The organism is Stenotrophomonas sp. TWI1149 (assembly GCF_039673155.1).
Taxonomy (GTDB): domain Bacteria; phylum Pseudomonadota; class Gammaproteobacteria; order Xanthomonadales; family Xanthomonadaceae; genus Stenotrophomonas; species Stenotrophomonas maltophilia_AA.
The window spans coordinates 1-56,026 of sequence record NZ_JBDJLB010000001.1 but is presented as its reverse complement, the minus strand read 5'-3'; the positions used below and the strand labels follow the sequence as shown (position 1 = coordinate 56,026).

Genomic DNA, 56,026 nt, shown 5'->3' with positions numbered 1-56,026 from the left:
GGCCCCCCCCGCCGCACCTGTGCCTCGCGAGACCACGGCAGGCTGGCAGATCCCGGTGCCCGCCGATCACGTGCTGTGGCGCGACGGCCAGACGCTGTCGCCCACAGGGGGTATCGCCACGATTGCCCGGGACGGGGCCAGCCATTGCCTGAGCCTGACCCGCCGTGAGGGAACGCTGGAATCGCTGCACAGCCCGATGACCTGCGTCGGTCCGCAGCAGGTGCTGGCCGGTGCCACGCACTGGCAGTGGACCGCACCGAGCGCCGGACGCTGGCGTGCGCGCCTGCGCTATGACAATCCGAACGGCCCGATCAACACTGGCGTCACCGCGGCGGTAAAGACCTTGGTGCTGCAGTGCGAGGGACAACCCGACCAGCGCCGTCCGGTCGTGATGCCGCACAGCGTGGGCGAGCAGGATTCCACCGCGGTCGAGTTCGAGGCACCGGCGGGTAGCTGCCGCATCGCCTTGGAGGAGGGCTTCAACATGAGCGCGCTGACCCACTTCGCGCAGTACAACGGTGGCAAGGGGGGCAAGGACGGTGTGCTCAACCAGGCGCGCGTGTCCGCGCTGAGCCTGATGCCGGTGGCCGTGTCGCTGGAGCCGCGCCGATGAGCCGTACACCCAAACCGACCCTGTCGTTCTGGCAGATATGGAACATGTGCTTCGGCTTCCTCGGCATCCAGTTCGGCTTCGCGCTGCAGAACGCCAATGCCAGCCGCATCTTCGAGACGCTGGGCGCGCCGATGGACGCGGTGCCCGGGCTGTGGATCGCCGCCCCGCTGACCGGCCTGCTGGTGCAGCCGGTGATCGGCTACCTGTCCGACCGCACCTGGACGCGCTGGGGCCGCCGCCGTCCGTTCTTCATGATCGGTGCGGTGCTGACCACGCTCGCCCTGCTGGTGATGCCGAATTCGCCCACGCTGTGGATCGCCGCTGGCACGCTGTGGGTGCTGGATGCCTCGATCAATGTATCGATGGAGCCGTTCCGCGCGTTTGTCGGCGATCAGCTCGCTCCGCGCCAGCGGCCGACCGGCTTCGCCATGCAGAGCTTCTTCATCGGCATCGGTGCGATCGTCGCCAGCTTCCTGCCGTTCATCCTGGCCCACTTCGGCGTCGCCAACACGGCGGCCGCGGGGCAGGTGCCCGATACCGTGCGCTACGCGTTCTACTTCGGCGCGGCGGTGCTGCTCGCGGCGATCACCTGGACCGTGGTCAGCACCCGGGAATACTCACCGGACGAGCTGGCCCGCTTCGATGACGCCGAGCCGGCCGCCGTGCACCAGAGTGCGCGCGTCGCCGGGCCACCCCCGTGGGCGCAGATTGGCGGCTGGGTGGCGGTGGGTGTCGTGCTGGCCGCAGCCATCGCGGCGCGGCAGGGCGACCGCATGCTGTACGTGCTGGCCGGCCTGTGCATCGCCTATGGCGTGCTGCTGGGCATCGCGCGCTGTGTGCCGGGGCCGCACATGCTGGCGACCATCGTCGACGACCTGCGTGCGATGCCACGCACCATGCGCCGCCTGGCCTGGGTGCAGTTCTTCTCCTGGTTCGCGCTGTTCGCGATGTGGATCTACACCACGGCCGCCGTCGCCGGCACCCACTTCGGCTCGACCGATACCGCCTCGGCCGCCTACAACGAAGGCGCCAACTGGGTTGGCGTGCTGTTCGGTGCCTACAACGGGTTCGCTGCGCTGGCGGCGTTGCTGATCCCGCTGATGGTGCGCGCACTGGGCCTGCGCTGGAGCCACCTGGTCAACCTGTGGCTGGGTGGACTGGGCCTGATCTCGATGCTGTTCATCCGCGACCCGCATTGGCTGCTGCTGTCGATGGTCGGCGTCGGCTTCGCCTGGGCCTCCATCCTGTCGCTGCCGTATGCGCTGCTGTCCGACAGCGTGCCGGCGGCGAAGATGGGCATCTACATGGGCCTGTTCAATTTCTTCATCGTGATTCCGCAGCTGGTCGCGGCCAGTGCGCTCGGCTTCCTGCTGCGCGCGTGGCTGGGGGGCGATCCGATGCACGTGCTCGCACTCGGGGGCGGCAGCCTGCTGCTGGCCGGCTTGTGCGTGCTGCTCGTGCCATCCCAACAGGAGAGTGTCTGATGTCCCGGTATTCGTCGTTGTCGCTGGCCCTGTCGTTCGCGCTGTCGGCCAGCCCCGCCCTGGCCGTCGAGCGCCCGGACTATGTCGGCACGCGCGAGCCCTTCGCCAGCCAGGCGGTCTACTTCGTGGTGACCGACCGCTTCGTCAATGGCGATCCGTCCAACGACCACCGCGACCAGGGCGGCGCGCATCCCACGTTCGATATCCCGGTGCCGTGCCCGGACAAGGTGGACGGCAACATCGGCTACCTGGGCGGTGACTTCAAGGGCGTGCTCGACAACGCCGCGTACATCCGCAACCTCGGCTTCGGTGCGGTGTGGATCACCCCGATCATCGACAACCCGGACCAGGCCTTCACCGGCAGCAAGCCGATCAGCTGCACCAGCACGCTGACCGACCGCGGCAAGACCGGCTACCACGGTTACTGGGGCGTCAACTTCTACACGCTCGACGAGCATCTGCCGAGCAAGGGCCTGGACTTCGCCGCCTTCACCCGTGGCCTGCACGCCGCCGACCTGAAGGTGGTGCTGGATATCGTCGGCAACCATGGTTCGCCCGCGTGGACGATGCCGGTGGCGCAGCCGCAGTTCGGCCAGATCTTCGACAAGGACGGCCGGTTGATCGCCGATCACCAGAACCTGCCGCCGCAGCAGCTGGACCCGGTCCACAACCCATTGCACGCGTTCTACAACAACATCGGCCCGGTCGACGGCAAGAACGGCTCGATCTTCGATGGCAACCTTGCCGAACTCTCCGACTTCAACGAGCACAACCCGGCGGTGATGGATTACCTGGTGGGCGCCTACCTGCAGTGGACCGCGCAGGGGGTGGATGCGTTGCGCATCGACACCATTGGCTGGCTGCCGCATCCGTGGTGGCATGCCTTCGTCAATCGCATCCGCGCCGAGCATCCGGGCATGTTCATGTTCGGCGAGGCATTCGACTACAACCCGGGCAAGATCGCCGAGCACACCTGGCCGGCCAACGCGAACGTCAGCGTGCTGGATTTCCCGCTGCGCGGCGCATTGTCGTCGGTGTTCGGCAAAGAGCAGAAGGGCTTCGAGACCCTGGCCGAGCCGCTGCACCTGCTCGACGGTCCGTATGCCAATCCGTACGAGCTGATGAGTTTCTACGACAACCACGACATGGCGCGGCTGGATGCCAGCGATGCCGGGTTCATCGATGCCCACAACTGGTTGTTCACGGCGCGCGGCATCCCGGTGATCTACTACGGCTCGGAAACCGGCTTCATGCGCAGCCGCGCCGAGCACGCCGGCAACCGCGCCTACTTCGGGCAGGAGCGCGTCAACGACGCGCCGAAGAGCCCGATCTTCGCGCCGCTGCAGCGCATCGCCAGACTGCGTGAGGCCACGCCGGCCCTGCAGCGCGGCCTGCAGGTCAACGAGCGCCTGCAGGGCGATGTAGCGGTGTTCTTCCGCGTGCTGCAGCAGGGCGATACCGCGCAGACCGCACTGGTGCTGCTCAACAAGGGTGATACGGCGCGCTCCATCGAGGTCCGCCGCTACCTGCAGGCCGGTACCTGGCGCGACGCGCTGGGCGGTGCCAGCCAGACGGTGACGGGATCGCTGACCGCCGAGGTGCCCGCACACGGCGTGCGCGTGTTCGTGCTGGATGCGCAGGTCGAGCAGACGGCGCTGCAGCAGCAGTTGAAGGCGGCGGTCGACGATCAGCGTGCACGCACCAGGCGCCTGGCGAAGTAGCCGGAGCGTGCTCGGCCCGCCGCACTGCGGTGGCCCGGGCACTACAATCGGGTCCGCGACCGCGCAGTGCGGTCCTTCCGGGTCCGCTGTCCATGTCACGCCTGTCCCTGCACCACGCAACGCCCGATGATGCCGAGCGCCTGTTCCACCTGATGCAGTTCTACTACTTCGAGGCCTCGGCCTGGAGTGGAGAAGCGGTGCGTCCGGACGGCCTCTTCGATTGTGACCGCAGCGATGTCGAGTCGTCCCTGCGCGATGACCCGCAGTGGGCACGGTTGCTGTTCGTCGACGACGCGCTCGCCGGGTTCGTGCTGGTGGACCAGGTGGAGCGGGAAGGGCGCCACTATCCCGAGCTGGCCGACCTCTTCGTGCTGCCCACGTACCGGCGGCAAGGCCTGGCCGCGCATGTGGTCAAGGAACTGGTCCGCCCCGGCGACGGGCAATGGCTGCTCGCGGTGTTCCGCGGCGACGTGACCGCGCATGCCTACTGGCTGCGGACGCTGCCGCGTCTCGGCCTGCCGCATGTCGCGCTGGCCGAGGAGGACGCGACCTTCCACTTGTTCCTGATCGGCGCCCCCGCGCGAGGGTAGTGCCGGCCGCTGGCCGGCTCCCGACACCCCCGACGGTACAATGGCGGCCCCACCCGCCGCCCACCTTCCATGAACGACGCCGCCCCCCAGACCCCGATCGAAACGCTGCTCAAGACCGCGATGGACGGTCAGTTGCCGATCGGCCTGTTCATGAAGGCCTTCGTCGCCTCCGAGGTGGTGCTGCTCACCGGCAGCCTGGTGACCCCGGACGGCAGCGGTTTCGATCCGCTGCTGTTCGACAAGCAGGGCGTGCTGCACGTGGCGGTGTTCACCGATATGAGCCGGGTCGGCTTCCACAGCCAGCAGGCCCCGCACACGATCCGCATGCGGATGCTGGAAGTGCTCAAGCGCGTGCCCGGCGGCTACGGCGTGGTGATCAATCCGGGTACCTCGCTGGGCTTTGAGATCTCGCCGTCGGGCGTCGGCGAAATCCTCAAGGACTTCGCCGACGGCCCGCACTGACGGGGCCGCCTTTGGCAGCAGGCCTAGCGTTGTTTCCGGCGCCAGCATCCGGCGAGCCATGACAGGCTCACACAGCCAGCACCCACCATCATCCAGCCGACGGCTGCGGTCCCCGTCGCCTGCTCGATCGCACTCCACCATGCCGGCCCGAACAGGGTGCCCACTGCCAGGGCAGCGATGGCCAGCACGGCCAGCAGCACCCGCGACACCCAGCGCTCGATGCCGGCGTCATGGCGGGCGATGCGCAGGGCGACATCGCGGGCGAAGCGCATTGGCGGCCCGCTCTGTGGTGCGGAGGCGATCGCCTCGGCGATGCGCAGGTAGTCGACGTCGTCTGGGCCGGCGCGCTGGCCGCTTCGTGCGGCGCGCAGGCCGCGTTCCTGGGCCTGCCATTCCTCGGGGTCGATCCGGGGATTGTCTGCGGTGCTCATGCTGGCACTCCAATACGGGATTCCAGCAGCTCGCGTAGTCGCTTGCGGCTGCGGAACAGGTGGCTCTTGATGGTGCCTTCAGCCAGGTCGGTCAGGGTGGCGATCTCGGCGATGGAGATCTCTTCCAGATGATAGAGCGTGAGCAGGGTGCGCTGCAGCGGCGGCAACGCGTCGATCGCGGCGTGCAGATGGGCGTTGATGTCCTGCTCGCTGGTCCGCGCCTCGAGGTCGTGGCCGTCGCCGATCTGGTCGATCAACGCGGCACCGTCTTCGGTCACGCTGTTGTCCACCAGCGGAATACGGCGTCGCTCCAGGTGGCGCCTGGCGATCGAATAGGCGACCTGCGCCACCCAGGATTTCAGTGCGCTCTCGCCGCGGTACTGATGCAGCGTCTGATGGATGCGAAGGAACGCTTCCTGGCACAGCTCTCGGGTGTCGTCCGGATGGCGGACCATGCGGTCGACCACGCGCCAGCACAGTCCTTGATACTCGCGCACCAGCTGCTCGAACGCCCCGGGCTGTCGCGACAGGATGGCGGCGACCAGGGCACGGTCGGCGTCGAGGCAGTCGGCAGGAGTGGGCGGCGTGCACATGTCCCATAGGGATACGTCGAGTGCGCCATCGGTTGCAACCGGGGCCCGTGCAACCGATCCCGCGCCGGCCGTATCTCAGTGGACAAGCCCCTCCTCAACGGAACGTACGCACCATGGATTACAACCTGATTCTGCCCGTCGTCCTGATCCTCGGCATCGTGTATGCCATCAAGAGCGTGGTCGACGGCCACACCCGGCGGCGGATCGTCGAAGCCCGCGGCTCGGAAGAGCTGGTTCGCTCGCTGCTGGCCGGCGACACCACCAAGCGGCGGCTGGCCGCGCTGCACTGGGGCTGCGTGATGCTGGCCCTTGCGCTCGGTTTCGGGCTGGTGGATGTCCTCGGCATCGACCGGGTCACGCCCGGGGCGATTGCGCTGCTGCTCGGTGCGACCGGGCTGGGCAATGTCGTGTACTTCGTGCTGGATCGTCGTTTGAAATAAGCCGACAGCGGTGGATGCTCAGCCGCGCAGCGAGGATTCCCGCAGCACCTGCTTCACCGCGATGCTCTGGCCTTCCACCGGCTGGCCTTCGATCAGTGCCAGCAGCTTTTCCACCAGCAGGTGCCCGGCCTGCTTGGTGTCCTGCTGCACGGTGGACAGCGGCGGGGACACCGAGGCGGCCAGCGGGATGTCATCGAAACCAGTGACGGCCACATCCTCCGGGACGCGCAGCCCATGTTCGCGCAGGGCACGCATCGCGCCGATCGCGATCAGGTCGCTGGCCGCGCACAGCCCATCGATACGCTCGCCGCCTGCCAACAGCGCCTGGCAGGCATCGAAGCCGGACTGCTCGGTGGTGATCGCATCGTGCTGCAGCGACGGCTCGGCGGTGAGGCCGCGCACCCGCATCGCCTCGACGTGGCCGCGGTAGCGCTGCTCGAATTCGGGATAGTGGCTGGAGGCGTGGCCGACGAAGGCGATCCGGCGGCAGCCCTGGTCGAGCAGGTGGGCGGTGATGTCGAACCCGCCCTGGAAATTGTCGCTGCCGATCGAGACACCCGGCTGGTCGGGCAGGGACGCCCCCCAGCGCACGAAATGGGTGCCTTGCTCGACCAGCCGCTGCAGGCGCTCGCGCGACTCGTGGTAGTCGCCGTAGCCGAGCAGGATGATGCCGTCGGCCTTGTTGCTGTCCTCGTAATCGGCCTGCCAGTCGGTGGACAGCTGCTGGAAGGAGACCAGCAGGTCGTAGCCGCGCAGCGCGCAGGCGCGCGTGATCGAGCCCAGCATGGCGTGGAAGAACGGGTTGATCAGCGAGTCGTCGTTGGTCGGGTCCTCGAAGAACAGCAGGGCCAGCGTGCCGGCATTGCGCAGGCGCAGGCTGGAGGCGTTCTTGTCGACCTTGTAGTTCAGCTCCCGGGCGATGGCCAGGATCCGCTGCCGGGTCTCGGCATTGACCATCGGGCTGCCGCGCAGCGCCCGCGACACCGTTGGCTGGGAGACGCCGGCCAGGTGGGCGATATCGAGGGAGGTGGCTTTACCGCGGATGGTCATTGCTGCAGGCGTGGGAACAGTGAACGGACATCATGCCATGCGCCGCCAGGGCCGGGCCGGGCGGAGGGAGGGCCCCGCGCCAGCGGCCGGCATCCTGCGGGCCCAACCGCCGTCACCCTTGCGGCATATGGCTCGAGCAGGTTTCCGGTCGCTTCCGGCCGGAATTCCGACAGGGCCGGGGACGATGGCAATGATAAGATGGGCCGTTCTGGATTCCCCCAATTTCACCTGGGGCGGCCCCGCGTATCTGCAGCCTGTCCGGGGCTGTGATATGACTGCGGCCTGCCCTCGGACAACGGAAGAGCAACCCTATGGCGCGCGGCATCAATAAAGTCATCCTGGTCGGCAACCTCGGCAACGACCCGGACGTGAAGTACACCCAGGGCGGTATGGCGATCACCCGCATCAGCCTGGCCACCACCAGCGTCCGCAAGGACAAGGATGGCAACCAGCAGGAGCGCACCGAATGGCACCGCGTGGTGTTCTTCGGCAAGCTCGGCGAAATCGCCGGTGAATACCTGCGCAAGGGCAGCTCGGTCTACGTCGAAGGCAGCCTGCGTTACGACAAATACACCGGCCAGGACGGCGTGGAGAAGTACTCCACCGACATCATCGCCGATGAGATGCAGATGCTCGGCGGCCGTGAAGGCGGCGGTGGCGGTGGCGGTGCTGGCGGTGAACGTCCGCAGCGCGCGCAGGCCCCGCGCCAGGAGTACGGCGGTGGTGGTGGTGGCGGCGGTGGTCAGCGCGGCGGCGGTGGTGGTGGCTACGGCCAGCAGCGCCCGCAGCAGCAGGCACCGCAGCAGTCGGCGCCGCCGATGGACGACTTCGCTGATGACGACATTCCGTTCTAATTTTTAGCACTTCCTTCATACAAAAAAGCCCCAGTAAGTCATTGTACTTACTGGGGTTTTCTTGTTTACGCATGGATTTCTGCATCCTGCTAGTCTGAGGCCAATCTTCTACTAGTAGAGGATGTAAACGATGAGGCCGGCATTTCGCGTTCGGATCGTCTTGTTCGCCTCTGGCGACGCTTTCCGGTACTGCTGGATGAGCATGGGTGCCCGCTCTTTCGCCCCACCGTGTTTGCGCTTACTCAGGTTCGGGGTAGGAATCTTTCAACTAACACGATCAGCAACGTGCTGCGTGCGATTGAAGTGGGGGGCTCGCTGGCCAGCAGAATCGCCACGGCGTCGTCCGGCTCGGCGGCCATCCAGTCGTCGACCTGGCCAGGCTGCAGCCACGCCGGCATCCGGTCGTGGATATCGGCTGACACGCCGCTGCTGTCGCCGGTGATGATGGTGAAGGTGCCGAGGCCGCCTTTGCGCATTCACTTGACCGAACAAGCCGCGCCACCTAGATTTCCTGATGAAACCAACTATCTCGCCGTAACCCCAAAGACGGCCTACATGCCGAGTCGGCCCCTATGATCATGCAGCCATGACTAAGACGACGCACCTCGTTGGCGTTGATCACGCCGGGTTTACGGTTTCCTCCTTGGACGAATCCATCCACTTTTGGACCCAGGCACTGGGTTTCGAGCTGCAACGCCAATCGGAGATGGGTGGCGATTTCCTGTATCAGGTTACAGGCGTTGATGATCCGAACGTGCGCACGGCAATCGTCTTGGCGCCGAATGGGTTCATGGTTGAGCTGCTGCAGTACTCTGGAGGTCGCCAGCATGGAGCCGCGCCGGAGAGTGCCGGCGCGATCGGAGCTGCACACCTGGCTTTGACCGTGGAGGATATTCACTCCGCCATCGCCCGTGTAGAGGCTGCGGGATGGAAGGCGAAGGGCAGTCCACAACCAATTCCAGGCGGTCCACGCAAGGGGACACTAGCGGCCTACGTCTCCGGCCCCGATCACATCACAATCGAGTTCATGCAGCCGCCAAGCAGGTGATGGGCGTGCAGAGGAAAGTGAACTGGCATCACTGCTAGGGATGGTCTGAACAAATCTGCGCGAAATCCGATGGTAGTGCCGGCCGCTGGCCGGCAAGCTTGAGGTCCATCAGACCACGTTGAAGGACCCTCCATGCAGCTGACATTCGGTGGTGCCGAAGGCCTGATCCGGAAATGCACCAGACCAGGAAGGGCAATCAGTGGTACTTCGGCATGAAGGCGCACATCGGTGTGGATCAGTTTTCGGGCCTTGTGCACCATGTGACATGCATCGCTGCCAATGTAGGCGATGTCACAGTCACGCACGAACTTCTGCACGGTAACGAGGATTGCGTGCTGGGCGACAGTGGCTACACCGGGGCGGACTCGCGGCCAGAGCTACAGGACGCCAAGGCGGCGTTCTTAACCGCCAGGAAGCGGGGCAAAGTGAAGGCGATCAAGAACGCGCGCGACCGTCGGCAGCACGAGCGCTGGGAGCGCGACGTCCCCCCGGTTTGAGTAGTGGGTGGATTTAGAGTCCGGTGCTGATGTTATCGTTCTTCGCCGCCAACTCCGCGGCGTACTGGGCGGGGGTTAGCCCGCCAAGCGCTCGCTTGGGTCTTTCTTCGTTGTAGTCGCGCCGCCAGCTTTCGATGCTGGTGCGGGCATGAAGCAATGTCGGGAACCAGTGCTCGTTGAGGCATTCGTCGCGCAGCCGTCCGTTGAAGGACTCGACGTATGCATTTTGGTTCGGTTTGCCCGGTTCGATCAGACGCAGGGCAACTCCCTTTTCGTGAGCCCAGGCCACCAGCGCCTTACCGCAAAACTCCTTGCCGTTGTCTGTCCTGATCACTCGTGGCAGGCCGCGCTGCATGGCCAGTCTGTCCAGTACCCTGGACACGCCTTGCCCGGATATTGCCCGCTCCACTTCGATGGCCACAGCCTCGTGGGTGGCGTCGTCGACGATGGTCAGGCACTTGATCACCCGGCCTTCGGCGGTACGGTCGAACACGAAGTCCATCGACCACACCTCATTGGCGGCGGACGGCCGCAGAAGGGACTGGCGCTCGCCTGCCGGCACCTTCTTACGCTTTCTGCGACGCACCTGCAGGCCCGCTTCCTGATACAAGCGCTCCACTCGCTTGTAGTTCACTACAAGTCCTTTCTGCCGCAGCTTCAGATGGATCATGCCCACCCCGTAGCGTCTGTGCCGGTGCGCCAGCGCAGCGATCTGCTCGCGCAGCTCAACGTTGAGGTCGGGCCGAGGCTCATAGCGCAGTGCGCTCGCGCTCATCCGTACCACCGTCAGCGCTCGCCGCTCGCTCAATCCCTTCTCGACCATGCTCCGCACCAGCAGCCTGCGCGCCGGTGCGGTCACCACTTTTTTCGCAACGCATCCTTGATGACGTCGTTCTCGAAGACCTGTTCTGCCAGTAGCTTCTTCAGGCGTGTGTTCTCCGCCTCCAGGTCCTTGAGCCGCTTGGCGTCGGGCACGCTCATGCCGCCGAACTTGCTGCGCTACAGGTAGTACGAGGCCTCGCTAAAGCCATGCTGGCGGCAGAGGTCCTTGATGGGCATGCCGGCCTCAGCTTCGCGTAGGAAGCCGATGATCTGCTCTTCGGAAAAGCGCTTCTTCACGTCCAATCTCCTTGTCATTGAGAATTGGACTCCAAACCGCTTCGCTACTCAATCTCGGGGGGACGTCGATCCCGCCTGCCGAAGCTGAGGCAAACTACTATCGGCAACTAGCCAGTCAAGCCGCCGCGGTGGCGGCCTGACGTAACCCTACTTGCCTCCACCGAACCCGGGGGGATTCAGTTTGCGAGACCGGAACGCCGCCACTTTCATCCGGTTCCCGCAGAGCGCCATGCTGCACCAACGGCGCTTTCGCGACTTGGTCGTGTCATGGAACAGCAGTGTGCAGTCATGCGCTTCACACTCGCGTACGTGCTGCAGGTCGCCACCGGCGAGGAGCCGGCTCAGCGCCACTGCGATGGGCTCCAGCAGGCTTTCTGCGCTGTCATCGCGGCGGCGTTCGACCACGCAAGGGCCTGCACCGTCAGTGGACGACTGCAGTTGAACGATCGGTCGGCCAGCCTCCAGCACCTTGTTCACTATCGGTGCCTGGAACGGGCGCCCTGCCCGTGCAGCCGTCAGCAGTTCGCGTGCTTCGTCGCGCAAGGCGGCGGCCAGCTCCGCCACGCCGTTCGGGATGGGGACCGCGCCTGCGTCCAGGACGCCCGCCGCGGCCAGCCAGTCGATTGCCGCCTGGTCGCCCTGAAGCACGTCCACCGGGGCCGTACTGGGGCCGTAGGCCGAGTTGATGAAGTCGAGCGCCAGATCATTGGCCACGAACAATGCGGGGGATGGAGCTGAGTCGATCATGCGTAACCCCTGTAAATATTGTTGACAGGTTACCACTGCCGCACGTAACCTTCAAATCAACTCCAATGTGGTTACATAAAACGCTCATGACTACTTCGAATACGCTCGCCCGATTCGGCGCGACGGCTGCCCTGCTCGCCGCCACCGCCACCGCGCACGCCCAGGTCCAGTACCGCTACGAACAGGTGGGCGAGGTCAAGGTGTTCTATCGGGAGGCCGGCCCCCGTTCGGGCCCCACCGTGCTCCTGCTGCATGGGTTCGCGGCGTCGTCGTACATGTACCGGGACGTCATCGAGGCGCTGTCGGACAAATACCACGTCATCGCCCCGGACCTGCCCTCCTTCGGTTACACCGAGGCACCTGCGCGTGGCGCGTATGACTACACCTTCGACACCCTGGCCGCGACCCTGCAGCGCTTCACCGAGCAGTTGAAGCTGGAGCGCTACGCGCTGGTGGTGCACGACTACGGCGCCCCGGTGGGATGGCGTCTCGCCAGCGCGCATCCAGAGCGGATCACCGCCCTGATCTCGCAGAACGGCAACGCTTACGAGGACGGCCTGGCGAAGGGGTGGGATCCGATCCGCGCCTACTGGAACGATCCCAGTGCGCAGAACCGCGCTGCCCTGGCCGAGTTCCCCACGGCCGCTGCGATCAAATGGCAGTATCTGGAAGGCGTGCGCGACCCCAGCCTGGTGGCGCCGGATGGCTACACCCTTGAGGGGCTGCATGTATCCAGGCCCGGCAACGCGGATATCCAGCTGGACCTGCTGCTGGACTACGCCTCCAATGTGCGGCTATACCCCGCCTTCCAGGCCTACTTCCGGACGCATCAACCGCCGCTGCTTGCCGTGTGGGGGCGAAACGATCCGTACTTCCTGCCCGCCGGTGCGGAGGCGTGGAAGCGCGACATTCCCGATGCCGAAATCCACTTTTTCGATACCGGGCACTTCGCGCTGGAGACGCATGCGGACGAGATCATTCCGGTGATCCGGGAGTTTCTGGATCGGAAGGTTGGCGCGCACCGAAGCGGAGCGCAGTCGAGTCGTTGAACAACAGGAAACGCGTCGGCAGGCAGAATCCCCAGCGATCCCAAAACGTTCCGGCCGCTGCACGACGATCCAGATGATTGAGTCAATCCGACCGTCCCGTTCAGAGTTCACAAGGTGGCGTCGAACGCGTCCCGTTGGGTCGTATGCCAGCAGAAGGGAAGGGTGCGATCTGGCTTCCAGTGGATAGGGGGCAAGGATGCCAACACGTTTATCTGGTACGCGAAGTTGTTGACACTCGCGAGGCAGTAGTACGCTGGATGCATTGCATGCCAGCGCATGTGGCAGTTGTTTACCTTTTTGGTAGGCACAACCGTTCTGATTTCTGATTTTTACGGATGCAGATGAAACCCCGGTAAGCCCCCGTGCTTGCTGGGTTTTTCTTTTCTGCACGGGACGTTCGGGTTCGCCGGCGATGAGCGGATGCCTGCCGCGCGGCGGCGCTGACCTCCCGCAGCCCGGTGAACGCGATTGCGTGGCAGGCCGCCCTCCCATCGCACGCACGCGGCGACAGGCAGTACGCGCGTTGTGCCCCGCAACATGCGTTTTCGTGCACCGCGTCTTGCAAAAAAACGATCTCCTCCTCTATGGTGCAATCGATTGCATTGCAGCGGATCGTCAGCGTTTGATACCGGTTGGGAGGCCGGAAGACGGATGTCCATCCATTCGATCAGACCGGCGCCGGCATCGGGGCCGGGGCTCACGCGGCGTGATGCACTGCGCCTGGCGGCCGCCGCGAGCCTTGGGCTGGGTGCTGCGGGCGTGCTGCCGGCGTTTGCCGCCGCCGCGCCGCTCAAGGGCAACCTGAAGCACGCCGTCGCCCGCTGGACCTTTCCGCAGCAGTCGGTCGCCCAGCTGTGCAGGACGGTGCAGGACATCGGGTTCGCCGCCATTGATCTGGTCGGCCCGGAGGACTGGCCCACGCTGAAGGCCCATGGCGTGGACAGTTCGATGTGCAACGGCGCGGAGCTGGGCCTGACCAAGGGCTTTGCCGGCCGCGAGTTCCACGACCAACTGGTGGAGCGCTACACGCGGCACATCGATCTGGTCGCCGATGCCGGCTACCGCAACCTCATCTGCTTCTCCGGCAATCGCAACGGCATGGACCCCGATGAAGGCATGGCCCATGCCGAAACGGGGCTCAAGCGCATCCTCCGGCACGCCGAGAAACGCAACGTCGTGCTGGTGATGGAGTTGCTGAACTCCAGGGTCGATCATCCCGACTACCTCTGCGACACCTCCGCCTGGGGCGTCGAGCTGTGCCAACGGATCGGCTCGGATCATTTCGGCCTGCTCTACGACATCTACCACATGCAGATCATGGAGGGCGACATCATCGCCACCATCGGCAGGCATCACGCCTGCTTCAAGCATTACCACACCGCGGGCGTGCCTGGCCGGCACGAGATCGGAGACCAGCAGGAACTCCACTATCCCGCCATCTGTCGCGCGATCCGCGACACCGGTTTCGATGGGTATCTGGCGCAGGAATTCATGCCTGCGGCGCCAGATCCCGTCGGCTCGCTGCGCGAGGCGATCCGCCTCTGCGACGTCTGAAACGATATCCACCTAGGTGAAACAGACCCATGGCAGACAATCATTACGACGCCATCGTCGTCGGCTCGGGAATCAGTGGCGGTTGGGCGGCAAAGGAGCTGACCGAGAAGGGCCTCAAAGTCCTGATGCTGGAACGGGGACGCAACATCGAGCACGTGAAGGACTACGTCAACGCGATGAAGGAGCCGTGGGACTTCCCGCATCGTAACCGGCCCACCCAGGCGATGAAGGCCGCGTTCCCGGTACTGATGCGCGACTACGCGCTGGCCGAGAACCTGCAGGGGATGTGGGCCGACGAACAGGAATCGCCCTACATCGAGACCAAACGGTTCGACTGGTTCCGCGGCTACCACGTCGGGGGGCGCTCGCTGATGTGGGGCCGGCAGAGCTATCGCTTCTCCGATCTGGATTTCGAAGCGAATCTCAAGGAGGGCATCGCGACCGACTGGCCGATCCGCTACGCCGACATCGCGCCCTGGTACGACTACGTGGAGAAGTTCGCCGGCATCGCTGGCACGCGCGAAGGGTTGGATGTGTTGCCGGACGGCGAGTTCCTGCCGCCGATCCCGTTGAACATCGTCGAAAAGGACGTGGCCGCGCGGATCAAAAAGGCCTTCGGCGGCACCCGGCACATGATCCACTCGCGCACCGCCAACATCACCCAGCCCATGCCCGAGCAGGGGCGTGTCAACTGCCAGTACCGCAACAAGTGCATCCTGGGCTGCCCCTTCGGCGCCTACTTCTCGACCCAGTCGGCGACGCTGCCGGCCGCCATGAAGACCGGCAACCTGACCCTGCGCCCTTTCTCGATCGTCAAGGAAGTGCTCTACGACAAGGATCGCAAGCGTGCGCGCGGCGTGGAGGTCATCGATGCCGAGACCGGGCAGACCTACCAGTACACGGCCAAGGTCATCTTCCTCAACGCCTCCTCCTTCAACTCGACCTGGCTGCTGATGAACTCGGCCACCGATGTATGGGAGGGCGGGCTGGGCTCTTCGTCCGGCGAACTGGGGCACAACGTGATGGACCATCATTTCGGCGCGGGAGCCTCCGGCCGGGTCGAGGGCTTTGAGGACAAGTACTACTTCGGCCGGCGTCCCTGCGGCTTCTATATCCCGCGTTTCCGCAACGTCGCCGAGGAAAAACGCGGCTACATGCGGGGATTCGGTTACCAGGGCGGCGCGAGCCGCAACGGGTGGTCGCGCGAGATCGCCGAGCTGAACATTGGTGCCGACCTGAAGGAGGCGCTGACCGTACCCGGCGACTGGCGCATCGGCATGACCGGGTTCGGCGAGATGCTGCCGCACCACGACAATACGATCCGCCTCGACCCGGACCGCAGGGACAAGTGGGGCTTGCCGGTATTGGCGATGGACGTTTCCATGCGCGCCAACGAGCTGGCCATGCGCAAGGACATGGCCGCCGATGCCGCCGAGATGCTGGAAGCCGCCGGCGTCAAGGACGTGGAGATGCACGACAACGACTATGCCCCGGGCAAGGGCATCCATGAAATGGGCACCGCGCGCATGGGGCGTGACCGCAGGAACTCCGTGCTGAACCAGCACAACCAGGTCTGGGATGCGCCCAATGTCTATGTGACCGACGGTGCCTGCATGACCTCCAGCGCGTGCGTGAATCCGTCGCTGACCTATATGGCGCTGACCGCGCGGGCAGCCGACCATGCCGTGCGCGAACTGAAAGCGGGGAATCTCTGATGGACCGCCGCGAACTGCTGAAGATGATCGTCGCCGCCACAGGTGCGGCCATGATCGGCCTGCCCGCGCTCGGTCAGGCACAGGCTCCTGCCGCAGGGCCGAAGACGCCCTTCTCCGACGCGGATGTCGGCACGCTGGACGAGATTGCCGAGACCATCCTGCCGCGGACGAAAACGCCGGGGGCGAAAGACGCAGGCGCCGGTGCGTTCATGGCGACATTCGTCACTGACTGTTACACGCAGAAGCAGCAGGCGGCGTTCCGCGCCGGCCTGGTCGATATCGACAAACGCGCCGGGGGCCGCTTCGTTTCACTCGCGCCGCAGGAGCGTACCGGACTCCTGCGCGCGCTGGATGTGGAAGCCAGGAAGCACGCGGTCGACGTGACCGAGACCGGCACCACCGAAGAAGGCGAAGCGATGCCGCACTACTTCACGATGATCAAGCAGCTCGCCATCTTCGGCTTCTTCACGTCGAAGGTCGGCGCGACCGAGGTGCTGAAGTATGTCGCCGTGCCGGGCCGCTACGACGGCGACCTCGCCTATGTTCCCGGTACGCCCGCCTGGGGGACCAGCTGATGGACCGCAGCATCATGACCCGCCCGTTGCTGATGGCGGTGGGCCTGCTGGCCACCGCAGCTGTGTCTGCACAGGCCAACAGTGATCCCGCGCGCGATCCAGCGAAGACCGAGGTGTGGACCCCCGTGCCCGCGAGCGTGGCCACGCCGCCGGGCGGTGCGCCCTCCGACGCGATCGTGCTGTTCGATGGCAGGGCTGTTTCCGCCTGGGAGTCCGAGCAGGGGGGGCGCGTGCCCTGGAGCGTCGCCGACGGTGCGCTGACCGTGGTTCCCGGCAGCAAGGGCATCCGGACCCGGCAGCGCTTCTGCGACATCCAGCTGCACGTCGAATGGCGCTCGCCCATCGCGACAAAGGGCTTCAACGGCCAGGATCGGGGCAACAGCGGCATCTTCCTGCAGGAACTGTATGAGCTGCAGGTGCTCGACAGTTACAACAATCCGACCTATGCCAACGGCCAGGCGGCCTCGCTCTACAAACAGGCCATGCCGCTGGTGAACGCCTCGCGTGCGCCAGGTGAGTGGCAGGCCTACGACATCATCTGGAAGGCGCCGCGCTTCTCGCCGGGCGGCGGGCTCACCTCGCCCGCCCGCATCACCGTGCTGCACAACGGCGTGCTGGTGCAGAACGACACCGTCCTGGCCGGCAAGACCGAGTACATCGGCGCGCCTTCGTACTCGCCCCATGCGTGCGCGCCGATCTACCTGCAGGAGCACGATTCCAGGGTCAGCTACCGCAACATCTGGGTGCGAGAGCTGTAGCGCCGACACGAAACGGCTGCCGGCGCCGGCGCCGGCAGCCTAGTGCGCCAGGTAACTGGCGATATCGTCGATCTCCTGGGGCGACAGCTGTGGAAACGGCGGCATCAACCCGCCGCCCTTGCTGATCTTCTCCTTGATCTGCGCCGGCTGCAGCCGCTTGGCGACGTCGGTGAGCGCGGGGAACGTTGGCGGAACACCGGCGCGCTCGGCACCGTGGCAGGCCGTGCAGTGGGTTGCGTAGAGGGTCGCGCCGGCCGCGGGGTCGTCCTTGGACCACGCCTCAGGCACAAGCAGCGCAATCGACGCCAGTACGGCGAGGATCGGGATCAATCTGAAGCACGTATTCAAGCATTACTCCTTTGCTGGCTGGCGCGGTGCGCTGGCGGGCAGGCGGGCGGTGAGGTGTTTGCGCAGGTAGTTCGCCCCGGCCTGGATGACCTTGGCCGGATCACGCGGCTGGTCGTGTTCGATGATGTACCACCGCACCCTGGCATCGGCCGCGGCCGGCAGGATCGTGTTCCAGTCGAGGACACCCTGGCCCACGGCGGCAAAGCCGCCTTCGTCTTCGGCGTGGCCCTTCGGCGCATTGTCCTTGGCGTGTACCGCGAACAGGCGGCCGCGGAATGTCTCCAGCATGGCCGCCGGATCATGACCCGCACGCGCGACCCAGGCCAGGTCCAGCTCGGTCAGCAGATCGGGTCCGGCGGCCGCGAACAGCAGGTCCAGCCCTGTCCTGCCGTTGAAGTCGACCAGCTCGAAGTCGTGGTTGTGGTAGGCCAGCTGCATGCCCTTCGCCCGTGCCTGCGTCGCGATTCCGCCGAGTTCCCGGCCCAGTGCGGTCCAGCCTGCGGCATCGGTGGGTCGATCCTTTTCGTCCAGATAGGGCACCACCAGCGTCGTGTTGCCGATCGACCGGTTGAAGGCCACCACGCCGTCCAGGTCCCTGCGCAGCTCGGCCAGTTGCACGTGGGACGAGATCGCCCTGATCGAATACCTGTCCAGCAGCTGCTTGAGTTCGGCGGCGCTGACGCCCTGCGTGCCCACCGTTTCCACCGCACTTACGCCCGCGTCATGGACGATCTTCAACTGCTGGTCGAGCGAGCCGGCGTTGCGCAGTGTGTACATCTGCACGGCGATGGGCTTCTGCGGGGCGCCCATGTCGTGCGCGAAGGCGGGCAGGGCAGCGAGCAGCAGAGCGAGGATTGCAGTTCCGCGAACAGAGGTGTTCATCAAGAGAGTCTCCCGGGATTCAGCCGATGGTGGTCCAGGCACGTGTCCTGGCCGATGCGATGACGCGGTCTACGATCCGCGCCGAGCGCAGTCCGTCTTCGAAGGTGGGCAGGCCCTGCGGCCGCTCGCCTTCGATGGAGCGATACGTGTCGGCGACGAACGCCTCGAAGCAATGGCCGTAGCCCTGCGCGTGCCCGGTTGGCAGGACCGACAGCCGGCGCTGTTCGGCACTGCCGGCCCCCGGCCCACGCACGAAGGTCTCCTCGCGCTGGTCGGGCAAACCGATCCACAGCCGCTCGGCGTCCTCCTGGTTGAATGCCACGCTGGACCTGGCGCCATCGATCTCGAACCAGAGGCGATTGTGGCGTCCGGCCGAGACCTGGCTGACCGTCAATGACGCCAGCGTACCCGCACCGGTCCTGAACATCGCTGCCGCCACGTCTTCGCTCGCGACCGCCTGCATCGCGCCACCGGACGCCGGCGCGGTGAAGCTCTGCCCGGTGAGCGTGCCGCGCTCGGCGATCACGGTCGCGAAGGCCGCGCTGACGTCGACGAAACGCTCGCCGCTGACCCATTCCACCAGGTCGCACCAGTGCGAGCCGATGTCGGCGAACACGCGCGACGCGCCGCCCAGTACCGGGTCCACGCGCCAGTTGTTGCTGGCGGGGTCCAGCAGCCAGTCCTGCAGGTAGCTGCCGTGGATCAGGTGCAGCGGTCCCAGCTCGCCCTGCGCGATGCGTGCGCGTGCCTCGCGGACCACCGGGTGGTAGCGGTAAACGAAGGGCACCGTGGCGACCAGCCCGGTCGAGGCGGCCAATGCCGCCAGGGCCTCGGCGTCTTCCAGCGTGGTCGCCAGCGGCTTCTCGCAGATCACGTGTTTGCCGGCGTCCAGTGCGGCCTGCGCCATCGGGCGGTGCAGGTGATTGGGCGTACAGATGTGCACGACCTGCACCTTGGGATCGGCGACCACGTCCTCGATATCCCGATAGGCGCGCGGGACATTCCACGCCTGCGCCACCTCTTCTGCGCGTTGCGGCGAAGAGGCGACCACGCCGCGGACCTCCGCGCCGGCCAGCAGCGCCGCGCGACGATGCACGGCGCCGATCATGCCCGTGCCCACAATGGCGATTCCAAGCTTGCGCATCGGATGGGTTCCTCAGTGCGTGGTGGGCGCGGCGGCAAGCACCGGCCGGTCGCGGAACAGCAGCAGGAAGGCGATCAGCACGACCAGTGCGACGCCCGCCGGGAACAGCCAGATCCGTTGCCAGTCCGGGCCTGCGGCAGTGGTGTAGTGCTCGACCACCGCGCCGGACAGGAACGTGCCGATCAACATGCCCACGCCGTAAGTGGCCAGGGTGATGAAGCCCTGCGCGCTGCTGCGCGCGGCGGGGCCGGCATGCGCATCGGTGTAGATCTGGCCGGTGACGAAGAAGAAGTCGTAGCAGATGCCGTGCAGCACGATGCCGATCACCAGCAGGGAGAAGCCGCCGCCCGCATCGCCAAACGCGAACATGGCGTAACGCACCACCCATGCGGCCATGCCGACCGCCAGCATCGTCTTGACCCCCAGCCGCACGAACAGGAGCGGCATCGCCAGCATCAGCAGGACTTCGGAGACCTGCCCCAGGGATTGCAGGCCGGCCGCGCCGCGCACGCCCAGGTCGTTGAGGTACGGGTTGGTGAAGTTGTAATAGAACGACAGCGGGATGCAGATGGCGATGGATGCCAGGAAGAACACCAGGTACGAGCGCGACTTCAGCAGCCGCAGCGAATCCAGGCCCAGGATCTGCCCCAGCCCGGCGTCGCGCTGTTGCGCCAGCGGCGGCGTGTGCGGCAGCGTGAACGCATACAGGCCCAGCGCCAGCGATGCCATCGCCGCCATCCGGAACGTCAGCTCGAGCCGATGCGCCTGTTCCCAGCCCAGCCAGCCGATCAGCACGCCTGCCACGATCCAGCCGACGCTGCCGGCCACCCGCACCAGCGGGAAGTGTTTCTCAGGCGAGTGCATGTGCCGCATCGCCACGCTGTTGGCCAGCGCCAGCGTCGGCATGAACAGCAGCATGTACCCCATGACATAGGCGGAGAAAGTGCTGAAGTCCGTCGCCGTGGACGCCAGCCACATCAGCGCTGCACCGGCGAGGTGCAGCACCGCGAGGATGCGCTGCGCCGCGAAGTAGCGATCCGCGATCAGGCCGACCAGGAAAGGCGCGACGATGGCGCCGATCGATTGGCTGAGGAACGCCGTCGCTACCTGGCTCGCGCTGGCCTGCAACGGCCCCTGCACCAGGTACGTCCCCAGGGTGACGAACCATGCCCCCCAGATGAAGAACTGCAGAAACATCATCGCGCCCAAGCGCGACATGGTGTGCGTCATGGCTTGCCCTCCCAGGCAGTGATGGCTCAGATCCCCAGCATGCGTCGCAGGGATCCAGGATCGGTGCCGCTGTCGGCAAAGTCGTCGAAGGCGCGCCCGGTCACGTGGATGATGTGGTCGCGGATGAAGGCGGCGCCCTCCCGTGCGCCGTCTTCCGGGTGCTTCAGGCAGCACTCCCACTCCAGCACCGCCCAGCCCGGGAAGTCGTACTGCGCGAATTTCGAGAAGATCGCCTTGAAGTCGATCTGCCCATCACCGAGCGAGCGGAACCGTCCCGGACGATCGATCCAGTCCTGGTAGCCGCCATAGACGCCACTGCGCGCGCTGGTGCGGTACTCCGCGTCCTTGACGTGGAAGATGCCGATGCGGTCGTGATAGCGGTCGATGAAGCCCAGGTAGTCCATCTGCTGCAGCAGCAGGTGGCTGGGGTCGTACAGGATCTTCGCGCGGGGGTGGTGGTCCACCACGTCGAGGAAGCGCTCGAAGGTCGCGCCGTCATGCAGGTCCTCGCCCGGGTGGATCTCGAAGCACAGATCCACGCCGCAGGCGTCGAAGGCATCCAGGATGGGGCGCCAGCGACGGCCGAGTTCGGCGAAGGCTTCTTCCACCAGCCCGGGCGGGCGTTGCGGCCACGGATAGAAATAAGGCCAGGCCAGCGCGCCGGAGAACGTGGCATGCGCCGTCAATCCCAGGCGCTGGCTGGCCTTGGCGGCCAGCAGCAGCTGCTCCACCGCCCAGCCCTGGCGGGCGGCCGGATCGCCGCGTTTGTCGGGCGGCGCGAAGCCGTCGAACAGGCTGTCGTAGGCGGGATGGACGGCGACCAGCTGCCCTTGCAGGTGGGTGGACAGCTCGGTGATCTGCACACCATGTTCGGCCAGCATGCCGGTGACGTCGTCGCAGTAGGCCTGGCTGCGGGCCGCCTCGGCCAGATCGAACAGGTGGGGCGCGCTGGTGGGGACTTGTACGCCAGAATAGCCCAGGCCCGCGGCCCACTTGGCCAGCGTGTCCAACCGATCAAATGGAGGTGTGTCGCCGATGAACTGCGCCAGGAACAGCGCTGGACCCTTGAGCGTCTTCAACGTGATTCATCCTCGATGCAATCGATTGCATTATCCTAGCAGGGGCTTTCGCAGGACGCGTTGTGCAGTGCACAGCGGACAGAAATACTGACGCCATGGCAACCATCTACGACATCGCAAAACACGTTGGCGTCTCCGCCGGCACGGTGTCGCGGGCGCTGTCCCGGCCGGAAAAAGTCCTGCCGGCCACGCGTACCCGCATCGAGCAGGCGGCCGCCGCACTCGGCTATGTGCCCAACACGGTTGCCCGCACGCTCAAGACCCAGCGCAGCGGCAAGATCCTGGTCACCGTCCCGGACATCGCCAATCCGTTCTTCGCCCAGATCCTGCAGGGTGCGGAGGACGCCGCGCAGGCCGTTGGCTACGCCGTCCTGCTCGGTGATACCCAGCATCAACCCGACCGCGAGGAGCGCTACGCGCAGATGCTCCGGCGCAACGAGGCCGACGGTCTGATCGTGCTGGGGCATCGCCTTCCGCCGACGGCGCGCGCGATCGTCCAGCAGCTGGGCGCCGCTGCGCCGGTGGTCAATGGATGCGAGTTCGATCCTGCGGTCGGGATTCCCAGTGTCCACATCGACAACGCGGCCGCCGCGCGCGCCGTGATGGACCACCTGTATGGACTGGGGCACGAGCGCATCGCGGTGGTGGGCGGGCCGCCCGACAATCCCCTCCACCAGCAACGGCTCGAAGGGGTGCGGGCCGCCGGCAGGGCGCGCGGCCGCCTGCGCCACCTGAGCGTGGTGCCGGGCGACTTTTCCGTGGAATCCGGCCATGCGGCGGGCATGGCGCTGCTGGCCCGCGCGCCGATGCCGACCGCGGTGTTCTGCTTCAGCGACCAGATGGCGCTGGGCGTCCTGGCGGCCTGCCGGGATCTGGGCATCCGGGTGCCGGATGATCTGTCCGTCGTCGGCTTCGACGACCTGGCGTCGTCGCGGTATCTCACGCCGCCGTTGACGACCATCCGGCAACCGATGCGGGAGATCGGTGCCCGCGCGGTCAACCTGCTGCTCGCCATCATCGAACGTGTCGATGTGCCGCTTCAGCAGACGCTGGATTTCAGTTTGATGGTGCGGGGGTCGACGGCTGCGCCCGCACCACATCCACTACCATGGGCCACCCGTCAGGATGCGCCCGCATGTCCCTAGTGATCCCCGCGTTGCCCAAGCCGCCCACCGCCCGCATCGCGGCCTGGGTGCTGATCCTGCTCGGCATGTGGCTGACCCTGAAGCTGGGCCTGGTGGTGACCCTGCTGTCGGGCCTGCTGGTATTCCACCTGACCCACCTGCTGGCCTCCACCGTCGAGGGCAAGCTGCCTCCCGGGCGCGCACGCGCCTACTCGGTGATCGTGCTGTCGGCGCTGATCATCGGCGTGCTGACCCTCGCTGCGATTGGCATCGCCTCGTTTTTCCGCAATGAAACCGGTGGGCCGGATGCGCTGCTGATGCGGCTGATGGACATCCTCAATACCTCCCGCCACCAGGTGCCGGACCTGCTGCAGCCGTACATCCCCGAAGACCTGCAGGCGCTGCGCACGGCGATGAACGACTGGGCCGCCACCCACCGCCAGCAGCTGGGCATCGCCGGCACCTCGGCGGTGCAGATCAGCGTGCGGATCCTGATCGGCATGGTGCTGGGCGCGATGATCGCGCTCTACGACGAGCTGCCGCTGCCGAAAATGGGGCCGCTGGCGCGCGAGCTGATCGGCCGCACCAGCCGCCTGGCCACGGCCTTCCGCCAGGTGGTGTTCGCGCAGGTGAAGATCTCCCTGCTCAATACACTGTTCACCGCCATCTTCCTGCTCGGGGTGCTGCCGCTGTTCGGCGTGCACCTGCCGCTGTCCAAGACACTGGTGCTGATCACCTTCCTGGCCGGTCTGCTGCCGGTGGTGGGCAACATCATCTCCAACACCGTCATCACCATCGTGGCGCTGTCGGTGTCCTTCTATGTCGCCGTGGTCGCACTGCTGTACCTGGTGGTCATCCACAAGCTGGAGTATTTCCTCAACGCGCGCATCGTCGGTGGCGAAATACAGGCGCGGGCGTGGGAGCTGCTGCTGGCAATGCTGGTGATGGAAGCCGCCTTCGGTCTGCCGGGCCTGGTCGCGGCGCCGGTGTTCTACGCCTACATCAAGCGCGAACTGCTGGACCAGCGCTGGATCTGAGTCGGGGCGGCCGGGTGTGGCGCGTTGCCGCCAGGCCCGGCGCGGTCTATAACGCCCCCAGGTCTCCAGAGGAACGGCACCATGGCGTCGAACGGTCCACGAGCGTCAGCGGACAAAGGGACGCCCTCGGTCGCTGACGGCGAAACGCGGTTGCTGTCAGGCGGCAACCCGCAGATTCCCAAGGGCGAGGGCGATGGCCCGGTGCAGGCCTATATCGCGGCCATGCCCGGCTGGAAGCGTGCGGTGGGTGAACGGCTGGATGCGCTGATCGTGGCCACCGTCCCGGGGGTGCACAAGGCAGTCAAATGGAACTCGCCGCTGTACGGGATCGAAGGCGATGGCTGGTTCCTGAGCCTGCATTGCTTCACCCGCTACATCAAGGTCGCGTTCTTCCGGGGGAAGGCACTGCAGCCGGTCCCGCCGGTCGCCTCCAAAAGCCAGGACACGCGCTACCTGCATATCGAGGAAGGCGTGCCGCTGGACGAAGCGCAGTTCCGTGCCTGGGTGCAGCAGGCCAGCCGGCTGCCCGGCGAACGGATGTGAGGGCAGGGCTGCCCTAGAGCTTCAGGTTCAATGACACGTACGCCGAGCGCCCCGGTGCCGGCGAGAACATCGGCTGGTCATCGCCGCCCCAGAAGAAGGTGTCGTACCACGCGTAGGCGTAGTCGCGGCCGGTCAGGTTCTTGACCTGCACATCGACACTCAGCCGTTCGGACAGCTGGTACGACGCGCTGGCATCGAGCACCGCGAAGGCGCCGAATTTTCCCTGCGTGTTGCGCTCTTCAATGTAGTAATCGCCCTGCATCCGGCCCTGCAGCCCGAAGCTCCAGCGTTGGTTGCTGCGGTAGTCGAGCCCGAGGTTGCTGATGTAGCGCGGCGTGGCGATGACCTCGTTGCCGGCGAGGGCGGTGCCGTCGGTGGTGAACGCGCGGACCACCTTGGCCTGCTGGATCGCGTGCGAGGCCCACAGCGTCCAGTGGTCGCCCAGCCGCGAGCTGAACTGCAGATCGACGCCTTCGCGACGGGTCTGGCCCAGGCCGACCGAGGTACCGGTGGCGGGCATGTTGGCGACTTCGTCGGTCGCGTCCTGGCGCCACACCGCGATGCGCGCGTCGGTGCCGACGGCCGGAGTGAACTTGATGCCCACCTCCTTGCCGGTATTGATCGAGGGCCGGAACGTGTCCTGGCCGGCGGTGAGGTAGGCCGGTGCGGTGGAACCGGTCAGCACCTGGAACGTCCTGCCCCAGTTGGCATAGACGTTGAGCGCGGGGGTGATCGCATAGACCACGCTCAGCTTGGGCTGTTCGATGGTGCCGTAGCGCTGCAGCGGGGCGGTGATGCTACCCGGCAGGCGGGTGCTGCCGGAGAAGCGGTCGACGCGGTAGGCCGGCACGATCTTCAACGCAGGCGTGGGCTGGTACACGGCCTGTACGTACGCACCGAAGTTGTCCAGCGTGTAGCGGTCATCGTTCTGGATCCGCGCCGGGGTCGAGAAATCGGTGGGAACGGAATGGGCGTAGCGCAGGCGACGGTAGGTGTTGTCCTGGTGCTCGGCATTCAGACCGCCCTCGACCGTCAGCGCAGGCGTGGCTGCCCACGTCAGGGTGCTCAGCAGGCCGGTCTGTGTCTCATCCCACTGGCGGCGCTGGCGCGGTGCGTTGCCGGGCACGTAACTGGTGAAGGTCACCTGCCGGTCGTCCTCGTAACGGTTGTAGTACAGCTTGTTGCTGACGTGCACCGTATCGCTGAGTTGCAGATCCAGATGGGTGCTGAGATGGCGCATGTCGCGGTCGTCGACGTCGTTGGCATTCTTGAGCGCGGATCCGCGGCGGTCCGTGGCTAACTCTTCAGCCGTCATGAAGCCGGGCTCGTCCGCTTCGTGGTGGTAGACGCGCGCGATCAGGCCGAGGTTGAACAGGTCACCGTCGCCGCTGTAGAACCACTTGCCGCCCAGCGAGTACTTCTTCGAACGGTCGTGGTCGCGGTAGCCGTCGGAGGCCTGCGAGGCCAGGAAGTAGTTCTGCGCGACACCGTTGGCTTCGCGTCCGATCGCCACCTGCGCTTCGCGGGTGTTGTAGCTGCCATACGTGAGCCGCGCATCGGTGTAGGTACCGCCCTGGCGGGTGCCGAGATTGATGTTGCCGCCGATGTTGTGCAGGCCGTAGCGCGGGTCGTTGGTGCCGCGGACGACCTCGATGTAGTCGATGTCCAGCGGAAACACCATGTCGATGAAGCGCTGGTTGCCGCTGTTGACGTTGCTGGGAATGCCGTCGATCAGGATCTTGATGCCGTTGAGGTAGCCCTCGCCATTGAACGCGCGGAAGGTGGCCTTGCCGGACTCCGCGCCCTGGCGGGTTTCGGTCAGCTGCATGCCCGGCATCTGGCCGAGCAGTTCCCAGCTGTTGGAGACGTTCTTCTCATGCACCTGGTCGCCGCCCATCACATCCACCGAGGTCAGCACGCGGTTCGCGGCGAGGGGACGGCGGGAGCCTTCCCGCGCGTGCACGCTGCCCAGGGTGATTGCCGCATCGCTGGACTGCGCGCGCGCTTCGCCGGCGCACAGGGTCGCCAGCACGGCGGACACCATTGCCTTGGTTCTCATCTAGTTGTGCCTTTCAGTAGCCGTGAGGACAGGGGTGGGGCAAGCGCACAGAGGTCGCTCGTTGAGGGGGGTGACAAGAAAGAAATAATATAACATTGCATTGGTGTTCGCCTCCCCCTGAGTGCTGCCACCGCCGCATGCTTGATGGGCCCTTCGATCGGGTCTATAAGGCGCACGAAGGGTGCTGCCGACCGGGCCGCCCATGGCGATCGGTGGTGACTCATGACCCAGCCAAAAGCCCGTACCATCCCGCGCGCTGCCGCAGCCAGCGAGCCGTCGGCATCGCAGCAGATCGATGCGCGCATCCAGTCGCTGGATGATTGGCGGGGCGAGACCCTGGCGCGCATCCGCAGCCTGATCCACGAGGTCGATCCGGCGGTGGTGGAAACCTGGAAGTGGCGAGGCGTGCCCGTGTGGGAGCACGACGGCATCCTGTGCACCGGAGAGACTTACAAGGCGGCCGTGAAGCTGACCTTCGCCAAGGGCGCGGCGTTGCCCGATCCGAAGGGGCTGTTCAATGCGAGCCTGGAGGGCAACACCCGCCGCGCCATCGATCTGCACGAGGGCGAAACGATCAACGCGGCCGCGTTCAAGGCATTGATCCGCGCCGCGATCGCGCGCAACCGGGCAGTGAAGCCCCCCGCCGCTGCAGCGCGTGCGAAGGCGAGCCAGCGCTCTCCCTGAATCATCACGACCTCCTGCACTGGAACACGCCGCGCGATTCGGCAACGATGAAGGGCTGGGCGAGGCGGCAGCGATGCGGCCGGCCCATTCCCCCAACGTTTCCAGGATGTGCCTGTGCTGAGTGTGATCGGCTGTTTGCTTGCGTTGTATCTGGTATGGCGGCTGATCTGGCCGTTGCGGTTGCCGCGTCCGGTTCGGCTCGTGCTGGGGCTGCTGGTGGTGGCGCTGGCGCTGCACCACCGGATCGTGGCGCAGTTCGCCGGGACCATGGCCTCGCCCGAGATTCCCAAAGCGGTGATCGCGGTGCTTGCGACCGGATTCACCACGCTGCTGATCAGTGCGGTGTTCGTGCTTGTGCTGGATGCGCTGCTGCTGATCGCGCGACTGGTGCGGGCGCGGCGCGTGCTGCCGATGCTGCGTGCGCCGTGGCTGCGCCCTGCGGCGGGCACACTGGCGTTGCTGCTATCGGCCTACGGTATCTGGCAGGGCATGGCGGTCCCCAAGCCGCGCCAGATCGAGGTGGCCATCGACGGGCTGCCGGCCGCGTTCGATGGCTATCGCGTGCTCCAGCTCACCGACATCCACGCCAGCCGCCTGCTCACCGGTGTCTGGGTCGAGAAGGTGGTGGCCGAGAGCAACGCCCTGCATCCGGACCTGGTGGTGATCACCGGTGATCTGATCGACGGCACGGTGAGCGCCCGCGCCAACGACTTCGCGCCCCTGGCCAGACTGCAGGCACCCGATGGCGTCATCGCGATCACCGGCAATCACGAGTACTACGCGCAGTACGCCGAGTGGATGCAGGCGTTCCGTGGGCAGGGCATGCAGGTGCTGGAAAACAGCCACACCCGGGTCCAGCGCCAGGGCGCCACGCTGACCATCGCCGGCGTCACCGATCCGGTGGCCGCGCGTTACGGCCTGCCCATGCCGGACCTCGCCACCGCGCTCGCCGGGGCAGACCCGCAGGCGCCGGTGATCCTGCTCGACCATCGCCCGGTGGAGGCACGCGCCAATGCCGCGAAGGGCGTGGCGCTGCAGCTCTCCGGCCACACCCATGGCGGCCACATCGTCGGCATGGACCAGCTGGTCAAGCGCGCCAACGGCGGCTATGTGTCCGGCCGCTACGAGGTGGATGACATGACGTTGTATGTCAGCAACGGTGCCGGACTGTGGCCGGGCTTCGCGGCACGTATCGGCGTGCCGTCGGAGATCACGCTGATTACGCTGCGCCAGAGCACGGCCAGCCGCACCGCAGCTGAACGCCCCGGCTTGGCAAGCCCGCAGGGAATTGCGACGCTTGCGCGCTGATAGGGCGGAAGAACGCGGATGAAAGCAATGCGCAACGTGCTGGGAACGATGATGGTGCTGGCCACCACCGGTGGCTGTGCGCTGCACGGCGATGCGCTGCGCAGTACACCTGCGACGGCAGTGCCGGCGGCAGGCGTGGTGCTGCCCGATACCGAGAGCTGGAGCGTGCATGATCCGGCCGGGCGCGACTATCCGATCTGGGTGGCGCTGCCGGCCAGCTACGCGCAGCACCCGGAGCGGCGCTACCCGGTGCTGTTCGTCACCGACGCGCTGTACAGTTTTCCGCTGGTGCGCAGCGTGCGCAACCTGGTGGGGCAGGGCGGTGCCAACCTGGAAGATTTCATCCTGGTCGGGCTGCCGCCGCAGCAGGGGCTGACCTCCAAGCAGAGCCGCTCGCGCGACTACACGCCCACCCAGCCGCAACGCAGTGCCGACGATGACTACAGCGACGACGTGGTCTACGGCGGTGCCGCGCACTATCGCGATTTCCTGGCCACGCACGTGTTGCCCGCGGTGGACGCGCGCTACCGTACCGATCCGGCGCGGCGCAGTTTCGCCGGGCATTCCTACGGGGGGCTGTTCGGCACCTATGTGCTGCTCACGCGCCCGCAGATGTTCCAGACCTACATCCTGTCCAGCCCTTCGCTGTGGTTCGACGGGCACTATATCGACCGCCTTGAACAGGACTACGCGGAGCAGCACCGCGCACTGCCGGCACGGGTACTGCTGGCGATCGGCAGTGAAGAGACGCCCACGCCCGATGCCGTAGACGGCCCGCGCAACGACATGGTGCGCGATACGCAGGCATTCGCCGATCGCCTGCGCCAGCGCGGCTACCAGGGGCTGCAGGTGGACAATCGCGTGGTGCCGGGCGAAGACCACCTCACCGTGTACCCCGGCACGCTCACCCGCGCGCTGCTGCAGGTTTACCCGGGCACCGGACCGTACAACGGGGGCTGAGCATGCGGACCGTGCGCACCGTTTCCTGCAGCGCTATCGCGGTGGCCAGTTCCGGTGCCAGCGCGTGTGCCACGGCCATGCGCAGCATCGCCGGGCTGACGTGGCGGCGGTGCACCCGGTTGATCGCCGCCATGTAGAGGCGGCCAAACGCGTTGAGCGTGCGCACCCGGGTGCCCAGCGCGATCACCGCCGCACCATCGTCCAGCACCTGCACGCGCACGCACGAGCGGAACTGCAGGTGGCGGTCGTCGGCGCCGAGCAGGACTTCGGCGCTGCGGTCGGCGGCGTCGGTGGCCTGGGCATGCACCGGGAAGCGACCGGCGAAACGCTCGCCGGGCCCGTCGGACAGCAGCGAGGACACCGGGCAGCCCAGCGACGAGGTGCGCAGCCGCAAGGGGGTTACCAGTACGTTGCGCAGGGCCATCAGCCGGCCCACGCCCGGCGGTGGGTTGCGGACGAATCCCTCCAGCACCGCTTCCAGCAGCGCACGCGCCGAGTGCCCGCCGATGCTGTGGGCGGGCAGGGTGACAGAGGTGTAATCCTGGTGGTCGAAGCCCTGCGGCAACGCCTGCTGCAGCAGTGAATCGGCCGGCGCTGTGGGTTGCGTGCCCAGCGTGCCGCATGGCGCGCACTGCCCGATGTAGCCATGGGTAGGGCGCAACCGCGCCAGGCCGCTGCGCACCCGGCCGACCAGGTTGCGGCTGCCGGCGCACCAGCGAGCCAGTACCGAAGCGGCTGGCGCGCGCAGCGACAGCGTCACCCGCGGAAGCTGGTCCAGGTCGCTCTGGTCAAGCAGCTGCTGCAACGCCGGCGGCAGGGTCTCGGTCAATGAGGGGATGTCGGCGGCGCCTGCATCGATGCGTGCACGTTGCGCATCGCTCAATGCGCCACTGCGCTCATCGGCATGGCAGGACAGCGCGAACAGCGCCGCGTGCCGGGGATGACGCGACACGAACTGGTGCCAGGTACCGCTGCCGAAGCGCACGGTGAACAGGCAGTCCGGCGGCACGTCGATGCAGCGCAGGGCGCGCACGAAGGCGGCCGGGTCCTGCTGCAGTTGTGCGTCGGACACGGTGGAAAAACGCAGCTGTGCGCCGCCGCTGCCAGCAATGGCGGTGAACATGCGCGGGCCGGCATGGCGATGGAACGGATGCCCGGTGCGGCCTACCGAGAACGAATACAGCGACGACGCGTCGCCGTGCGCCAAGTGCATGCCCCCCAGCCGCGCGGAGGGTTCGTCCAGTGCATCAACGAAGCGCGGATGCTGCGCCTGGCGCAGGCCCGCGTCGCGCAGCAGCGCATCGCCGGCACCGATCCCGAGCTGGGCGATCAACGCCACCTCGACCGGGCTGCCATCGCCGCAGGAGGGCAGGCTGATGCTGGGAAACGAACGACTCACGTGCGCGATGTCCTGCATGCCGATCTCCTTGTCGTTGGGTCGCTCAGCTCACGCGGTGGGTTTGCGGCGGGCACGGGCACGACTTTCACGCTGCAGCGGGCCGCCCACCGGACAGACCTCGGCGGCCCACGCGAACAGGGTATTGGCCAGCGTGTCGGGCACCTGCCGGAAGTACACGAACTGGCCGCGCTTCTCGCGCTCGATGAGCCCGGCGTCTTCCAAGATGCGCAGGTGGCTCGACAGCGCCGGCTTGCTGAAATCGAAGCGCTCGCCCAGCTCGCCCGCGCTCAACTCGCCGCCATTGAGGTAGGCCAGGATCTGCCGGCGTGCGGTGGAGGCGAGGGCTTCGAAGATGCGGTCCATGGGTGGTAATTAACTAATTCGTTAACTGATGGTGTTCCGTTGGCGGGCGGCTGTCAAGCGCCTGCGCGGTCGGGACGACGCCCCGGCACGGCGTGAAGGCCAGGACAGCGGCCCTCCACGGCACGGTCACTGCCATCGGCCGACGCTGGCAGCCTGTCCCCAACCCGGATCCGCCATGACCACGCTGACCCTGCCCGAACTGGCCAAGAAGATGGCCAACATCGACTTCACCATGCTGCAGACCCATGCCGACAGCGGCGAGATCGCGGCGCGGCCGATGAGCAACAACGGTGATGTGGACTACGACGGCGACAGCTGGTTCTTCACCACCGAAGACACCGACATGGTCCGCGAGATCACGCACGACCCGAAGGTGGCGCTGAGCTTCACCGGCAGCAAGTCGCTGCTGGGCAAGCCGCCGCTGTTCGTGGCGGTGCAGGGCAGGGCGACCCTGATCCGCGACAAGGCGGTGATGCAGCAGCATTGGGTGAAAGATCTGGAGCGCTGGTTCGAGCAGGGTGTGGATAGCCCTGGGCTGGTTCTGATCCAGGTGGCTGCGGCGCGCATCCATTACTGGGATGGGGAAGACCAGGGCGAAATCCTGCGCTGAAGGAGGCACGCATGGCCGCCTCGCGTATGCCGAAGATCGGGTGTGCCGGCTGGTCCATCCCCAGCCGCTACGCCACGCACTTCGGGCCCGGCGACAGCCTGTTGGCGCGCTATGCCACGCGCTTTGACGTGGTGGAGATCAACTCCTCGTTCTACCGGCCGCACCAACGCGCGACTTACGCGCGCTGGGCGGCCACCGTACCGGCCAACTTTCGCTTCTCGGTAAAGCTGCCGCGGACCATCTCGCACGATTCCGGACTGGTCGGCGTGGGCCCACTGTTGGACCGCTTCCTGGACGACGTGGGTGGATTGGGGCGTACGTTGGGCGCCCTGCTGCTGCAGTTGCCGCCATCGCTGGCACTGGACACGCGCCGCGCCGGAAGCTTTTTTCGTGCGCTGCGTCGACGCACCCCGGTGCCTGTGGTCTGCGAGCCCCGCCATGCCAGTTGGTTCAGCACGCAGGCCGATGCGCTGCTGCAGCGCCACGCGATCTCCCGGGCCGCAGTGGATCCGGCGCGCGTTGCCGCCGCCGCGCTGCCGGGCGGCGCGCAGGGCTGGCACTACTGGCGCTGGCACGGTTCGCCGCGCATGTACTACAGCGACTACCCCGATGCCGCATTGGCCTCTCTGGCGGCAGAGGTCGTGCAGCAGCCCGGGCAGGCGCAGGCACCGTGGGTGATCTTCGACAACACCGCCCACGGCTTTGCGATCGCCAATGCCCTGCGCCTGAAGGAGATCACCACGCATGCCTGAAGGTCCTTCCATCGTCATCCTGCGCGAAGCGGCCGCCAAGTTCCGCGGCAAGACCGTGCGGCTGGCCACCGGCAACAGCTCGCTCGACCTCACCCGCATGGAAGGCCGTCGCGTGGTCGCGCTGCGCAGCTGGGGCAAGCACTTCCTGATCGAGTTTCGCGGCTTCAGCCTGCGCGTGCACATGCTGATGTTCGGCAGCTACCGCATCGATGAGCGCAAGCCGTCGCCACCCCGGGTGTCGCTGCAGTTCGACAACGGCGAGCTCAACATCTATGCCTCGTCGGTGAAGTACATCGAAGGCGCGCTGGCGGATACCTACGATTGGCGCGGCGATGTAATGGATCCGGCGTGGGATCCGACACTGGCGCGACGTAAACTCAAGCAGCAGCCGGAGACGTTGATCTGCGACGCGCTGCTGGACCAGGACATCTTTGCCGGCGTGGGCAACATCATCAAGAACGAGGTGCTGTTCCGTACGCGTGTGCATCCCGAATCCACGGTCGGCGCGCTGCCACCGCGCAAGCTCGGCGAGGTCATCAAACAGGCGCGGCAGTACAGTGTCGACTTCCTGGACTGGAAACGGCAGTTCGTGCTGCGCCAGCACTGGCTGGTCCACACCAAGCGCAGCTGTCCCCACTGCGGTGGCCCGCTCAGCAAGACCTACCCGGGCACGACCCGGCGGCGGACGTTCTTCTGCCCGGTCTGCCAGGTGCGCTACGGCGCCGTAGCCGCCGTGCGCAAGGCCACTTCGACGCCACGCAAGGCGGCGCCGAGGCGTTCAGCCAGGTCTGTGCGCATGGCGTAGGATGGGGTCACACGTGCTTGCGCGCGTCCTGTGCGATCGACACCTGATCGCCCCGCTCCTTTCTCCGAGCCCTTCATGCCGCTCCCGGAATGAAGGCTCCCGTGTCCCACGGAGCGCACATGCCGGGCTATACCACCCGCATCCTCACCATCCCGGTCGGCGGCCACGACTTCCGCATCCGCGCGCTCAGCGACCTGCAGCAGTTCTCCGATCCCACCGGGCGTGCCGAGCGCGCCGGCATCCATTCTTCGCTGTGGAGCCTGTTCGGCCAGATCTGGCCGGCCGGCCGCGCACTGGCCGAGACCATGAGCCACTTCGACGTGGCCGGTAAACGCATCCTCGAGCTGGGCTGTGGGCTGGGCCTGTCCAGCCTCGTGCTCGCGCATCGCGGGGCGGACGTCGTGGCGACCGATCACCATCCCCTGGCCGAATCGTTCCTCGCCTACAACGCGGGGCTCAACGACCTGCCGGCCGTCAGCTATCGCGACCTTCCCTGGGAAGTCCCCGATGGCTCGCTCGGCCGCTTCGACCTGATCATCGGCAGTGACATCCTCTACGAGCGGGGGCATGCCCATCAGGTCGCGGCAATGATGCTGCGGCATGCCAAACCCGAGGCCGAACTGCTGATCACCGACCCCGGCCGCGGCAACGTCGGGGCGTTCTCGCGCGGCATGGCCCTGCAGGGCTTCGACGTGACCGAGGAACTTGGGCTGTTCGAGGACGAGGGCAATGCGCCGGGCAATGGCCGGTTGCTGAGCTATCGGCGAGGTGCGGTCCGACCCGTGGCCGCGGCCTGAGCGCGGGCGGGGCGCGTTGCGACAACGCCGCGCTCCCGTGACGCGGCGTGCAGATCGGCTGTCGTAGGCTGTCGCCGTCCAGATGCGGCCGAGACGGCCGGGAGTAGCCCGATGCGATTTCTTCCGCTGTCGCTCCGCGACGGCCTGCGCGTCCACAGGAAGCACGCTTGAGCCCGGCGCCCACCGCGCCCGGTACGCGCCCACGTACGCGCTCGATGATCATTGCCGGCCTGTCGACGGTGGTGGAGTGGTACGACTTCACGCTCTACCTGTACCTGGCCACGGTACTGTCCCGCGTGTTTTTCGGCGGTGGCGAGAATGCACTGCTGGCCACGCTCGCCGGCTTCGCGGTGTCCTACCTGATGCGTCCGTTGGGCGCCCTGGTGTTCGGCCACCTCGGCGACCGCTTCGGTCGACGCTACATGCTGCTGGCCTCGATGCTGCTGATGACCGTGGCGATGCTCGCCACCGCCCTGCTGCCCACCTTCGAGAGCATCGGTGCCGCTGCCGGTGTGCTGTTGCTGCTGCTGCGCTGCCTGATGGCGTTCTCGGTGGGCGGCGAGTACACGGGCGTGGTCGCGTATCTGCTGGAAACCGCGCCGGTGCGCCGTCGCGGGCTGGTGACCTCGCTGGCCTCGGCCGCGAGCGAAGTAGGGGCATTGCTCGCGGTCGCGCTGTCGGCGCTGACCGTCGCGCTGCTCAGCACGGCGCAGCTGGATGGATGGGGCTGGCGCATTCCGTTCTTCGTCGGTGCGGTACTGGCCGGTGCGATCCTGCTGGCACGCTCGACCATGCACGAGTCGCCCGAGTTCGAGCGGCAACAGGCCGAGGGCACCGTGCCGACGTCGCCGATCCGCGATAGCTGGCGGCACCACAAGCCCGCGATTGCGCGCACGTTTGCGATCTCCGCACTGGGCTCGATCACCTATTACGTCGGAATCACCTATGTGCCCGCGTTCCTCGGTTCGGTGGGGCAGGTGAGTGAATCGGAGGCGTTGTGGCTGTCAACGGTCGCGGCGGTGGCGGTGATCGTGGTGACGCCGCTGGCCGGTGCGTTGTCCGACCGGATCGGGCGCCGCCCCGTGTTGATCGCATTGGCGGTGCTGTCGGCCCTGCTGCCGCTGACAATGTTCTCGCTGATGGCCGGCGGCAGTACCGTGACGATCGGTCTGGCGGCGGTGGTGCTGGCCTGCCTCGCGGGCGGCGTGAGCGCGGTGGCGGCCCCCGCCACGGCCGAGCAGTTCCCCGGCGAAGGGCGGCTCAGTGGCCTGGCGCTGGGCGTCACCATGGCGACCGCGTTCTTCGGTGGGGCAACGCCGTTGCTGGCCGAGCTGCTGGTGCGGCACACCGGGTGGTCGTCCGCGCCCGGCGCGATGATCGCGGTGGTCGCGGTGCTGGTGCTGCCGGTGATGTGGACGCTGCGCGAGACACGGCCCCGGTAGTGCCGGCCGCTGGCCGGCTCCACGCAATGCCGGGTCCTCGAGGAGCCGGCCCCCCCCTCCCCTATGCGCGACCGCTCCGCCCCCCCCCCCCCCCCCCCCCACTACCGGTATACGGTGGGTTGCCACAAAACAGAACGGGCCGCCCGAAGGCGACCCGTTCGTTCAACACAGCGATGTCGCCAGGCCTCAGTACTTCCAGCGCAGGCTCAACGCGACGAAGCGCGGTTCGCCGTAGTTGTTGTAATCCAGGTTGGCCCAGTAGGTCTTGTCCAGCGCGTTGCGCACGCTGAGGGTGGCCGTCCAACTGTCGCTGATGCGGTAGTTGGCATTGAACTGCACCAGCGCGTAGGCCGGCTGGTTCACCGTCACCGTGCCGCCCAGCGGATAGGGGATGTTGTAGCCCTGCACCTTGCTCTGCCACTGCACGCCCGCGCCCACGCTCAGGCGCTCCAGCGCGCCGCGCAGTCGCACCTGGGTGTTGAGCTGCAGCAGATCTTCGGCCGGGTTGGCGTACAGCAGATCGGTGGCCGCGCGGGTCACCTTGACGTGGGTGAAGCCGGCATTGACCGTCCAGCCCGGCAGGATCTCGCCGTTGACGTCCACTTCCCAGCCGCGTGCCTTGGTGCCGTTGATGCCGATGTAGGCCGAGCTGCCATCGCTGAGCGAGCGCTCCGGCACGCTCGTATCGAGTACCGCGTAGTTGTCCTGCTTGGCCTCGAACACCGCCGCGTTGGCGGTCAGGCGACCGTCGAACCACTGCGACTTGATGCCTGCTTCCAGATTGGAACCTTCCACCGGCGCCAGCAGGTTTTCGTTGCGGTCCTTGTAGTTCTGCGGATTGAAGATTTCGGTGTAGCTGGCATACGCGGCTACCTGCGGGGTGATGTCGTACACCAGGCCCACATAGGGCGTGACTTCATCGGTCACTTTGTAGGCGCCGCTCGTGCCGGTGTACGCACCGGCCGCGTTGTAGGCACGGGTCAACGTTTCCCAGCGGCTCAGGCGCGCACCGGCGATCAGCGCCAGCGGATCGGCCAGGCGCAGGCGGGTAGCCACGTAGAGGCCGCTCTGCGTGGTCTTGGCGACGCGGCGTGCGCCGGTACGCGAGTAGGTCACTTCGGAGATGTCGCCATCCCACGCGCGGATGTCCGGGATGTAGTAGCAGCGCTCGGTTCCGCACCGTGCCCAGTCGGTGGGGTAGCGCAGCGCGATGGTGTTCGTGGTGCCCTCGATATCCGCCCACTGGCCGCCCACGGTCAGGTCGTGTTCGCGGCCGAACAGGGTGAAGGTGCCACTCAGATAGGCATCGACGTTGCGGCGGGTGTCTTCCGAATCGCCGGCGGCGGTGCGCAGGAAAATGCCCGCGCCGGTGGCCGGATCGGGGTAGCCGCTGCCGTACACGCGCACGTTCTGCACGTTGCCCTGGGTGTAGGCGGTGTTGATCTTCAGCAGCCAGTTCTCGCCGAAGCGCTGTTCCAGGTTCGCGAACGCGGTGCTGGTCTCGCGCTGCCAGTAGCTCCACTTCGGGGCGACGTTGGTCGAGCGCGGCAGGTGCGCGAAGTTGCCCTGGCTGTCGAAGAAGGGCACGGTGCCCCAGGTCGAACCGACCGGATTGTTGTCCTGGGTCTGGTAGCCCACGGTCAGCGTGGTGCTGTCGGTCAGGTCACCTTCCAGCACGGCCATGCCGGCCATCTTGTTCTCGTGGTAACGGTCGTAATACAGATCACGGTCGGTGTAGGCGGCGACGACGCGGCTGCGGAACCGGCCATCGGCGGTCAGCGGCGCGGTGACATCAGCTTCCATGCGCTGGTAGTCCCAGCTGCCGGCGCTCACTGCGAAGGAGGCATCGAATTCCTTGCCCGGTCGCTTGCGCAGCAGGTTGACCGTGGCCGACGGCACGCCGGCCCCGCTCAGCAGGCCGTTGGCGCCGCGGATCACTTCAACGCGATCGTAGAAGGCGGTGTCGTATTCCTGGTTGGTCGAGCCGCTGTAGGTGGGGATGCCGTCCACCTGGAAATCGGTGATGGCAAAACCGCGCGCGTAGTACAGCGGGCGCTGGGTGTCATAGAAGGAGACGCTGACGCCGGTGACGTTGCGCATCACGTCGTTGATGCTGAACAACGATTCGTCCTGCAGCCGCTGCAGGCCGATCGAGGTCGCCGACTGCGGGGTTTCCTGCAGGCTGATCGGCAGACGCGTGGTGCTCGAGGGCATTGCGCGCGCACCGACCACGCTGACCTTGTCCAGGGTCTTGGCATCGGCGGCGCTGCTGGCGTCTGCCAGCGCATCGGCGAACGCCTGCGGCGCGGTCAGCACCATCACGGAAAGCAGGGCCAGGGCCAGCGGGGCACGGCGGGGGAGGCGAAGCGAAGCAGCGCAGGCGTACATGCGGGGTCTCGTGATGATCTGGGGGACGTGGCCGGGCCCCAAGCCCGGCGGGGTGCAAATGTAAAGCGTTCTCATTCGCTTTACAAATTGTGAACATTCAGCGTCACCCAACCCCACAACGCAACCGGCCACCGCGAGGGTGGCCGGAGGGAAACCGTGGCGGGGGCCCGCAGGCCCCGCCGGAGCAGGCTTACAGCGCCTGCAGTTCTTCGTTGGCGTTGCGCTTGGCCTCGGCCGGCTTGGTGGCCGGCGGCGGGGTCAGCATCACCGCCGGGCTGGTCGCGCCTTCCAGCGGAACGTCCAGGTAGGGCAGCTTCAGCGTCTCGCTGGTCAGGCGGCGGATCTCATTGGTCAGCGCGGGACTGTCGTTGAGCTTGCGGCCATACGACGGCACGATTTCCTTCAGGCGTGCTTCCCAGCCCGCGGCCATCTGCTCGGGGAACGCCTTCTTGAGCAGGTCGAGCATGATCGGCGGCGAGGTCGAAGCACCCGGCGAGGCGCCGAGCAGGGCGGCCAGGGTGTGGTCCTGATCGGTCACGATCTCGGTACCGAACTGCAGGATCGGGCCCTTCTCCGGGTCGTTCTTGATGATCTGCACGCGCTGGCCGGCGGTGACCAGCTTCCAGTCCTCACGCTTGGCGTTCGGGTAGTACTTGACCAGCTCGGCCTGGCGGTCGTCATCGTTCAGGCGCGCCTGGCCCATCAGGTACTTCACCAGGTCCAGGTTCTCCAGGCCCACGTCCATCATGCCGGCCACGTTGTTGTGGTTGACCGAGGAATACAGGTCGAACCACGAGCCATGCTTGAGGAACTTGGTGCTGTACAGCGCGAACGGCCCGAACAGCACCACCGGCTTGCCATCCAGCTTGCGCGCATCCAGGTGCGGCACCGACATCGGCGGCGAGCCGGTTTCGGCCATGCCATAGGCCTTCACCGAATGACGCCCGGCGATCGCCGGCGACTGGAAGGCCAGGAACTGGCCCCCCACCGGGAAACCGGCGTAGTTCTTCGATTCCGGAATGCCCGACAGCTGCAGCAGCTTGAGCGCGGCGCCACCGGCACCGATGAAGACGAAGCGCGACTTGATCGTCGATTCGGTGTCCGAGGCCAGGTCCTTGACCGTGACGTTCCAGCTCTTGTCGTCGTTCTGGCGCAGGGCGCGCACTTCATGGTTGAGGTGCAGCTTGAAGTTCGGGCTGCGTTGCAGGCCGGCGGTGAGCTGGCGGGTGATCACCCCGAAGTTCACGTCGGTGCCCAGCGGCATCCAGGTCGCGGCGACCTTCTGCTTCGGGTCGCGGCCTTCCATCAGCAGCGGTGCCCACTGCTTGATCTGCGCGGCGTCCTCGGAGTACTGCATGCCGTAGAACAGCGGGTTCTTGACCAGCGCCTGCTGGCGCTTGTGCAGGTAGGCGATGTTCTCGTCGCCCCAGACGAAGCTCATGTGCGGGGTCGGATTGATGAAGTCGCTGGGCTGGCTCAGGCGGCCTTCGCGGACCTGGTGCGACCAGAACTGGCGCGAGATCTCGAACTGCTCGGCGATGCCGACCGCACGTTTGGTCTCGATGCTGCCGTCGGGCAGTTCCGGGGTGTAGTTCAGCTCGGCGAACGCGGAATGGCCGGTACCGGCGTTGTTCCAGCCGTCCGAACTTTCCAGTGCGACCCCGTCCAGGCGCTCATAGACCTGGATGTTCCAGTCCGGCTGCAGTTCCTGCAGGAAGGTGGCGAGCGTGATGCTCATGATGCCGCCGCCGACCAGGACGACGTCGACCGGCTTGTCGTTGCCGGCGGCCGGGACCGAACGCTGATGCAGCGGCCAGTACAGGAACAGTGCCGCTGCCATCAGCAACACCACGAACAGGCCGAGGACGACCTTCGCTAGTTTTTTCATGGGGATCTCAGGTAGGGAGACATGGGAAGGATGCCGCCGCTGCCGGGAACGCCCGTGAAGACGGGCGTCACAGCGGTACCTTGGAGGCGATTTTAGCCCTTTCCGGTACGGATTTGGTGCAACGCAGCATCCGGTCGGTGTGCCGCGCCGGGTCAGTCGCTGGCCAAGGTGAAGTATTCAAGAAGGAAATAGCTGGCTTGATAGATCAGCGCTATCAACGCCAGGGCCAGGTGGGCGCGGCGCTGGCGCAGGGCGATGCCCAACCCCGCGATCCCCAGCATCACCACGGTGTGGACCCAGTAGGCGTCGCCGAGCATCTGCCAGCGGCTGTGGCCCTTGATGGCGGTATCGACCAGATCGAGCAGGGTGACCAGCGCCAGCATCCCGAAGAAGCCGCCGCGCCGCTGCAGCAGGTAGTTCTCATAGCTGCCGAACTCGCGCACATCGTCGGGAAACAGCAGGACGCAGAGCATGTACCACGCGGCGCAGTAGGCGATCACGAACAGATACAGCTCGAACGTCCACTGCCGCACCTCACCCAGGCGGAACTCCCACCACCAGAAGGTCACCACCGAGATCAGCGCCCAGACCACCCAGCACAGGTGGATCCACGACCAGCCGCGGCGTTTCGGGTGCTCGATGATGCCTGCCAGGCCGCGCAGCAGGGTGGTGATGCTCAGGCCGAGGATGATGCTGAGCACCACCCGGATGTGCAGGTAGACCGGATCGCTGTCCATCGAGACCCCCACGGCTGGATGGGCCGATCCTGCACCGGGCCGGGTCGGTGGCCTGTGTAGGGCAGGGCTGGGCCGCTGCTTTACCGCTTCCGCCGCACCAGCGTCGCCGAGGCCGCCAGTACCGCGCGGGTCAGCAGTGCCATCGTCTGCACGTCGCCCTTCCAGTGCTGCCAGTACAGCGGCACGTCTTCCCAGGCGCGCTGTTTCATGTGCACCAGCCGGCCGGCATCGAGATGGCGCTTGACCAGCGGCAGCGGGTTCATGGTCCAGCCCAGCCCGCCGAGGTTGGCCTGGACGAACGCGCGGGTGGAGGGAATCCACCAGGTCGGCGCGGTCAGCGGCAGGTCGTTGCCGGCCAGGCGGCGGGCGAACCGGGCCTGCATGTCGTCCTTGCGGTTGAATACCAGCACCGGCGCCTGGGCCAGCGACTGCGCGTTGACGCCCTTGGCGAAGTACTGCTCATGGAAGGCGGGGGTGCAGGTGGCCGCATAGCGGATGCTGCCCAGCGCGTGGATCTGGCAGCCCTGCACCGGCTCATCCAGCGTGGTCACCGCGCCCAGCACGGCGCCCTGGCGGAGCAGGGCCACGGTGTGGTCCTGGTCTTCCGAGCGGAGGTCCAGCGTGGTGCCGGTCTGCCGTGCGAACTGCAGGGCCGCCTCGGGGAACCAGGTTTCCAGGCTGTCATGGTTCACCGCCACCGGGATGCTGGCGTGGGGCAGGTCCTCATCGGCGATACCCATCCGGTGCAGGGCATCGTGCTCGAGCAGGGCGGTCTGCTCGGCCAGCTGGACCAGCACCTGGCCCTCGGTGGTGGCCACCGCCGGGGACGAGCGCTTGACCAGCAGGCGGCCGACCCGGTCCTCCAGCGCCTTGACCCGCTGGGAGACCGCCGAGGCGGTGACATTGAGCGACTGCGCGGCACGCTCGAAGCTGCCTTCGCGTATCACGGCGGCCAGGGCACGGAGCTGGGCATGGTCGATGCGCATGATCTTAAGTTCTGCTAAAGATGGTTAAGTAAGTTTAGCTCTACTTTTTAATGTTGCGGCGCGACAATACGCGCCATCCGGTGCTGTACGCCTTGGCGAGGCACCGCCCCCCAGCAAGACACAGGTGGTATCCCATGTTTTCGATCCTTTCCGGCGGCGCCGGGCTGAGCGCGTGGCTCAGTGGTGCCGCAACCGGCATCGGCCTGTTCGCGGTGGTCGGCGCGCAGAGCGCGTTCATCCTGCGCCAGGGCATCCTGCGTAAGCACATCATTCCGGTGGTGGCCACGTGTGCCGCCATCGATGGCATCTTCATCTTCGCCAGCGTGGCCGGCCTGCGCACGCTGACCCAGGCGGTGCCGTGGCTCACCACGGTGGTGCTGTGGGGCGGTGTCGCCTTCCTGGCCTGGTATGCCTGGCAGTCGGCGCGACGCGCGCTGGCCGGTGGCGGCGGCATGCATGTGGACGACGGCGACAGCACCTCGCGCCGCGCGGTGCTGATCTCGGCGGTCGGGTTCTCGCTGATCAACCCGCACTTCTGGCTGGACATGATGGTCATCGGTGGCATCGCCGAGAACTTCGGCAACGCACGCATGGCCTTCGCCGCCGGCGTGTTCACCGCCAGCTGCCTGTGGCTCACCGCCCAGGGCTTGGGCGCACGCCTGCTGGCCCCGTTGTTCACCAAGCCCAGAACCTGGCGCATCCTCGACGGCACCATCGCGGTGATCCTGTCGATCCTGGCGCTCAGCCTCGCGTTCCGCGGCATGCATTGAACTCTCTCCTCGATGCAGGCCCTGGAGATGGCACCGTTCGCGGTGCCATTTTTTTTTGGAAACGCCGCTGGTTGACCCGCCGGGCTTGCGCCTAGAATCGCCCTTCCGGACACGATGTCCAGTGGAGCAGGGGGGAAGGATGAAGCGTGCATGCCTGTGGGGAATGACCGTGCTGTTGGCCATGACGGGCCAGGCCGGTGCGGTGGACCTGGAGCACTATCTGCGCCGGGATACGTTTACGGACATCAAGATCTCGCCGACCGGCGCGTTCTATGCGGCCACCATTCCGATGGAGGACCGCACCGGGCTGGCGATCATGCGGCGCGAGGACGGCAAGCTGATCGGCTCGTTCGTTCCGCCAAAGAACAACCACGCCAATGACTTCGATTGGGTCAACGACCAGCGCGTCCTGATCGGGTTGGCGGAGAAGTTCGGCTCGCTGGACGAGCCGCAGCCGACCGGCGAACTGTTCGGCATCAATGCCGACGGCGGGCGGGGCGAGCTGCTGATCGGGTACCGCGTGCAGAACCGCGGGCTGGGCACGCGGATCCAGCCGAAGAAGGTCGAAGCGGTGGCTGCCTTCATGATCGATGCCTTGCCCGACCAGGACCGCCGCGTGCTGGTCAAGGTGATGCCGTTCTCGGCCGATCCGTTCACCTCGGCCGAGCGCCTGGACGTCAACAGCGGCCAGCGCACGACGGTCGCGCGCGCGCCGGTGCAGCGGGCCGACTTCGTCGCCGACGGCAAGGGGGAAGTGCGTTTCGCCGACGGCGCCGCCAGTGACAACGTCAACAAGCTGTACTACCGCGACGGCGCCGGCGCGGCCTGGAAAATGATCAACGATCAAGGCGTCAGCCAACGCATCGAACGGGCGCTGGGCTTCTCCGAGGATGGCAGGCTGGCCTATCTGGTGGTCGAGCAGCCCAGTGGCCCGGACACGATCGTGTCGTGGAACCCGGCGACCGACGAGCGCCGCGAACTGTTGCGCGACGCGGTGGTCGACCCGGCCAGGGTGATCTACCGGCGCGGGACCTCGATCCCGATCGGCGCGCTGTACCTGGGCGACACGCCGCGCACCCGCTTCTTCGATGAGACTTCGGCCGATGCCCGCCTGCAGCGCAGCCTGGAGCAGGCCTTCGGCGGCCAGGCGGTGTTCATTACCTCGTCCTCGCGCGACGGCAGGCTGGCGATGGTGCAGGTCTGGTCGGGGAGCAACCCCGGCGACTTCTACGTGTTCGATACGCAGGCCAAGAAGGCCGATCTGGTGGTGAGCCGCAGCCAGTGGGTGGATCCGGACACCGCGGCCGTGGTCCAGCCGATCGCGTTGAAGGCCCGCGACGGAATGCCGCTGCACGGGTTCGTCACCCGTCCCAGGGGCAGTGAGGGCAAGCGCCTGCCGATGGTCGTCATGCCACATGGGGGGCCCTTCTTCGTGTACGACGATGGCGCCTACGACATGGAAAGCCAGCTGCTGGCCGCCGCCGGTTATGCGGTGCTGCAGGTCAACTACCGGGGGTCGTCCAACTTCGGCCGGGCCCATGCCAACGCCGGCAGCCGGGAATGGGGCGGCGCCATGCAGGACGACCTGACCGATGCCACCCGCTGGGCGGTAGCCGAAGGCATCGCCGATGGCGCGAAGATCTGCATGTACGGTGCGAGTTATGGCGGCTATGCGGCCTTGATGGGCGTGGCCAAGGAGCCGTCGCTGTACGCGTGTGCGGCCGGCTATGTCGGGGTCTATGACCTGCCGATCATGTACACCACCGGCGACATCCAGCGCCGTGGCTCGGGCGAGACCTATCTCAGGGAATGGGTGGGGGACCGCACGACACTGGCGGCGGTATCACCGGTGAACCTGGCCGAGCGGATCAACGTGCCCGTGTTCCTGGCCGCAGGTGGCGAAGATGAGCGCGCGCCGATCCTGCACACCCGGCGGATGGAAGCGGCATTGAAGAAGGCCGGCGTGCCGGTGGAGACGCTGTACTACCCCACCGAAGGCCATGGCTTCTACACCGACCCGCATCGCCGCGAGTACTACACCAAGCTGCTTGCCTTCCTGTCCAACAGCCTGGGCGGGCAGACCGCCAGGGTGTCGACGCCGGCCCATCCCTGAGCGCGGCGCGCAGGAAACACCGCTTCAACGACAACGGCACCGGAAGGTGCCGTTGTCGTGTGCGCAGCAGGCAGGACTCACTTCACCCCGTGCATCATCCGCTTCAGCAGCGGCGAGCAGATCAGGGCGACCGCGGCGCAGCCCAGGCCGATCCACATCAGCAGCCAGAACAGGTGCTCGTAGCTGGCGGCGGCGCTGGCGATGTCCATGGTCTGGCCTTCCGGCACTTCGATCGCGGCGAGCTTGCCGAACAGCGCGGCCAGCGTTTCCGAGAACGCGGTGGCCAGGAACCAGGTGCCCATCATCAGGCTGACCACGCGCGGCGCGGCCAGCTGGGTCACCGCCGACAGGCCGACCGGCGACAGGCACATTTCGCCGATCTCCAGGATCAGGTACGCCAGCACCAGCCACCACACGCTGGCCATCTGCCCGGTCGCGCCGACGTGCTGGGCGGCCAGTGCCAGGGGCACGAACGACAGCGCGGCGAAGACCAGGCCGATCGAGGATTTGACCGGCTTGGACGGGTCCATGCGGCGACGATCCAGCCACGCCCACAGCATCGCGAACAGCGGCGCAAGCACGACCAGGAACAGGCCGCCGAGGTAGGTCAGCGAGCCGGCGGTCTGCGGGATCACCAGGCAGTCGCGGATCAGCATCACCAGCATCGCAGCGACGATGGCGATGAACAGCGTGCGGGGTGCGGACGAGCCGGGGCTGCGCTCGGACAGGCGCGCGGCCACCACGAACCCCAGCGGTGCCAGCAGCAGCGAGGCGATCGACCACGGCAGCGGCGTGCCGCCCTGGATCACCAGCGAGGGCACCAGGTCCTTGGTCAGCAGGCGATCGGTGAACGTGACCCACGAGCCGTAGGTCTGCTCGTACAGGGTGAAGAACACCAGCGCCATGAAGATCAGTGCCATCAGCGCGATCATCTGCTGGCGCTGCACCGGCGTGCAGCGGGTGCCGGTGAACCAGGCGAACCAGACCAGCACGCCACCCAGCACGACGATCATCAACATCAGCGCCAGGCTGATTTCCCCGCCGAGCGCGAACGCGCCATTGGCGGCCGCCCACATCAGCGCGGCGACCGGAATCACGCCGAGCACGGCCACCGCATAGATCAACCATTCGCGGCGGATGCCCAGCACGCGCTGGCGCAGTGCCGGCAGGTCGGACGGTTCGGCATGGCCCTGCAGGTACTTCTGCCCCCACAGGAACATGCCGAGCCCGATCACCATGCCGATGCCGGCCGCGCCGAAGCCGTATTTCCAACCGTAGGCTTCGCCGAGGAAACCGCAGACCAGCGACGCGAACAGCGCGCCCAGGTTGATGCCGGCATAGAACAGCGAGAAGCCCGAATCGCGGCGTGGATCGTTTTCCGGGTAGAGCTTGCCGACGATGGTGGAGATGTTGGGCTTGAGGAAGCCCACGCCCATGATGATCAGCGCCAGCGACAGGTAGGTGATGCCCAGTGCGGCGTCATCGCGCACCACCGCACCATCGACGCGGACCGCCGCATGGCCTTCGAAGGCCATGCCGAGATGGCCGAGCACCAGCAGCACGCCGCCGAATACCACCGCCTTGCGCATGCCCAGCCAGCGGTCGGCGAGCAGGCCACCGAACACCGGAATGCAGTAGACCAGCCCACCGTAGGCGCCGAGCAGGTCCAGGCCGGCCTTGTCGCCGAACAGGTGGTATTTGGTGAGGTACAGCAGCAGCAGCGCCTTCATCCCGTAGAACGAGAACCGCTCCCACATCTCGGTGAAGAAGCAGATGTAAACGCCCTTGGGATGGCCGAGGAAGTCGTCGGTAGCGGGGGAGGCTGCGGAGGCGGGCAGGGCGGCTGCGGTCATCGAGGGATAGGGGCAGGGCGGACAAGGCGGCGAGTATAGGCCCGGGGCGAAGGGTCAGCCGTGCCGGGTCTGGCCGCTCCGCTGTGGTAGTGCCAGCCGCTCCGCTATCGTAGTGCCGGCCGCTGGCCGGCAGCCTCAGCAGCCCGGCATCGCCCGCCTACAGATAGCGAAGCCACGCCAGATCGCGCCGCCGTGCCTTGAATCGCGCGAACGCTTTGGTCGGCCAGTACAGCGCCACTGCCAGCACCGCGGTGATCACCCAAAGGCTTGCCACGTGGTCCACGGCGAAATACGCGCCGTGGTTGTGCCCCCAGCGCGCCTCCGCCAGCACGTAGAGCAGCTTCAGCACGTACAGGTGCAGCAGGTAGAAGAACATCGGCGCCGCGCCGATGTCGGCCAGCGGCGCCAGCGCCCGGGCCACGCGCGGCTGCTCGTACAGGCGCAGCAACAGCAGGCCGATGCCCAGGGTCAGCAGCAGGAACAGCAGCGAGGGCGGGTACTTGGTGACGTTGAAGAAACTCATGATCGTGTCGCCGGCGCTGGCGAACGACTGCCACGGGCTGTCGCCGTAGAGGTTCACCGCCCGCAGGATGACGAAGGCCAGCAGCGCACCGGCGCCGGCCATCCACAGGCGGCGGTGGCGCAGGAGGGCATCGCCGCCGCGCGCGAACCACGGGCCGACCACCCAGCCCAGCGCAATGACGCCGATCCACGGCAGCACCGGGTAGGAGGTGCGCAGGCGCAGCCCGTCGGTCACGGCGATCCAGTCGCGCTGATGCAGCACCTTCCACAGCACGGCCAATGCACCGTCGCCCTGCACGCGGATGCCATCGAGCAGGTTGTGCCCGACGATCACGGACAGTGCCAGCACCGCCAGCACCCCGCGTGGCAACCACAGCAGCCCGGCCAGCGCGATCATGCTGATCCCGATCGCCCAGATCACCTGCAGGTACACCACGCTGGGCGGGAACTGCAGGGTCCAGGCGAAGTTGACCACCAGCAGCTCCAGCACGACCAGGAACAGGCCGCGCTTGAGCAGGAAGGCCGACGCGGCCCGCCGCCCGTCTGGCTTGCCGCTGGCGTACAGCCAGGCCGACAGACCGGTCAGCAGCACGAACACCGGGGCGCACAGGTGGGCCAGCAGCCGGCTGACGAACAGCGCCGGCTCGACCTGGTCGACCGCCATCGGGTCGCCCACCTGCTGGTGCATATAGAAGGTTTCGCGCACGTGGTCGAGCAGCATCAGCACGATCACGGTGCCGCGCAGCTGGTCGATGGAGGTCAGGCGGGAGGTGGGGGAAGACGTCACAGCAGCGCCGGTTGTTCGGTGCGATAGGATATAACATAACTAAAATGGATGGGCCCGTCCCTGGACCTTGCCGAGTCCGGCGTGTCGCGGCTGCGTCGGCACGCGCAGCTCAACAGGGGCCTCGATCAAGTGGTGCAGGGTGGCCGGCCAGCAGCCGGCACTACTGGACTTGCCCGTACATGAACGCTAGCGTGGCAGGGATTTTTTGCCAGCAGGGGCTTCCATGAACAACGACGCTGCGCCACGCCAGCTCACATTCCGCGCGGTGGTGCTTGCCATCGTGCTGGCGGTGATTCTGTCGGCCGCCAACGCCTACCTCGGTCTGTTCGCAGGCCTGACCATCGCCACCGCCATTCCCGCCGCGGTCATTTCCATGGGGGTGCTGCGCCTGCTCGGCGGTGGCACGATCCTGGAAAACAACATCGTCCAGACCGGCGCCTCGGCCGGTTCGTCGATCGCCGCCGGCGTGATCTTCACGATCCCCGCGCTGGTGATCATGGGCTACTGGCCGGACTTCAAGTACTGGTGGGTGCTGGGCATCGCCGGCCTGGGTGGCCTGCTGGGCGTGCTGTTCTCGGTGCCGCTGCGCCGTTCGATGATCGTGGAAGATCCGCTTCCGTTCCCGGAAGGCAAGGCCGCCGCCGAAGTGCTCAAGGCCGGTGAAAACCCGGGTCCGGGCCTGAAGATCCTCGCCGTGTCGGCGGTGATCGGCGCCTTCGTCAAGCTGGCGGCCGAAAGCGGCCTGCGCCTGATTCCGGATGCCTGGGCCACCTCGGCCTATGTGGGCGGCTCGAAGATCAGCGCCTTCATCGGCACCAACCTGTCCCCGGCGCTGCTGGGCGTGGGCTACATCGTCGGCCTGAATGTCGGCATCGTGGTGGTGTCCGGCTCGATCCTGACCTGGCATATCGCCATTCCGTTGTACCAGGCGTTCTTCATGAACACCGATCCAGCGCTGGCGGCCTCGATCGCCACGGCCTCCTCCACCGAGGCGGCCTTCGCCATCTGGGGCGCGAAGATGCGTTACCTGGGCGTGGGCGCGATGCTGATCGGTGGTGTCTGGACGCTGATCTCGCTGCGCAAGTCGCTGCTCAATGGCGTCAAGAGTGGCTTTGCCGCGGCCCGCAAGAGCGGTGGCCCGGCGCTGGCGGACACCGAGCGCGACCTGCCGATGAAGTGGATGCTGGTGGCACTGGTCGTCTTCACCCTGCCGCTGCTGGCGCTGTACCAGGCCATCGTGGGCCAGTGGCACGTCTCGATTCCGATGACGCTGATCATGATCGTGGCCGGCTTCCTGTTCGTCTCGGTCTCGGCCTACCTGGCCGGCCTGATCGGCTCCTCCAACAACCCGGTTTCGGGCATCACCATCTCCACCATCCTGTTCGCTTCGGCGGTGCTGGTGCTGCTGCTCGGCGCCGACGGCCTCAAGCCGGTGGGCGTTGGCGGGGCACCGCTGGGTGCCGTGGCCGCGATCATGATCGGCGCGGTGGTGTGCTGTGCGGCCGCGGTCGGCGGTGACAATCTGCAGGACCTCAAGGCCGGCTACATCGTCGGCGCCACCCCGTGGAAGCAGCAGCTGATGCTGGGCATCGGCGCGTTCTCGTGCGCGCTGATCATGGCCCCGGTGCTGAACCTGCTGGCCACCGCTTACGGCATCGGCGTCAAGTCCGAGCTGCATCCCAACGCGCTGGCCGCGCCGCAGGCGAACCTGATGGCCTCGGTGGCCAAGGGTCTGTTCGGTGGCGAACTGCCGTGGACCTTCATCGGGATCGGCGCGGTGGTCGGCGCGGCGATCATCGCCTTCGACAGCTGGCTGAAGTCGCGCAACGCACGCTTCCGCGTGCCGGTGTTGGCGGCCGCCATCGGTATCTACCTGCCGCTGGAGTTGATGGTGCCGATCTTCCTGGGTGGCCTGATCGCCTATCTGGTCGAGCGTTTCCACAAGATCCGTGGCGACGACGAAGAAGGCCGCGACCGCGTGCACAAGCCGGGGGTGCTGTTCGCTGCCGGCCTGATCACCGGTGAAGCCCTGATGGGCATCGCGATCGCGGTTCCGATCGTGATCAGCAGCCGTGCCGACGTGCTGGCGCTGCCGTTCCACCTGCCGGGCGCGCAGTGGATCGGTCTGGCCGTGCTGTTCCTGGTCGGCTGGCTGATCTACCGCACCGGCAAGCGCGCGGTCGGTTCGGTCTAAAAACGCCCCGGTCTGCGTCACGACAAGCCCCGCTCCGGCGGGGTTTGTCGTTTCTGCCTCCAGGCAAGGCGCCGGCATGACCGATGGCCTTTGCATGTGCAGCCCCTGCGGCCCTACCATCGGCGTTTTGCCGTTCAGCGGAGACCCCGATGAAACTTCGTTACGCCCTGCTGCCGTTGTGCCTGCTGACCGCGATGCCCTCGCTGGCGGCCACGCGTGGCCTGGATGTGCGCGACATGATCGCGCTGGATCGGGTCTCCAGCCCGCTGCTCACCGCCGATGGCGGCAACGTGATCTTCGCCAAGCGCGTGGTCGGTGCCGACAGCAAGGCCAGCACCGGCCTGTTCATCCGCAACCTGCGCACGCGTGACCTGGCCCCGCCCAAGCCGCTGACCCCGGCTGGCTGGAACGTCAATTCCGCCGCGCTGTCGGCCGATGGCCAGACCGTGTATTTCCTGAGCGCCAAGAACGGCAGCCAGCAGCTGTACGCGCAGCCGACCACCGGCGGCACCCCGCGCCAGCTGACCGATTTCCCGGTCGATGTGGACAGCTTCCACGTCTCGCCGCAGGGCGACCGCGTCGCCTTCAGCAGCGGCGTGTTCCAGGACTGCGGTTCGGACCTGGCCTGCACCAGCAAGAAACTGGACGCGCACAAGGCGCGCAAGAACACCGGTGAGGTATTCGACAGCCTTTTCGTGCGCCATTGGGACACCTGGGCCGATGGCCGCCGCAACACGCTGTTCGTGGCACCGCTGCCGGCCGCCAAGGCTGCCGCGGTGAAGGGTGCCTCGGCGATCAGCGCGACGCTGGCCGGCGATGCGCCGTCCAAGCCGTTCGGTGGCAATGACGACTTCACCTGGTCGCCGGACGGCAAGACCGTGGTCGCTGCGATCCGCGTGGCCGGCAAGCAGGAGCCGTGGTCGACCAACTTCGACCTGTACCGCCTGGATGCCGAGGGCAAGCAGGCGCCGGTCAACCTGACCGCGTCCAACCCGGCCTGGGATGCCGGCCCGGTGTTCAGCGCCGACGGCAAGACCCTGTACTACCGCGCCATGAAGCGCCCGGGCTTCGAAGCGGACCGCTTCGGCCTGATGGCGATGGACGTGGCCACCGGCAAGACCCGCGAGATCGCACCGAAGTGGGACCGCTCGGCCGGCGAGATCGTGCTGTCCGGTGACGGCACCCTGATCTACACCAGCGCCGACGACATGGGCGAGCACCGCCTGTTCGGCGTCGACATCGCCACCGGTGAGGCCGAGGTCGTGGTCGACGGCGGCAGCATCGGCTCGCCGGTGATCGCCGGCACCACGCTGGCGTATACGAAGAACAGCCTGAAGAGCGGCGACCAGATCGTCGTCGCCGCCTTCGATGGTGCGAACCCGCGCGAGATCACCCCGAGCGCCGGCGAGATGCTGCCCGATGTCGCCTTCGGCGATTACGAGCAGTTCCAGTTCAAGGGCTGGAACAACGAGACCGTGCACGGTTACGTGGTCAAGCCGTACAACTACCAGGAAGGCAAGCGCTACCCGGTTGCGTTCCTGATCCACGGCGGCCCGCAGGGCAGCTTCGGCAACGGCTGGAGCTACCGCTGGAATCCGCAGACCTACGCCGGCCAGGGCTACGCGGTGGTCATGATCGACTTCCACGGCTCCACCGGTTATGGCCAGGCCTTCACCGATGCGATCAGCCAGCACTGGGGCGACCGCCCGCTGGAAGATCTGCAGAAGGGCTGGGCCGCGGCACAGAAGCAGTACCCGTTCCTCAACGGCGACAAGGCGTGCGCGCTGGGCGCCAGCTACGGCGGCTTCATGGTCAACTGGATCGCCGGCAACTGGAACGAGCCGTGGAAGTGCCTGGTCAACCATGACGGCGTGTTCGACCAGCGCATGATGGGCTACGCCACCGAAGAGCTGTGGTTCACCGAGTGGGAGCAGGGCGGCACGCCGTACGAAAAGGCCGCCAGCTACGAGAAGTTCAACCCGGTCAACCACGTGTCGGACTGGAAGAAGCCGATCCTGATCGTGCACGGCCAGCTCGACTACCGCATTCCGGTGGAACAGGGCCTGGCAGCGTTCACCGCCGCACAGCGCCAGGGCATCGAGTCCAAGTTCCTGTACTTCCCGGACGAGAACCACTGGGTGCTCAAGCCGCAGAACAGCGTGCAGTGGCATGACACCGTCAACGGCTGGTTGAAGCAGCACATCGGCGAATAAGCCGGTTTGAAGCGCCGCCCCCAGGGGCGGCGCTTTTGCATCGCGGGTGCCGGCCGCAGGCCAGCATCTGTATCTTCATCCGTAGTGCCGGCCGCTGGCCGGCATCTGCACCGCGCTTTCAGTACTCATGAGGTTGCCGGCCCGCGGCCGGCACGACCCAGGCACCCCATCTCCGTGAAAGCACCTGCCCTGATCCAGAACGACATCGTCGTCTTCGGCCTGATCGCCGCCACCCTCGGTGCCGTGTTCTGGACCGCCTCGCGCGAGGAGGGGCTGTGGAAGCGCTTCTACACCTACGTGCCCGCGCTGCTGCTGTGTTACCTGATTCCCGGTGTGTACAACACCGTTGGCCTGATCGACGGCCAGAACACCCATCTCTACAACCCGGTCGCGCGCGACATCCTGCTGCCCGCCGCGCTGGTGCTGCTCACGCTGGCCGTGGACATCAAGGGCATCCTGCGGCTGGGCCCGAAACTGATCGTGATGTACCTGGGCGCCTCGCTGAGCATCATGATCGGCGCGGTGGTGGCCTTCCAGCTGATGAAGTGGCTGCATCCGGCGACCGTCGCCGGCGATACCTGGGCCGGCATGGCCGCGCTGGCCGGCAGCTGGATCGGCGGCGGCGCCAACATGCTCGCCATGCGCGAAGTGTTCGACGTCAACGCGACCACCTTCGGGCAGTTCGCGGTGGTCGATGTCGGCGTCGGCTACGTGTGGATGGCCGTGCTGATCTTCATGGCCGGGCGTTCGGCGAAGATCGATGCGCGCAGCGGTGCCGACACCTCGGGCATCGACGCGCTCAAGCTGCGCATCCAGGCCTTCCAGGCGCAGCACGAACGCGTGGCCAGCCTGACCGACCTGATGCTGATCGTGGCCGTGGCGTTCGGCGTGGTGGGGCTGTCGCATGCGATCGCCGGGCCGCTCTCGGCCTGGTTCAAGGGCCATGTGGCCTGGGCGTCGCAGTTCAGTCTGGACGCGCCGTTCGTCTGGGTGGTGGTGATCTCCACCACCTGCGGCCTGGCGCTGAGTTTCACCCGTGCACGCAACCTCGAAGGTGCGGGTGCCTCCAAGCTGGGCTCGTTGCTGCTGTACTTCCTGATCGCCTGCATCGGCATGCAGATGGACCTGCTCGCGCTGCTCGACCGCCCGTGGCTGTTCCTGCTCGGCCTGATCTGGATCGCCGTGCACATCGTGCTGTTGTGGGCGCTGGCGCGCGCGCTGAAGGTGCCGTTCTTCTACTTCGCGATCGGCTCGCAATCCAATATCGGTGGGCCGGCCTCGGCCCCGGTGGTGGCCGCGGCGTTCCATCCCTCGCTGGCCCCGGTGGGCGTGCTGCTGGGCACGATGGGCTACGCGACGGGCACGTATCTGGCCTACATCGTGGGCATCACCCTGCGCGCGATGGCCGGGCAGGGCTGAGGGCGGTAGTGCCGGCCGCTGGCCGGCAACCAGGCGATGCGTCACTTGTCCAGGAGGTTGCCGGCCAGCGGCCGGCACTACCGGGGATCAAGGCCGCCGGGAATGACCGCGCCTGCAGATTCAAGCAGCAAGAAGGCCGCGTTCGACCAACCACGCCTTTGCATCTTCCGCATCCTGCTCGAACCGCGCCGAGTGAACCTCCAGGCGCCTATGTGATTGGCGCGTCGCCACGCGCCCAGGACTGACCGCACGTGCGGATTTACGCCGCAAGAAGGCCGCGTTCGACCAACCACGCCTTTGCATCTTCCGCATCCTGCTCGAACCACGCCTGCGTAGACCCCAACCGATACGTATACCCCCACGCATCCATGTCGGCCATCAACCGCGCACTACCGACACCGGCCAGTCTGCCGGCCAGCACGATCTGCAGGTAGCAGGTGGCGTCTTCTTCGGGCACCGAATCGGTGGCATCGGTATGCACCAGCGCACGCCGCTCCGGCGGCAGCACGATCAGGTGGCAGGCTTCGTGCAGCATCGAGTGCACCGGCGTGTCATCGCGGACATACACGTCGCTGCCGATGATGCCGGCCTCGGGTTCGCCCCAATAGCTGCCCGGAATCGGCGCGCCCTCGGCCACACGATGCAGGTGCAGATCGTGGGCGGCGAGCAGGGCATGGGCATCGTCGAAACGGATATCGCCGACGCGGGTGACCTGCGGTTCGGCGGTGGGGGCAGCGTCGTTCATGGGTTACCGCTCAACCGCCCCTTCCGGTCCGGAAGGGGCGATGTCGATCAGGGCTGCTGCGGGCCTTCCGGCAAGGCGACGGAGATATCGAGCACGTCGTGCTCACCGTCCTTGACCAGATCGACCTTGACCGCATCAGCGTCGATGTTGACGTACTTCTTGATCACTTCCAGCAGCTCGCGCTGCAGCAGGGGCAGGTAGTCCGGGCCGCCGCGGTGGCTGCGTTCCTGCGCGATGATGATCTGCAGGCGGTTCTTGGCCGTTTCGGCAGTGGTCTTCTTTCGGTTCAGGAAATCGAACAGTCCCATGCTTACCCTCCGAACAGCTTGCTGAAGAAGCCTTTCTTCTCCACGGTGGTGAAGCGCATCGGACGCTCTTCGCCAAGGATGCGGCCCACCGCATCTTCGTATGCCTGGCCCGCCGCCGATTCGGGGTCCAGAATGACCGGTTCACCCTTGTTGGACGCATTGAGCACGTCGCCCGACTCGGGCACCACGCCAATGGCCTTCAGGCCCAGCACTTCTTCCACGTCGGTGATGCTGAGCATCTCGCCGCTTTCCACCCGTACCGGGCTGTAGCGCGTGAGCAGCAGGAAGGCCGGCACGTTCTTGCCGGATTCGGCCTTGTGGGTCTTCGAGTCGAGCAGGCCGATGATGCGGTCCGAGTCGCGCACCGAGGACACTTCCGGGTTCACCACCACGACCGCACGGTCGGCGTAGTACATCGCCAGGAATGCACCCTTCTCGATGCCGGCCGGGGAGTCGCAGATGACGTATTCGAAGCCGTCGGCGATGAGATCGTCGAGCACCTTGCGCACGCCTTCCTGGGTCAGCGCGTCCTTGTCGCGGGTCTGCGACGCAGCCAGCACGTACAGGTTGTCGAAGCGCTTGTCCTTGATCAGGGCCTGCTTGAGAGTGGCTTCGCCGTGCACGACATTGACGAAGTCGTACACCACGCGGCGCTCGCAGCCCATGATCAGGTCCAGGTTGCGCAGGCCGACGTCGAAGTCGATCACCGCCACCTTTTTTCCACGACGCGCCAACCCACAGGCCAGGCTGGCGCTGCTGGTGGTTTTGCCGACGCCGCCCTTGCCGGAGGTGACTACGATGATTTCAGCCAAAGGATTTCTCCTGATTCTTCTGTTTGGGGGCTGCGTCAGTCCAGCGCAGCGATCTTGATCTGGTCCTGTTCCAGCCACACCTGCACGGCCTTGCCGCGCAGGGAGTCCGGGACATCGTCCAGTACCTTGTAGTGGCCGGCAATGGCGACCAGTTCAGCGTGGAATTCACGGCAGAAAATACGCGCCGTGGTGTTGCCTTGGGCACCTGCCAGGGCACGGCCCCGCAACGTACCGTAGATGTGGATGCTGCCGTCGGCGATCACTTCGGCGCCCGCGCCGACGGTGGCCATGACGGTCAGGTCGCAGTTTTCCGCATACAGCTGCTGCCCCGAACGGACATTGCTGGTCTGCATGCGGCCGGGCTTGGGCGCGCCACCCGTGGCGACGGCGCTGGGCGCGGGCGCCGCAGGTACGGCGGCAGCGGC

General features: G+C 66.6%; 52 protein-coding genes and 2 pseudogenes (1 of these 54 cut by a window edge). 30 read left to right on the top strand and 24 right to left on the bottom strand.

The features are described from left to right. The 5 genes from ABE424_RS00270 to ABE424_RS00250 form a co-directional block, all read left to right on the top strand. Nucleotides 1-613, top strand: the 3' end of a protein-coding gene (locus ABE424_RS00270; RefSeq protein ID WP_346492753.1) for a Six-hairpin glycosidase-like protein. Its footprint begins 1,589 nt before the window's first position; only the last 613 of its 2,202 coding nucleotides appear in the window; its start codon lies beyond the left edge, outside the window; the stop codon is at nt 611-613. After that, nucleotides 610-2,097 carry an MFS transporter gene (locus ABE424_RS00265; RefSeq protein ID WP_346492754.1) on the top strand — a complete coding sequence of 496 codons (1,488 nt, stop codon included), beginning with the start codon at nt 610-612 and terminating at the stop codon, nt 2,095-2,097. Before ABE424_RS00270 ends, ABE424_RS00265 begins: the two co-directional genes overlap by 4 nt. After that, nucleotides 2,097-3,818, top strand: coding sequence for an alpha-amylase family glycosyl hydrolase (locus ABE424_RS00260; RefSeq protein WP_346492755.1), 1,722 nt, complete (start codon nt 2,097-2,099; stop codon nt 3,816-3,818). The genes ABE424_RS00265 and ABE424_RS00260 overlap by 1 nt, the downstream gene beginning before the upstream one ends. Nucleotides 3,819-3,910: 92 nt before the next feature. Further along, nucleotides 3,911-4,408 carry a GNAT family N-acetyltransferase gene (locus ABE424_RS00255; protein WP_179459553.1) on the top strand — a complete coding sequence of 166 codons (498 nt, stop codon included), beginning with the start codon at nt 3,911-3,913 and terminating at the stop codon, nt 4,406-4,408. A 69-nt stretch (nt 4,409-4,477) separates the two neighbouring features. Next, entirely contained in the window at nt 4,478-4,870 is a 393-nt protein-coding gene (locus tag ABE424_RS00250) for an SseB family protein (protein WP_346492756.1), read from the top strand. A 23-nt stretch (nt 4,871-4,893) separates the two neighbouring features. Here ABE424_RS00250 and ABE424_RS00245 read toward each other — a convergent pair whose 3' ends face one another. Together ABE424_RS00245 and ABE424_RS00240 are read right to left on the bottom strand one after the other, a co-directional pair. Next, nucleotides 4,894-5,301, bottom strand: a complete 408-nt coding sequence (locus ABE424_RS00245; RefSeq protein ID WP_346492757.1) for a hypothetical protein — start codon at nt 5,299-5,301, stop codon at nt 4,894-4,896. Continuing rightward, nucleotides 5,298-5,894: a sigma-70 family RNA polymerase sigma factor gene (locus ABE424_RS00240; protein ID WP_346492758.1), complete on the bottom strand. Its 597-nt coding sequence runs from the start codon at nt 5,892-5,894 to the stop codon at nt 5,298-5,300. The genes ABE424_RS00245 and ABE424_RS00240 overlap by 4 nt, the downstream gene beginning before the upstream one ends. A gap of 113 nt (nt 5,895-6,007) precedes the next feature. Between ABE424_RS00240 and ABE424_RS00235 the strand changes: the two genes are divergently transcribed. After that, nucleotides 6,008-6,334 carry a hypothetical protein gene (locus ABE424_RS00235; RefSeq protein ID WP_176990115.1) on the top strand — a complete coding sequence of 109 codons (327 nt, stop codon included), beginning with the start codon at nt 6,008-6,010 and terminating at the stop codon, nt 6,332-6,334. 18 nt (nt 6,335-6,352) lie between these two features. Here the strand turns inward: ABE424_RS00235 and ABE424_RS00230 are convergent, their stop codons facing one another. Then, on the bottom strand, nt 6,353-7,384 hold the full coding sequence (locus tag ABE424_RS00230) for a LacI family DNA-binding transcriptional regulator (protein WP_179459549.1): 1,032 nt from the start codon (nt 7,382-7,384) through the stop codon (nt 6,353-6,355). A 311-nt stretch (nt 7,385-7,695) separates the two neighbouring features. Between ABE424_RS00230 and ABE424_RS00225 the strand changes: the two genes are divergently transcribed. Beyond that, entirely contained in the window at nt 7,696-8,238 is a 543-nt protein-coding gene (locus tag ABE424_RS00225) for a single-stranded DNA-binding protein (RefSeq protein ID WP_346492759.1), read from the top strand. A gap of 242 nt (nt 8,239-8,480) precedes the next feature. Here ABE424_RS00225 and ABE424_RS00220 read toward each other — a convergent pair whose 3' ends face one another. Beyond that, nucleotides 8,481-8,714, bottom strand: coding sequence for an SOS response-associated peptidase family protein (locus ABE424_RS00220; RefSeq protein ID WP_241655230.1), 234 nt, complete (start codon nt 8,712-8,714; stop codon nt 8,481-8,483). Nucleotides 8,715-8,824: 110 nt separating this feature from the next. Between ABE424_RS00220 and ABE424_RS00215 the strand changes: the two genes are divergently transcribed. Then, on the top strand, nt 8,825-9,286 hold the full coding sequence (locus tag ABE424_RS00215; protein WP_134832125.1) for a VOC family protein: 462 nt from the start codon (nt 8,825-8,827) through the stop codon (nt 9,284-9,286). Nucleotides 9,287-9,429: 143 nt separating this feature from the next. Beyond that, a pseudogene (locus ABE424_RS00210) lies at nt 9,430-9,762 on the top strand (transposase); the annotation flags it as partial. 34 nt (nt 9,763-9,796) lie between these two features. Here the strand turns inward: ABE424_RS00210 and ABE424_RS00205 are convergent. Together ABE424_RS00205 and ABE424_RS00200 are read right to left on the bottom strand one after the other, a co-directional pair. Further along, nucleotides 9,797-10,920 (bottom strand): annotated as a pseudogene (locus ABE424_RS00205) (IS3 family transposase). A gap of 129 nt (nt 10,921-11,049) precedes the next feature. Then, nucleotides 11,050-11,649 (bottom strand): CGNR zinc finger domain-containing protein, encoded by a 600-nt coding sequence (locus ABE424_RS00200; RefSeq protein WP_134832126.1) that lies wholly within the window; start codon nt 11,647-11,649, stop codon nt 11,050-11,052. 86 nt (nt 11,650-11,735) lie between these two features. On the opposite strand from ABE424_RS00200, the gene ABE424_RS00195 reads away from it, so the two are divergent. The 5 genes from ABE424_RS00195 (at nt 11,736) to ABE424_RS00175 (ending at nt 17,300) form a co-directional block, all read left to right on the top strand. Next, nucleotides 11,736-12,698 (top strand): alpha/beta hydrolase, encoded by a 963-nt coding sequence (locus ABE424_RS00195; protein WP_134833327.1) that lies wholly within the window; start codon nt 11,736-11,738, stop codon nt 12,696-12,698. Between the two features lie 651 nt (nt 12,699-13,349). Then, nucleotides 13,350-14,252 carry a TIM barrel protein gene (locus ABE424_RS00190; RefSeq protein WP_346492760.1) on the top strand — a complete coding sequence of 301 codons (903 nt, stop codon included), beginning with the start codon at nt 13,350-13,352 and terminating at the stop codon, nt 14,250-14,252. A 29-nt stretch (nt 14,253-14,281) separates the two neighbouring features. Next, nucleotides 14,282-15,967 (top strand): GMC family oxidoreductase, encoded by a 1,686-nt coding sequence (locus tag ABE424_RS00185; RefSeq protein ID WP_346492761.1) that lies wholly within the window; start codon nt 14,282-14,284, stop codon nt 15,965-15,967. Further along, nucleotides 15,967-16,542: a gluconate 2-dehydrogenase subunit 3 family protein gene (locus tag ABE424_RS00180; RefSeq protein WP_346492762.1), complete on the top strand. Its 576-nt coding sequence runs from the start codon at nt 15,967-15,969 to the stop codon at nt 16,540-16,542. Before ABE424_RS00185 ends, ABE424_RS00180 begins: the two co-directional genes overlap by 1 nt. Beyond that, nucleotides 16,542-17,300 carry a DUF1080 domain-containing protein gene (locus tag ABE424_RS00175; protein WP_346492763.1) on the top strand — a complete coding sequence of 253 codons (759 nt, stop codon included), beginning with the start codon at nt 16,542-16,544 and terminating at the stop codon, nt 17,298-17,300. The genes ABE424_RS00180 and ABE424_RS00175 overlap by 1 nt, the downstream gene beginning before the upstream one ends. 39 nt (nt 17,301-17,339) lie before the next feature. Here the strand turns inward: ABE424_RS00175 and ABE424_RS00170 are convergent, their stop codons facing one another. Genes ABE424_RS00170 through ABE424_RS00150 form a run of 5 tightly spaced genes read right to left on the bottom strand, consistent with a single transcriptional unit; the run spans nt 17,340 to nt 21,983 of the window. Continuing rightward, the gene (locus ABE424_RS00170; RefSeq protein WP_346479734.1) at nt 17,340-17,630 is read right to left on the bottom strand and encodes a cytochrome c; all 291 of its coding nucleotides are present in this window, start codon (nt 17,628-17,630) and stop codon (nt 17,340-17,342) included. A 21-nt stretch (nt 17,631-17,651) separates the two neighbouring features. After that, complete coding sequence (locus tag ABE424_RS00165) at nt 17,652-18,530, bottom strand: sugar phosphate isomerase/epimerase (protein WP_346492764.1); 879 nt, start codon at nt 18,528-18,530, stop codon at nt 17,652-17,654. Nucleotides 18,531-18,549: 19 nt separating this feature from the next. Further along, on the bottom strand, nt 18,550-19,674 hold the full coding sequence (locus tag ABE424_RS00160) for a Gfo/Idh/MocA family oxidoreductase (RefSeq protein WP_346492765.1): 1,125 nt from the start codon (nt 19,672-19,674) through the stop codon (nt 18,550-18,552). Nucleotides 19,675-19,686: 12 nt separating this feature from the next. Next, nucleotides 19,687-20,904 carry a nucleoside permease gene (locus ABE424_RS00155; protein WP_346492766.1) on the bottom strand — a complete coding sequence of 406 codons (1,218 nt, stop codon included), beginning with the start codon at nt 20,902-20,904 and terminating at the stop codon, nt 19,687-19,689. A 26-nt stretch (nt 20,905-20,930) separates the two neighbouring features. Further along, the gene (locus ABE424_RS00150; protein WP_346492767.1) at nt 20,931-21,983 is read right to left on the bottom strand and encodes a sugar phosphate isomerase/epimerase family protein; all 1,053 of its coding nucleotides are present in this window, start codon (nt 21,981-21,983) and stop codon (nt 20,931-20,933) included. A 95-nt stretch (nt 21,984-22,078) separates the two neighbouring features. Between ABE424_RS00150 and ABE424_RS00145 the strand changes: the two genes are divergently transcribed. The 3 genes from ABE424_RS00145 to ABE424_RS00135 all read left to right on the top strand — a co-directional run bounded on the left by ABE424_RS00145 (nt 22,079) and on the right by ABE424_RS00135 (nt 24,687). Then, nucleotides 22,079-23,128, top strand: a complete 1,050-nt coding sequence (locus ABE424_RS00145) for a LacI family DNA-binding transcriptional regulator (protein WP_346492768.1) — start codon at nt 22,079-22,081, stop codon at nt 23,126-23,128. Then, a complete protein-coding gene (locus ABE424_RS00140; protein ID WP_346492769.1) occupies nt 23,119-24,144 on the top strand; it encodes an AI-2E family transporter in 1,026 nt (341 codons plus the stop codon). The genes ABE424_RS00145 and ABE424_RS00140 overlap by 10 nt, the downstream gene beginning before the upstream one ends. A gap of 81 nt (nt 24,145-24,225) precedes the next feature. Beyond that, the gene (locus ABE424_RS00135) at nt 24,226-24,687 is read left to right on the top strand and encodes a DUF1801 domain-containing protein (RefSeq protein ID WP_346492770.1); all 462 of its coding nucleotides are present in this window, start codon (nt 24,226-24,228) and stop codon (nt 24,685-24,687) included. 13 nt (nt 24,688-24,700) lie between these two features. Here the strand turns inward: ABE424_RS00135 and ABE424_RS00130 are convergent, their stop codons facing one another. Next, nucleotides 24,701-26,746, bottom strand: a complete 2,046-nt coding sequence (locus tag ABE424_RS00130; protein ID WP_346492771.1) for a TonB-dependent receptor — start codon at nt 26,744-26,746, stop codon at nt 24,701-24,703. Nucleotides 26,747-26,968: 222 nt separating this feature from the next. On the opposite strand from ABE424_RS00130, the gene ABE424_RS00125 reads away from it, so the two are divergent. The 3 genes from ABE424_RS00125 to ABE424_RS00115 all read left to right on the top strand — a co-directional run bounded on the left by ABE424_RS00125 (nt 26,969) and on the right by ABE424_RS00115 (nt 29,698). After that, a complete protein-coding gene (locus tag ABE424_RS00125) occupies nt 26,969-27,430 on the top strand; it encodes a DUF1801 domain-containing protein (RefSeq protein ID WP_346492772.1) in 462 nt (153 codons plus the stop codon). Between the two features lie 114 nt (nt 27,431-27,544). Next, nucleotides 27,545-28,738 carry a metallophosphoesterase gene (locus ABE424_RS00120; RefSeq protein ID WP_346492773.1) on the top strand — a complete coding sequence of 398 codons (1,194 nt, stop codon included), beginning with the start codon at nt 27,545-27,547 and terminating at the stop codon, nt 28,736-28,738. A gap of 18 nt (nt 28,739-28,756) precedes the next feature. Then, the gene (locus ABE424_RS00115; protein ID WP_346492774.1) at nt 28,757-29,698 is read left to right on the top strand and encodes an alpha/beta hydrolase-fold protein; all 942 of its coding nucleotides are present in this window, start codon (nt 28,757-28,759) and stop codon (nt 29,696-29,698) included. Here the strand turns inward: ABE424_RS00115 and ABE424_RS00110 are convergent. Continuing rightward, nucleotides 29,643-31,097, bottom strand: coding sequence for a DUF2867 domain-containing protein (locus ABE424_RS00110; protein ID WP_346492775.1), 1,455 nt, complete (start codon nt 31,095-31,097; stop codon nt 29,643-29,645). The genes ABE424_RS00115 and ABE424_RS00110 overlap by 56 nt on opposite strands. Nucleotides 31,098-31,145: 48 nt before the next feature. Next, a complete protein-coding gene (locus ABE424_RS00105) occupies nt 31,146-31,460 on the bottom strand; it encodes a metalloregulator ArsR/SmtB family transcription factor (protein ID WP_016922200.1) in 315 nt (104 codons plus the stop codon). A gap of 175 nt (nt 31,461-31,635) precedes the next feature. Between ABE424_RS00105 and ABE424_RS00100 the strand changes: the two genes are divergently transcribed. The 5 genes from ABE424_RS00100 (at nt 31,636) to ABE424_RS00080 (ending at nt 35,866) form a co-directional block, all read left to right on the top strand. Continuing rightward, complete coding sequence (locus ABE424_RS00100) at nt 31,636-32,070, top strand: pyridoxamine 5'-phosphate oxidase family protein (protein ID WP_038689788.1); 435 nt, start codon at nt 31,636-31,638, stop codon at nt 32,068-32,070. An 11-nt stretch (nt 32,071-32,081) separates the two neighbouring features. Beyond that, entirely contained in the window at nt 32,082-32,822 is a 741-nt protein-coding gene (locus ABE424_RS00095) for a DUF72 domain-containing protein (RefSeq protein WP_346492776.1), read from the top strand. Beyond that, on the top strand, nt 32,815-33,627 hold the full coding sequence (locus tag ABE424_RS00090) for a DNA-formamidopyrimidine glycosylase family protein (RefSeq protein ID WP_346490060.1): 813 nt from the start codon (nt 32,815-32,817) through the stop codon (nt 33,625-33,627). Before ABE424_RS00095 ends, ABE424_RS00090 begins: the two co-directional genes overlap by 8 nt. 119 nt (nt 33,628-33,746) lie before the next feature. After that, entirely contained in the window at nt 33,747-34,424 is a 678-nt protein-coding gene (locus ABE424_RS00085) for a methyltransferase domain-containing protein (RefSeq protein WP_346492777.1), read from the top strand. 215 nt (nt 34,425-34,639) lie between these two features. Beyond that, nucleotides 34,640-35,866 (top strand): MFS transporter, encoded by a 1,227-nt coding sequence (locus tag ABE424_RS00080; RefSeq protein WP_346492778.1) that lies wholly within the window; start codon nt 34,640-34,642, stop codon nt 35,864-35,866. Between the two features lie 186 nt (nt 35,867-36,052). On the opposite strand, the gene ABE424_RS00075 is transcribed toward ABE424_RS00080, so the two are convergent. The 4 genes from ABE424_RS00075 to ABE424_RS00060 all read right to left on the bottom strand — a co-directional run bounded on the left by ABE424_RS00075 (nt 36,053) and on the right by ABE424_RS00060 (nt 41,865). Continuing rightward, on the bottom strand, nt 36,053-38,185 hold the full coding sequence (locus tag ABE424_RS00075) for a TonB-dependent siderophore receptor (protein ID WP_346492839.1): 2,133 nt from the start codon (nt 38,183-38,185) through the stop codon (nt 36,053-36,055). Nucleotides 38,186-38,444: 259 nt separating this feature from the next. Beyond that, on the bottom strand, nt 38,445-40,142 hold the full coding sequence (gene mqo, locus ABE424_RS00070) for a malate dehydrogenase (quinone) (RefSeq protein ID WP_346492821.1): 1,698 nt from the start codon (nt 40,140-40,142) through the stop codon (nt 38,445-38,447). A 152-nt stretch (nt 40,143-40,294) separates the two neighbouring features. Next, nucleotides 40,295-40,879: a hypothetical protein gene (locus tag ABE424_RS00065; protein WP_346492822.1), complete on the bottom strand. Its 585-nt coding sequence runs from the start codon at nt 40,877-40,879 to the stop codon at nt 40,295-40,297. A gap of 80 nt (nt 40,880-40,959) precedes the next feature. Continuing rightward, nucleotides 40,960-41,865, bottom strand: coding sequence for a LysR family transcriptional regulator ArgP (locus ABE424_RS00060; RefSeq protein WP_176990085.1), 906 nt, complete (start codon nt 41,863-41,865; stop codon nt 40,960-40,962). Between the two features lie 134 nt (nt 41,866-41,999). On the opposite strand from ABE424_RS00060, the gene ABE424_RS00055 reads away from it, so the two are divergent. Then, a complete protein-coding gene (locus ABE424_RS00055) occupies nt 42,000-42,635 on the top strand; it encodes a LysE family transporter (RefSeq protein ID WP_346479698.1) in 636 nt (211 codons plus the stop codon). 139 nt (nt 42,636-42,774) lie between these two features. Further along, entirely contained in the window at nt 42,775-44,748 is a 1,974-nt protein-coding gene (locus ABE424_RS00050) for a S9 family peptidase (RefSeq protein ID WP_346492823.1), read from the top strand. A gap of 77 nt (nt 44,749-44,825) precedes the next feature. Here the strand turns inward: ABE424_RS00050 and ABE424_RS00045 are convergent, their stop codons facing one another. After that, entirely contained in the window at nt 44,826-46,601 is a 1,776-nt protein-coding gene (locus tag ABE424_RS00045; RefSeq protein ID WP_346492824.1) for an oligopeptide:H+ symporter, read from the bottom strand. A gap of 157 nt (nt 46,602-46,758) precedes the next feature. Then, complete coding sequence (locus ABE424_RS00040; protein ID WP_346492825.1) at nt 46,759-47,910, bottom strand: heparan-alpha-glucosaminide N-acetyltransferase domain-containing protein; 1,152 nt, start codon at nt 47,908-47,910, stop codon at nt 46,759-46,761. A 223-nt stretch (nt 47,911-48,133) separates the two neighbouring features. Here ABE424_RS00040 and ABE424_RS00035 point away from each other — a divergent pair, with 223 nt between their 5' ends. The 3 genes from ABE424_RS00035 (at nt 48,134) to ABE424_RS00025 (ending at nt 53,736) form a co-directional block, all read left to right on the top strand. Continuing rightward, nucleotides 48,134-50,104, top strand: coding sequence for an oligopeptide transporter, OPT family (locus ABE424_RS00035; RefSeq protein ID WP_346492826.1), 1,971 nt, complete (start codon nt 48,134-48,136; stop codon nt 50,102-50,104). Nucleotides 50,105-50,253: 149 nt separating this feature from the next. Then, nucleotides 50,254-52,317, top strand: coding sequence for a S9 family peptidase (locus ABE424_RS00030; protein WP_346492827.1), 2,064 nt, complete (start codon nt 50,254-50,256; stop codon nt 52,315-52,317). Between the two features lie 174 nt (nt 52,318-52,491). Further along, the gene (locus ABE424_RS00025) at nt 52,492-53,736 is read left to right on the top strand and encodes a DUF819 family protein (RefSeq protein ID WP_346479692.1); all 1,245 of its coding nucleotides are present in this window, start codon (nt 52,492-52,494) and stop codon (nt 53,734-53,736) included. 259 nt (nt 53,737-53,995) lie between these two features. Here the strand turns inward: ABE424_RS00025 and ABE424_RS00020 are convergent, their stop codons facing one another. The 4 genes from ABE424_RS00020 to minC all read right to left on the bottom strand — a co-directional run. After that, entirely contained in the window at nt 53,996-54,481 is a 486-nt protein-coding gene (locus tag ABE424_RS00020; protein WP_346492828.1) for a hypothetical protein, read from the bottom strand. Between the two features lie 47 nt (nt 54,482-54,528). After that, nucleotides 54,529-54,789 (bottom strand): cell division topological specificity factor MinE, encoded by a 261-nt coding sequence (minE, locus tag ABE424_RS00015; RefSeq protein ID WP_017355894.1) that lies wholly within the window; start codon nt 54,787-54,789, stop codon nt 54,529-54,531. A gap of 2 nt (nt 54,790-54,791) precedes the next feature. Beyond that, nucleotides 54,792-55,601 carry a septum site-determining protein MinD gene (gene minD / locus ABE424_RS00010; RefSeq protein WP_088432112.1) on the bottom strand — a complete coding sequence of 270 codons (810 nt, stop codon included), beginning with the start codon at nt 55,599-55,601 and terminating at the stop codon, nt 54,792-54,794. A gap of 35 nt (nt 55,602-55,636) precedes the next feature. Continuing rightward, nucleotides 55,637-56,026: septum site-determining protein MinC (gene minC, locus ABE424_RS00005; protein WP_346501806.1), on the bottom strand; the 390-nt coding region annotated here is incomplete at its 5' end.

Excerpts from the sequence above, each read along its gene's own strand:
- ABE424_RS00265 (WP_346492754.1), top strand. The coding sequence starts at position 610 with ATGAGCCGTACACCCAAACCGACCCTGTCGTTCTGGCAGATATGGAAC.
- ABE424_RS00260 (WP_346492755.1), top strand. The coding sequence starts at position 2,097 with ATGTCCCGGTATTCGTCGTTGTCGCTGGCCCTGTCGTTCGCGCTGTCG.
- ABE424_RS00255 (WP_179459553.1), top strand. The coding sequence starts at position 3,911 with ATGTCACGCCTGTCCCTGCACCACGCAACGCCCGATGATGCCGAGCGC.
- ABE424_RS00250 (WP_346492756.1), top strand. The coding sequence starts at position 4,478 with ATGAACGACGCCGCCCCCCAGACCCCGATCGAAACGCTGCTCAAGACC.
- ABE424_RS00245 (WP_346492757.1), bottom strand. The coding sequence starts at position 5,301 with ATGAGCACCGCAGACAATCCCCGGATCGACCCCGAGGAATGGCAGGCC.
- ABE424_RS00240 (WP_346492758.1), bottom strand. The coding sequence starts at position 5,894 with ATGTGCACGCCGCCCACTCCTGCCGACTGCCTCGACGCCGACCGTGCC.
- ABE424_RS00235 (WP_176990115.1), top strand. The coding sequence starts at position 6,008 with ATGGATTACAACCTGATTCTGCCCGTCGTCCTGATCCTCGGCATCGTG.
- ABE424_RS00230 (WP_179459549.1), bottom strand. The coding sequence starts at position 7,384 with ATGACCATCCGCGGTAAAGCCACCTCCCTCGATATCGCCCACCTGGCC.
- ABE424_RS00225 (WP_346492759.1), top strand. The coding sequence starts at position 7,696 with ATGGCGCGCGGCATCAATAAAGTCATCCTGGTCGGCAACCTCGGCAAC.
- ABE424_RS00220 (WP_241655230.1), bottom strand. The coding sequence starts at position 8,714 with ATGCGCAAAGGCGGCCTCGGCACCTTCACCATCATCACCGGCGACAGC.
- ABE424_RS00215 (WP_134832125.1), top strand. The coding sequence starts at position 8,825 with ATGACTAAGACGACGCACCTCGTTGGCGTTGATCACGCCGGGTTTACG.
- ABE424_RS00200 (WP_134832126.1), bottom strand. The coding sequence starts at position 11,649 with ATGATCGACTCAGCTCCATCCCCCGCATTGTTCGTGGCCAATGATCTG.
- ABE424_RS00195 (WP_134833327.1), top strand. The coding sequence starts at position 11,736 with ATGACTACTTCGAATACGCTCGCCCGATTCGGCGCGACGGCTGCCCTG.
- ABE424_RS00190 (WP_346492760.1), top strand. The coding sequence starts at position 13,350 with ATGTCCATCCATTCGATCAGACCGGCGCCGGCATCGGGGCCGGGGCTC.
- ABE424_RS00185 (WP_346492761.1), top strand. The coding sequence starts at position 14,282 with ATGGCAGACAATCATTACGACGCCATCGTCGTCGGCTCGGGAATCAGT.
- ABE424_RS00180 (WP_346492762.1), top strand. The coding sequence starts at position 15,967 with ATGGACCGCCGCGAACTGCTGAAGATGATCGTCGCCGCCACAGGTGCG.
- ABE424_RS00175 (WP_346492763.1), top strand. The coding sequence starts at position 16,542 with ATGGACCGCAGCATCATGACCCGCCCGTTGCTGATGGCGGTGGGCCTG.
- ABE424_RS00165 (WP_346492764.1), bottom strand. The coding sequence starts at position 18,530 with ATGAACACCTCTGTTCGCGGAACTGCAATCCTCGCTCTGCTGCTCGCT.
- ABE424_RS00160 (WP_346492765.1), bottom strand. The coding sequence starts at position 19,674 with ATGCGCAAGCTTGGAATCGCCATTGTGGGCACGGGCATGATCGGCGCC.
- ABE424_RS00155 (WP_346492766.1), bottom strand. The coding sequence starts at position 20,904 with ATGACGCACACCATGTCGCGCTTGGGCGCGATGATGTTTCTGCAGTTC.
- ABE424_RS00145 (WP_346492768.1), top strand. The coding sequence starts at position 22,079 with ATGGCAACCATCTACGACATCGCAAAACACGTTGGCGTCTCCGCCGGC.
- ABE424_RS00140 (WP_346492769.1), top strand. The coding sequence starts at position 23,119 with ATGTCCCTAGTGATCCCCGCGTTGCCCAAGCCGCCCACCGCCCGCATC.
- ABE424_RS00135 (WP_346492770.1), top strand. The coding sequence starts at position 24,226 with ATGGCGTCGAACGGTCCACGAGCGTCAGCGGACAAAGGGACGCCCTCG.
- ABE424_RS00130 (WP_346492771.1), bottom strand. The coding sequence starts at position 26,746 with ATGAGAACCAAGGCAATGGTGTCCGCCGTGCTGGCGACCCTGTGCGCC.
- ABE424_RS00125 (WP_346492772.1), top strand. The coding sequence starts at position 26,969 with ATGACCCAGCCAAAAGCCCGTACCATCCCGCGCGCTGCCGCAGCCAGC.
- ABE424_RS00115 (WP_346492774.1), top strand. The coding sequence starts at position 28,757 with ATGAAAGCAATGCGCAACGTGCTGGGAACGATGATGGTGCTGGCCACC.
- ABE424_RS00105 (WP_016922200.1), bottom strand. The coding sequence starts at position 31,460 with ATGGACCGCATCTTCGAAGCCCTCGCCTCCACCGCACGCCGGCAGATC.
- ABE424_RS00100 (WP_038689788.1), top strand. The coding sequence starts at position 31,636 with ATGACCACGCTGACCCTGCCCGAACTGGCCAAGAAGATGGCCAACATC.
- ABE424_RS00095 (WP_346492776.1), top strand. The coding sequence starts at position 32,082 with ATGGCCGCCTCGCGTATGCCGAAGATCGGGTGTGCCGGCTGGTCCATC.
- ABE424_RS00090 (WP_346490060.1), top strand. The coding sequence starts at position 32,815 with ATGCCTGAAGGTCCTTCCATCGTCATCCTGCGCGAAGCGGCCGCCAAG.
- ABE424_RS00085 (WP_346492777.1), top strand. The coding sequence starts at position 33,747 with ATGCCGGGCTATACCACCCGCATCCTCACCATCCCGGTCGGCGGCCAC.
- ABE424_RS00080 (WP_346492778.1), top strand. The coding sequence starts at position 34,640 with ATGATCATTGCCGGCCTGTCGACGGTGGTGGAGTGGTACGACTTCACG.
- ABE424_RS00075 (WP_346492839.1), bottom strand. The coding sequence starts at position 38,185 with ATGGTGCTGACCGCGCCGCAGGCGTTCGCCGATGCGCTGGCAGACGCC.
- mqo (WP_346492821.1), bottom strand. The coding sequence starts at position 40,142 with ATGAAAAAACTAGCGAAGGTCGTCCTCGGCCTGTTCGTGGTGTTGCTG.
- ABE424_RS00065 (WP_346492822.1), bottom strand. The coding sequence starts at position 40,879 with ATGGACAGCGATCCGGTCTACCTGCACATCCGGGTGGTGCTCAGCATC.
- ABE424_RS00060 (WP_176990085.1), bottom strand. The coding sequence starts at position 41,865 with ATGCGCATCGACCATGCCCAGCTCCGTGCCCTGGCCGCCGTGATACGC.
- ABE424_RS00055 (WP_346479698.1), top strand. The coding sequence starts at position 42,000 with ATGTTTTCGATCCTTTCCGGCGGCGCCGGGCTGAGCGCGTGGCTCAGT.
- ABE424_RS00050 (WP_346492823.1), top strand. The coding sequence starts at position 42,775 with ATGAAGCGTGCATGCCTGTGGGGAATGACCGTGCTGTTGGCCATGACG.
- ABE424_RS00045 (WP_346492824.1), bottom strand. The coding sequence starts at position 46,601 with ATGACCGCAGCCGCCCTGCCCGCCTCCGCAGCCTCCCCCGCTACCGAC.
- ABE424_RS00035 (WP_346492826.1), top strand. The coding sequence starts at position 48,134 with ATGAACAACGACGCTGCGCCACGCCAGCTCACATTCCGCGCGGTGGTG.
- ABE424_RS00030 (WP_346492827.1), top strand. The coding sequence starts at position 50,254 with ATGAAACTTCGTTACGCCCTGCTGCCGTTGTGCCTGCTGACCGCGATG.
- ABE424_RS00020 (WP_346492828.1), bottom strand. The coding sequence starts at position 54,481 with ATGAACGACGCTGCCCCCACCGCCGAACCGCAGGTCACCCGCGTCGGC.
- minE (WP_017355894.1), bottom strand. The coding sequence starts at position 54,789 with ATGGGACTGTTCGATTTCCTGAACCGAAAGAAGACCACTGCCGAAACG.